Annotated in this window: 70 protein-coding genes (1 of these 70 cut by a window edge); 11 read left to right on the forward strand and 59 right to left on the reverse strand. The window is 65.1% G+C overall.

Features of this window, described 5'->3' with window-relative positions:
* The 44 genes from GRI59_RS01015 to GRI59_RS01230 form a co-directional block, all read right to left on the reverse strand.
* On the reverse strand, positions 1-5,561 hold a 5,561-nt coding region (locus tag GRI59_RS01015), incomplete at its 3' end, for a hypothetical protein (RefSeq protein ID WP_202390841.1).
* A gap of 10 nt (positions 5,562-5,571) precedes the next feature.
* Positions 5,572-5,862, reverse strand: a complete 291-nt coding sequence (locus GRI59_RS15725) for a DUF1799 domain-containing protein (RefSeq protein ID WP_160760365.1) — start codon at positions 5,860-5,862, stop codon at positions 5,572-5,574.
* 68 nt (positions 5,863-5,930) lie between these two features.
* Entirely contained in the window at positions 5,931-6,272 is a 342-nt protein-coding gene (locus tag GRI59_RS01025) for a hypothetical protein (RefSeq protein ID WP_160759348.1), read from the reverse strand.
* A 57-nt stretch (positions 6,273-6,329) separates the two neighbouring features.
* Positions 6,330-7,256 carry a phage tail tube protein gene (locus GRI59_RS01030; RefSeq protein ID WP_160759349.1) on the reverse strand — a complete coding sequence of 309 codons (927 nt, stop codon included), beginning with the start codon at positions 7,254-7,256 and terminating at the stop codon, positions 6,330-6,332.
* A gap of 3 nt (positions 7,257-7,259) precedes the next feature.
* Positions 7,260-7,463: a hypothetical protein gene (locus GRI59_RS01035; RefSeq protein ID WP_160759350.1), complete on the reverse strand. Its 204-nt coding sequence runs from the start codon at positions 7,461-7,463 to the stop codon at positions 7,260-7,262.
* The gene (locus tag GRI59_RS01040; RefSeq protein ID WP_160759351.1) at positions 7,463-7,903 is read right to left on the reverse strand and encodes a phage tail terminator protein; all 441 of its coding nucleotides are present in this window, start codon (positions 7,901-7,903) and stop codon (positions 7,463-7,465) included. The genes GRI59_RS01035 and GRI59_RS01040 overlap by 1 nt, the downstream gene beginning before the upstream one ends.
* Positions 7,903-8,334, reverse strand: coding sequence for a gp436 family protein (locus GRI59_RS01045; protein ID WP_160759352.1), 432 nt, complete (start codon positions 8,332-8,334; stop codon positions 7,903-7,905). The genes GRI59_RS01040 and GRI59_RS01045 overlap by 1 nt, the downstream gene beginning before the upstream one ends.
* 3 nt (positions 8,335-8,337) lie before the next feature.
* Entirely contained in the window at positions 8,338-8,784 is a 447-nt protein-coding gene (locus tag GRI59_RS15585) for a hypothetical protein (protein ID WP_183363556.1), read from the reverse strand.
* Positions 8,785-8,850: 66 nt separating this feature from the next.
* Positions 8,851-9,750: a Mu-like prophage major head subunit gpT family protein gene (locus GRI59_RS01055; protein WP_160759353.1), complete on the reverse strand. Its 900-nt coding sequence runs from the start codon at positions 9,748-9,750 to the stop codon at positions 8,851-8,853.
* A gap of 32 nt (positions 9,751-9,782) precedes the next feature.
* Positions 9,783-10,232 (reverse strand): hypothetical protein, encoded by a 450-nt coding sequence (locus GRI59_RS01060; RefSeq protein WP_160759354.1) that lies wholly within the window; start codon positions 10,230-10,232, stop codon positions 9,783-9,785.
* A 1-nt stretch (position 10,233) separates the two neighbouring features.
* Positions 10,234-11,265 (reverse strand): phage protease, encoded by a 1,032-nt coding sequence (locus tag GRI59_RS01065; RefSeq protein WP_237440632.1) that lies wholly within the window; start codon positions 11,263-11,265, stop codon positions 10,234-10,236.
* A 250-nt stretch (positions 11,266-11,515) separates the two neighbouring features.
* Entirely contained in the window at positions 11,516-12,019 is a 504-nt protein-coding gene (locus GRI59_RS01070; protein ID WP_160759356.1) for a phage virion morphogenesis protein, read from the reverse strand.
* An 84-nt stretch (positions 12,020-12,103) separates the two neighbouring features.
* Positions 12,104-13,366 carry a phage minor head protein gene (locus GRI59_RS01075; RefSeq protein WP_160759357.1) on the reverse strand — a complete coding sequence of 421 codons (1,263 nt, stop codon included), beginning with the start codon at positions 13,364-13,366 and terminating at the stop codon, positions 12,104-12,106.
* Positions 13,367-13,494: 128 nt separating this feature from the next.
* On the reverse strand, positions 13,495-15,066 hold the full coding sequence (locus GRI59_RS01080) for a DUF935 domain-containing protein (protein ID WP_160759358.1): 1,572 nt from the start codon (positions 15,064-15,066) through the stop codon (positions 13,495-13,497).
* A gap of 202 nt (positions 15,067-15,268) precedes the next feature.
* Positions 15,269-16,924, reverse strand: coding sequence for a hypothetical protein (locus tag GRI59_RS01085; RefSeq protein WP_160759359.1), 1,656 nt, complete (start codon positions 16,922-16,924; stop codon positions 15,269-15,271).
* Positions 16,921-17,529 carry a DUF3486 family protein gene (locus GRI59_RS01090; RefSeq protein ID WP_160759360.1) on the reverse strand — a complete coding sequence of 203 codons (609 nt, stop codon included), beginning with the start codon at positions 17,527-17,529 and terminating at the stop codon, positions 16,921-16,923. The genes GRI59_RS01085 and GRI59_RS01090 overlap by 4 nt, the downstream gene beginning before the upstream one ends.
* Positions 17,526-17,879 (reverse strand): phage protein Gp27 family protein, encoded by a 354-nt coding sequence (locus GRI59_RS01095; RefSeq protein WP_160759361.1) that lies wholly within the window; start codon positions 17,877-17,879, stop codon positions 17,526-17,528. Before GRI59_RS01095 ends, GRI59_RS01090 begins: the two co-directional genes overlap by 4 nt.
* A 1-nt stretch (position 17,880) precedes the next feature.
* Positions 17,881-18,186 (reverse strand): VpaChn25_0724 family phage protein, encoded by a 306-nt coding sequence (locus GRI59_RS01100; RefSeq protein WP_160759362.1) that lies wholly within the window; start codon positions 18,184-18,186, stop codon positions 17,881-17,883.
* Entirely contained in the window at positions 18,183-18,632 is a 450-nt protein-coding gene (locus GRI59_RS01105) for a hypothetical protein (RefSeq protein WP_160759363.1), read from the reverse strand. The genes GRI59_RS01100 and GRI59_RS01105 overlap by 4 nt, the downstream gene beginning before the upstream one ends.
* Positions 18,629-19,132, reverse strand: a complete 504-nt coding sequence (locus GRI59_RS01110) for a hypothetical protein (protein ID WP_160759364.1) — start codon at positions 19,130-19,132, stop codon at positions 18,629-18,631. Before GRI59_RS01110 ends, GRI59_RS01105 begins: the two co-directional genes overlap by 4 nt.
* The gene (locus GRI59_RS01115; protein ID WP_160759365.1) at positions 19,129-19,341 is read right to left on the reverse strand and encodes a TraR/DksA C4-type zinc finger protein; all 213 of its coding nucleotides are present in this window, start codon (positions 19,339-19,341) and stop codon (positions 19,129-19,131) included. Before GRI59_RS01115 ends, GRI59_RS01110 begins: the two co-directional genes overlap by 4 nt.
* Positions 19,341-20,003 carry a hypothetical protein gene (locus GRI59_RS01120; RefSeq protein WP_160759366.1) on the reverse strand — a complete coding sequence of 221 codons (663 nt, stop codon included), beginning with the start codon at positions 20,001-20,003 and terminating at the stop codon, positions 19,341-19,343. Before GRI59_RS01120 ends, GRI59_RS01115 begins: the two co-directional genes overlap by 1 nt.
* Positions 20,000-20,584, reverse strand: a complete 585-nt coding sequence (locus GRI59_RS01125) for a lysozyme (RefSeq protein WP_160759367.1) — start codon at positions 20,582-20,584, stop codon at positions 20,000-20,002. Before GRI59_RS01125 ends, GRI59_RS01120 begins: the two co-directional genes overlap by 4 nt.
* A 60-nt stretch (positions 20,585-20,644) precedes the next feature.
* Positions 20,645-21,019 (reverse strand): response regulator transcription factor, encoded by a 375-nt coding sequence (locus tag GRI59_RS01130; protein WP_160759368.1) that lies wholly within the window; start codon positions 21,017-21,019, stop codon positions 20,645-20,647.
* Entirely contained in the window at positions 21,019-21,216 is a 198-nt protein-coding gene (locus GRI59_RS01135; RefSeq protein WP_160759369.1) for a hypothetical protein, read from the reverse strand. Before GRI59_RS01135 ends, GRI59_RS01130 begins: the two co-directional genes overlap by 1 nt.
* Complete coding sequence (locus GRI59_RS01140) at positions 21,213-21,377, reverse strand: hypothetical protein (protein ID WP_160759370.1); 165 nt, start codon at positions 21,375-21,377, stop codon at positions 21,213-21,215. The genes GRI59_RS01135 and GRI59_RS01140 overlap by 4 nt, the downstream gene beginning before the upstream one ends.
* The gene (locus GRI59_RS01145) at positions 21,374-22,087 is read right to left on the reverse strand and encodes a gp16 family protein (RefSeq protein WP_160759371.1); all 714 of its coding nucleotides are present in this window, start codon (positions 22,085-22,087) and stop codon (positions 21,374-21,376) included. The genes GRI59_RS01140 and GRI59_RS01145 overlap by 4 nt, the downstream gene beginning before the upstream one ends.
* On the reverse strand, positions 22,084-22,242 hold the full coding sequence (locus GRI59_RS01150; RefSeq protein WP_160759372.1) for a hypothetical protein: 159 nt from the start codon (positions 22,240-22,242) through the stop codon (positions 22,084-22,086). The genes GRI59_RS01145 and GRI59_RS01150 overlap by 4 nt, the downstream gene beginning before the upstream one ends.
* Positions 22,239-22,496: a hypothetical protein gene (locus GRI59_RS01155; RefSeq protein WP_160759373.1), complete on the reverse strand. Its 258-nt coding sequence runs from the start codon at positions 22,494-22,496 to the stop codon at positions 22,239-22,241. The genes GRI59_RS01150 and GRI59_RS01155 overlap by 4 nt, the downstream gene beginning before the upstream one ends.
* Positions 22,493-23,467 (reverse strand): AAA family ATPase, encoded by a 975-nt coding sequence (locus GRI59_RS01160; RefSeq protein ID WP_160759374.1) that lies wholly within the window; start codon positions 23,465-23,467, stop codon positions 22,493-22,495. The genes GRI59_RS01155 and GRI59_RS01160 overlap by 4 nt, the downstream gene beginning before the upstream one ends.
* 16 nt (positions 23,468-23,483) lie before the next feature.
* On the reverse strand, positions 23,484-25,451 hold the full coding sequence (locus GRI59_RS01165) for a transposase domain-containing protein (RefSeq protein ID WP_160759375.1): 1,968 nt from the start codon (positions 25,449-25,451) through the stop codon (positions 23,484-23,486).
* Positions 25,451-25,906 carry a hypothetical protein gene (locus GRI59_RS01170; RefSeq protein WP_160759376.1) on the reverse strand — a complete coding sequence of 152 codons (456 nt, stop codon included), beginning with the start codon at positions 25,904-25,906 and terminating at the stop codon, positions 25,451-25,453. The genes GRI59_RS01165 and GRI59_RS01170 overlap by 1 nt, the downstream gene beginning before the upstream one ends.
* Entirely contained in the window at positions 25,893-26,168 is a 276-nt protein-coding gene (locus GRI59_RS01175; protein ID WP_160759377.1) for a hypothetical protein, read from the reverse strand. The genes GRI59_RS01170 and GRI59_RS01175 overlap by 14 nt, the downstream gene beginning before the upstream one ends.
* Positions 26,161-26,412, reverse strand: coding sequence for a hypothetical protein (locus GRI59_RS01180; RefSeq protein WP_160759378.1), 252 nt, complete (start codon positions 26,410-26,412; stop codon positions 26,161-26,163). The genes GRI59_RS01175 and GRI59_RS01180 overlap by 8 nt, the downstream gene beginning before the upstream one ends.
* Positions 26,413-26,415: 3 nt before the next feature.
* The gene (locus GRI59_RS01185) at positions 26,416-26,667 is read right to left on the reverse strand and encodes a hypothetical protein (protein WP_160759379.1); all 252 of its coding nucleotides are present in this window, start codon (positions 26,665-26,667) and stop codon (positions 26,416-26,418) included.
* Entirely contained in the window at positions 26,667-26,888 is a 222-nt protein-coding gene (locus GRI59_RS01190; RefSeq protein WP_160759380.1) for a helix-turn-helix domain-containing protein, read from the reverse strand. The genes GRI59_RS01185 and GRI59_RS01190 overlap by 1 nt, the downstream gene beginning before the upstream one ends.
* On the reverse strand, positions 26,888-27,172 hold the full coding sequence (locus GRI59_RS01195) for a LexA family protein (RefSeq protein ID WP_160759381.1): 285 nt from the start codon (positions 27,170-27,172) through the stop codon (positions 26,888-26,890). Before GRI59_RS01195 ends, GRI59_RS01190 begins: the two co-directional genes overlap by 1 nt.
* Complete coding sequence (locus GRI59_RS01200; RefSeq protein ID WP_160759382.1) at positions 27,169-27,453, reverse strand: hypothetical protein; 285 nt, start codon at positions 27,451-27,453, stop codon at positions 27,169-27,171. Before GRI59_RS01200 ends, GRI59_RS01195 begins: the two co-directional genes overlap by 4 nt.
* On the reverse strand, positions 27,450-27,596 hold the full coding sequence (locus GRI59_RS01205; RefSeq protein WP_160759383.1) for a hypothetical protein: 147 nt from the start codon (positions 27,594-27,596) through the stop codon (positions 27,450-27,452). The genes GRI59_RS01200 and GRI59_RS01205 overlap by 4 nt, the downstream gene beginning before the upstream one ends.
* Positions 27,596-28,279, reverse strand: coding sequence for a TRM11 family methyltransferase (locus tag GRI59_RS01210; protein ID WP_160759384.1), 684 nt, complete (start codon positions 28,277-28,279; stop codon positions 27,596-27,598). The genes GRI59_RS01205 and GRI59_RS01210 overlap by 1 nt, the downstream gene beginning before the upstream one ends.
* Entirely contained in the window at positions 28,276-28,518 is a 243-nt protein-coding gene (locus tag GRI59_RS01215) for a hypothetical protein (protein ID WP_160759385.1), read from the reverse strand. The genes GRI59_RS01210 and GRI59_RS01215 overlap by 4 nt, the downstream gene beginning before the upstream one ends.
* Positions 28,511-29,488 carry a hypothetical protein gene (locus tag GRI59_RS01220; protein ID WP_160759386.1) on the reverse strand — a complete coding sequence of 326 codons (978 nt, stop codon included), beginning with the start codon at positions 29,486-29,488 and terminating at the stop codon, positions 28,511-28,513. The genes GRI59_RS01215 and GRI59_RS01220 overlap by 8 nt, the downstream gene beginning before the upstream one ends.
* Entirely contained in the window at positions 29,485-29,886 is a 402-nt protein-coding gene (locus tag GRI59_RS01225; RefSeq protein WP_160759387.1) for a hypothetical protein, read from the reverse strand. The genes GRI59_RS01220 and GRI59_RS01225 overlap by 4 nt, the downstream gene beginning before the upstream one ends.
* Positions 29,883-30,131: a helix-turn-helix domain-containing protein gene (locus GRI59_RS01230; RefSeq protein WP_160759388.1), complete on the reverse strand. Its 249-nt coding sequence runs from the start codon at positions 30,129-30,131 to the stop codon at positions 29,883-29,885. The genes GRI59_RS01225 and GRI59_RS01230 overlap by 4 nt, the downstream gene beginning before the upstream one ends.
* Before the next feature lie 107 nt (positions 30,132-30,238).
* Between GRI59_RS01230 and GRI59_RS01235 the strand changes: the two genes are divergently transcribed.
* From GRI59_RS01235 to GRI59_RS01255, 5 genes are all read left to right on the forward strand, one after another.
* Positions 30,239-30,865, forward strand: coding sequence for a S24 family peptidase (locus GRI59_RS01235; protein ID WP_160759389.1), 627 nt, complete (start codon positions 30,239-30,241; stop codon positions 30,863-30,865).
* Positions 30,862-31,299 (forward strand): hypothetical protein, encoded by a 438-nt coding sequence (locus GRI59_RS01240; protein ID WP_160759390.1) that lies wholly within the window; start codon positions 30,862-30,864, stop codon positions 31,297-31,299. The genes GRI59_RS01235 and GRI59_RS01240 overlap by 4 nt, the downstream gene beginning before the upstream one ends.
* Before the next feature lie 47 nt (positions 31,300-31,346).
* Positions 31,347-31,520, forward strand: coding sequence for a hypothetical protein (locus tag GRI59_RS01245; RefSeq protein WP_160759391.1), 174 nt, complete (start codon positions 31,347-31,349; stop codon positions 31,518-31,520).
* A gap of 552 nt (positions 31,521-32,072) precedes the next feature.
* Positions 32,073-32,492, forward strand: coding sequence for a VOC family protein (locus tag GRI59_RS01250; protein ID WP_160759392.1), 420 nt, complete (start codon positions 32,073-32,075; stop codon positions 32,490-32,492).
* 41 nt (positions 32,493-32,533) lie between these two features.
* Positions 32,534-33,250: a thermonuclease family protein gene (locus tag GRI59_RS01255; protein ID WP_160759393.1), complete on the forward strand. Its 717-nt coding sequence runs from the start codon at positions 32,534-32,536 to the stop codon at positions 33,248-33,250.
* Between the two features lie 130 nt (positions 33,251-33,380).
* On the opposite strand, the gene yihA is transcribed toward GRI59_RS01255, so the two are convergent.
* The 6 genes from yihA to GRI59_RS15975 form a co-directional block, all read right to left on the reverse strand.
* The gene (gene yihA, locus GRI59_RS01260) at positions 33,381-34,061 is read right to left on the reverse strand and encodes a ribosome biogenesis GTP-binding protein YihA/YsxC (protein ID WP_183363554.1); all 681 of its coding nucleotides are present in this window, start codon (positions 34,059-34,061) and stop codon (positions 33,381-33,383) included.
* Between the two features lie 4 nt (positions 34,062-34,065).
* Entirely contained in the window at positions 34,066-35,823 is a 1,758-nt protein-coding gene (gene yidC / locus GRI59_RS01265; RefSeq protein ID WP_160759394.1) for a membrane protein insertase YidC, read from the reverse strand.
* An 82-nt stretch (positions 35,824-35,905) separates the two neighbouring features.
* Positions 35,906-36,115: a membrane protein insertion efficiency factor YidD gene (yidD, locus tag GRI59_RS01270; RefSeq protein ID WP_160759395.1), complete on the reverse strand. Its 210-nt coding sequence runs from the start codon at positions 36,113-36,115 to the stop codon at positions 35,906-35,908.
* A complete protein-coding gene (rnpA, locus tag GRI59_RS01275; RefSeq protein ID WP_160759396.1) occupies positions 36,112-36,498 on the reverse strand; it encodes a ribonuclease P protein component in 387 nt (128 codons plus the stop codon). The genes yidD and rnpA overlap by 4 nt, the downstream gene beginning before the upstream one ends.
* A gap of 148 nt (positions 36,499-36,646) precedes the next feature.
* On the reverse strand, positions 36,647-36,781 hold the full coding sequence (gene rpmH, locus GRI59_RS01280) for a 50S ribosomal protein L34 (RefSeq protein WP_036801591.1): 135 nt from the start codon (positions 36,779-36,781) through the stop codon (positions 36,647-36,649).
* Between the two features lie 97 nt (positions 36,782-36,878).
* The gene (locus GRI59_RS15975; protein WP_160759397.1) at positions 36,879-37,892 is read right to left on the reverse strand and encodes an alpha/beta hydrolase; all 1,014 of its coding nucleotides are present in this window, start codon (positions 37,890-37,892) and stop codon (positions 36,879-36,881) included.
* 184 nt (positions 37,893-38,076) lie between these two features.
* Between GRI59_RS15975 and GRI59_RS01290 the strand changes: the two genes are divergently transcribed.
* Both GRI59_RS01290 and GRI59_RS01295 read left to right on the forward strand, forming a co-directional pair.
* Positions 38,077-39,567, forward strand: a complete 1,491-nt coding sequence (locus GRI59_RS01290; protein WP_160759398.1) for a YifB family Mg chelatase-like AAA ATPase — start codon at positions 38,077-38,079, stop codon at positions 39,565-39,567.
* Positions 39,568-39,615: 48 nt separating this feature from the next.
* On the forward strand, positions 39,616-40,467 hold the full coding sequence (locus GRI59_RS01295) for a hypothetical protein (protein ID WP_237440633.1): 852 nt from the start codon (positions 39,616-39,618) through the stop codon (positions 40,465-40,467).
* On the opposite strand, the gene recQ is transcribed toward GRI59_RS01295, so the two are convergent.
* Together recQ and GRI59_RS01305 are read right to left on the reverse strand one after the other, a co-directional pair.
* The gene (recQ, locus tag GRI59_RS01300) at positions 40,464-42,257 is read right to left on the reverse strand and encodes a DNA helicase RecQ (RefSeq protein WP_160759399.1); all 1,794 of its coding nucleotides are present in this window, start codon (positions 42,255-42,257) and stop codon (positions 40,464-40,466) included. The two genes, GRI59_RS01295 and recQ, sit on opposite strands and share 4 nt — an antisense overlap.
* Positions 42,258-42,318: 61 nt before the next feature.
* On the reverse strand, positions 42,319-42,873 hold the full coding sequence (locus GRI59_RS01305; RefSeq protein WP_160759400.1) for a winged helix-turn-helix transcriptional regulator: 555 nt from the start codon (positions 42,871-42,873) through the stop codon (positions 42,319-42,321).
* 208 nt (positions 42,874-43,081) lie between these two features.
* Here GRI59_RS01305 and GRI59_RS01310 point away from each other — a divergent pair, with 208 nt between their 5' ends.
* Positions 43,082-43,426 (forward strand): CC_3452 family protein, encoded by a 345-nt coding sequence (locus GRI59_RS01310; protein ID WP_160759401.1) that lies wholly within the window; start codon positions 43,082-43,084, stop codon positions 43,424-43,426.
* 346 nt (positions 43,427-43,772) lie between these two features.
* Here the strand turns inward: GRI59_RS01310 and GRI59_RS01315 are convergent, their stop codons facing one another.
* From GRI59_RS01315 to galE, 3 genes are all read right to left on the reverse strand, one after another.
* Complete coding sequence (locus GRI59_RS01315; protein ID WP_160760368.1) at positions 43,773-44,375, reverse strand: HAD family hydrolase; 603 nt, start codon at positions 44,373-44,375, stop codon at positions 43,773-43,775.
* A 102-nt stretch (positions 44,376-44,477) separates the two neighbouring features.
* Positions 44,478-44,603 (reverse strand): type B 50S ribosomal protein L36, encoded by a 126-nt coding sequence (gene ykgO, locus GRI59_RS01320; protein WP_017666014.1) that lies wholly within the window; start codon positions 44,601-44,603, stop codon positions 44,478-44,480.
* Positions 44,604-44,710: 107 nt separating this feature from the next.
* Complete coding sequence (gene galE, locus GRI59_RS01325; protein ID WP_160759402.1) at positions 44,711-45,730, reverse strand: UDP-glucose 4-epimerase GalE; 1,020 nt, start codon at positions 45,728-45,730, stop codon at positions 44,711-44,713.
* Between the two features lie 120 nt (positions 45,731-45,850).
* Between galE and GRI59_RS01330 the strand changes: the two genes are divergently transcribed.
* Positions 45,851-46,483: a hypothetical protein gene (locus GRI59_RS01330; protein ID WP_160759403.1), complete on the forward strand. Its 633-nt coding sequence runs from the start codon at positions 45,851-45,853 to the stop codon at positions 46,481-46,483.
* On the forward strand, positions 46,483-47,622 hold the full coding sequence (locus GRI59_RS01335) for a M14 family metallopeptidase (protein ID WP_160759404.1): 1,140 nt from the start codon (positions 46,483-46,485) through the stop codon (positions 47,620-47,622). Before GRI59_RS01330 ends, GRI59_RS01335 begins: the two co-directional genes overlap by 1 nt.
* Before the next feature lie 9 nt (positions 47,623-47,631).
* On the opposite strand, the gene GRI59_RS01340 is transcribed toward GRI59_RS01335, so the two are convergent.
* From GRI59_RS01340 to GRI59_RS01350, 3 genes are read right to left on the reverse strand one after another with little or no spacing between them, the layout of a single operon-like run.
* Positions 47,632-48,057, reverse strand: a complete 426-nt coding sequence (locus GRI59_RS01340; protein WP_160759405.1) for a cytidine deaminase — start codon at positions 48,055-48,057, stop codon at positions 47,632-47,634.
* On the reverse strand, positions 48,054-48,782 hold the full coding sequence (locus GRI59_RS01345) for a glycoside hydrolase family 25 protein (protein WP_160759406.1): 729 nt from the start codon (positions 48,780-48,782) through the stop codon (positions 48,054-48,056). The genes GRI59_RS01340 and GRI59_RS01345 overlap by 4 nt, the downstream gene beginning before the upstream one ends.
* Positions 48,783-48,802: 20 nt before the next feature.
* The gene (locus GRI59_RS01350) at positions 48,803-49,336 is read right to left on the reverse strand and encodes a UPF0262 family protein (RefSeq protein WP_237440634.1); all 534 of its coding nucleotides are present in this window, start codon (positions 49,334-49,336) and stop codon (positions 48,803-48,805) included.
* Positions 49,337-49,483: 147 nt separating this feature from the next.
* Here GRI59_RS01350 and GRI59_RS01355 point away from each other — a divergent pair, with 147 nt between their 5' ends.
* A complete protein-coding gene (locus tag GRI59_RS01355) occupies positions 49,484-51,004 on the forward strand; it encodes a replicative DNA helicase (protein WP_160759407.1) in 1,521 nt (506 codons plus the stop codon).
* A 1-nt stretch (position 51,005) separates the two neighbouring features.
* On the opposite strand, the gene GRI59_RS01360 is transcribed toward GRI59_RS01355, so the two are convergent.
* Positions 51,006-51,987: the 3' portion of a GGDEF domain-containing protein gene (locus tag GRI59_RS01360; RefSeq protein ID WP_202390842.1), read on the reverse strand. The gene runs 164 nt beyond the window's last position; the window shows 982 of its 1,146 coding nt (coding positions 165-1,146); its start codon lies beyond the right edge, outside the window; its stop codon occupies positions 51,006-51,008.

Consider the following 51,987-nt stretch of genomic DNA (forward strand, 5'->3'; position numbering starts at 1 on the left):
ATGCGCTCTAGCACCTCGCGGTTCACGGCATTGAGACCATCCAGCTCGCGGCGGCGCAGCTCGGCGGTGTCGCCCTGAAGCTGGAGGAGACGGCTCTCAAGTCCGGCACGTTCATCCGCGATCGCGCGCGCCTGTGCAGCGGCTTCCTCGGCCGCGGCGCGCTGCTGGGCGGCCAATTCGGCGGCGGCGCTGGCGGCAGCTGCAGCGGCGGCCTGCTCGTCTTCGAGGCGGAAGATGCGCTCTAGCACCTCGCGGTTCACGGCATTGAGACCATCCAGCTCGCGGCGGCGCAGCTCGGCGGTGTCGCCCTGTAGCTGGAGGAGACGGCTTTCAAGCCCAGCACGTTCATCCGCGATCGCGCGGGCCTGCGATGCGGCTTCCTCGGCGGCAGCGCGCTGCTGGGCGACCAGTTCCTGCTCAGCCGCGCGCTGCTGTGCGGCAAGTTCGGCCGAAGTCGCGGCGGCGGCAGCTGCGGCAGCTTGCTCATCCTGCAGCTGGTTGATCCGCTCCTGCAGATCGCGGTTGAGCGGGTTGAGCCGTTCCAGCTCGCGGCGACGTAGCTCAACGGTGTCGCCTTGCAGCTGCAGCAGGCGGGTCTCCAGACCGGCGCGTTCATCGGCGATCGCGCGGGCCTGCGCCGCAGCTGCCTCGGCCGTCCGGCGCTGCTCGTCTACTAGGGCAGCGGCGGCGGCGGTGGCAGCCACGGTGGCCGCCTGCTCGTCCTGCAGCTGGTTGATCCGCTCCTGCAGATCGCGGTTGAGCGGGTTGATCTGTTCCATTTCGCGTCGGCGCAGCTCGACCGTGTCCCCCTGCAATTGCAGCAGGCGAAGCTCAAGACCCGCCCGCTCATCGGCGATGGCGCGGGCTTGTGCAGCGGCTTCCTCGGCGGCGGCACGCTGTTGCTCGGCCAGCTCGGCAGCGGCGCTGGCTGCTGCAGCGGCAGCGGCCTGTTCGTCCTGAAGCTGATTGATCCGCTCCTGCAGATCTCGGTTGAGCGGATTGATCTGCTCCATCTCGCGCCGGCGCAGCTCGGCCGTGTCGCCCAGCAACTCCAGCAGCTGGTTCTCCAACCCGATGCGTTCTTCGGCGATCGCGGCTGCCTGAGCTGCGGCTTCTTCGGCGGCAGCGCGCTGTTGTTCGGCAAGCTGGGCAGCGGCGCTGGCTGATGCCTCAGCGGCGGCCTGTTCATCTTCGAGGCGGAAGATGCGCTCGAGCACTTCGCGGTTCACCGCGTTGAGACCATCCAACTCGCGCCGGCGCAGCTCGGCGGTATCGCCCTGCAACTGCAGCAAGCGGCTCTCAAGCCCGGCGCGTTCATCCGCAATGGCGCGGGCCTGCGCAGCTGCTTCCTCGGCGGCCGCGCGCTGTTGTTCGGCGAGCTCAGCGGCGGCGCTGGCGGCGGCTGCCGCGGCGGCCTGTTCGTCCTCCAGCTGGAAGACCCGCTCCTGCATCCAGCGCACGCTTTCCGGCAGGGAAGCCAACTCATCAGCGCGGCGCGCGGCGAGCGCGGCCGTCGGATCGATCAGGGCAAGGATCTGCAGTTCCAGACTGCGCTTGGTGCGGCCGAGCGCGTCGGCTTCACGCGCCGCAGCCGCTTCGGCCGCCGCCAGCTCGCGCTGCGCGGTGGCGGCGTCCTGCGCATCGAACACCTGCTGCTTGATCGCCCGGTTGGTCGCATCGAGCGCGGCGAGCTGATCAGCTCGCTTCGCCGCCAGCGCGCCCTCTGCATCGCCCAGCGCTTCCATCAGCTCGATCTCGATCGCGCGCCGCTCCTTGGCGATCGCGGCGATATTGGCGGCGGTCGGCGCGGACGCGGCGGTGCCGTTCAATTCTTCGAGGTACTCGTTGACCTTGGCAAAGGCCGGAGCAACCGCCAGCAGCTGAGCGAACAGTTCCTGCCCGGCCGAGGTGCTGAGATCGAGCCCTCGGACCAGCGCCTTGAACTCGTCATTGGTGTCGACGCTGGCATAACCCAACCGGGCCATCTCGGCCGCCACCGCCTCGATGACAGGCTGCATCCGTTCGGCTTCGCTGAGGAAGGCGTCTGAGAAGGCACTTACGGCATCCTGAAAGGCGTCTAAATCGCCGAACTGGCCGACCAGCGCTTCGCTGCCGGCGGCACGTTCGTTGATGCCAAGCCCGGCAAAGGGATCGGCCATGTTGATCGACCGCAGCGAGGTGGAGACCGTACTCATGCTGCGGGTCAAGCGCGCCAGCGTTTCGAACAGGCCTTCGCCCGCCTTCTGGAATTCGGCGATGTTGAAGCCCGCCGCGGTGAACGCACCCTGCGTGATCGCATCGGCAACGCTGCCGAAATACGCGACCAGCGCGCTCTCGATCTCTTCGCCCGACATGCCGAGGAAGGACAGCTTGGCGCCCGGGATGACCACGGCGGAAAGGTATTGCTCGACATCGATGCCCAGCTGCTGCCCGAACGCGATCACGCCATTGGTGACGTCCTCGATGATCAGGTCGAACTGGCGCAGGATTTCGTCGGGCGCGCCGCCGGTGGTGGTCTGGTAGCTCGTCTTGGTCCCGCCGCCGATGCCGAGGAAGCCGCTCTTCTTCTTCACCTGCTCGACGATGGTGTAGACCTGCGCATCGACGCCGCGCATCAGCAAATCGCCCACGGTAGCCTGGAAGGTCTCCAGCCCCTGATCGTAGACGGTGCGGGTGGTGCTCGATCCGAACAGGCCGAGGAAGCCCGAGCTGCCTGACTGGCCCAGATTGAAGGTCGACGTGTCGAAGCTGCCGCCGGCGACGTTGATCTGCCGCGCCACCGCCGCGGTCAGCCCACCGATGCCCTGTTCGATCGCGCGCAGGTACTGCACCGCCTCGTTTGAGAATTCGAGAGCGCGGTTACTGTTCTCGGCCATGATGTCGAGCGCGCGAGTGATGCTTTCCGACTGCGCTGAGTTGTCGCCCAGCACAGTGCCGGTGCCGATCGCGGCCTGTGTATCCTCGGCGCTGGCAGGCACCGGGGCCGATCCGCCGCCGCCCGACAGGCCCTTGACGCCCAGCCCTGCCAGTAGCGCCACCATCGCGGCGACGACGGGAAAGCCCCATGCGCCCAGCTGGCTGAAGATCTTCGACGCGCCGGACGCGCCATCGGCCGTGGCGCGGGTCGCGCTGTTGGCCACCGCACTGGCGGTCTGCTGGGTATCAGATGCGATCGCTTGGATCGTGTTGAACAGCTGGATGGCGGCGTGCGCTTTCTCGATCGCGCCCATGATCTTGTAGCCGGTCGAATGCTCTTTGAAGAGCGACTTGAACCCGCCGAGCATTGATGCCGTGTTCTTGGCCCGCAGGTTCGCCAGATCCTTCTCTGCTTCTAGCTGCGTCTTCGCCCCGCGCTTGACCTGATCGGCAAGGTCGGCCTGCGCGGCGTTGTAATCGGTCATCTGGGCCAGCGCATCGCCGATCACGCTGCCGATGCCGCCGAAGGCATTGGCGAAGACATCACCGATGGTCGCGGCGCGATCGGCGATTGCATCGAGGTTTTCGAGCATCGCCTCGGTGGCTTCCTCGCTAGCGCGCAAGGCTTCGTCGCGCGCGGATGCACCGGCTTCCGCAGCATTGACCTCGTCCAGAACGGTCAGCAAGCGGCCATAGGCGGCAGCAAGTTCGGTCAGGCCGTTTGCTTCGGCCTCGGCCTGCGCAACGGCGATCTGACCGCGCTGCTCGGCCACACCGCGCAGCCGCTCTTCTTCCTCCAGCTGCCGCAGCAAAGCCTCGCGCGCGGTCTCGGTCTGTCCCGACAGATCCAGCTCCCGCTCGGCCAGCGCGAGCCGGGTGCGCAGCTTCTCGTTGAGCTTGTCGAAGGCCTCCATCTGATCGACGACTGCGCTGATGTCGGCGAAGGCATCGGCGAAGCTCAGCTCCGCCTCCTTGGCGGCGGCCTGACCGGCAGCGCGCCCCATGGCCCCGCCGACTTTCTTGCCCGCCTTTTCTGCGTTTTCCTGAGCCTGCCGGCTCGCGGCAGCCGGGCCGATCAGCTTCGCCGCAGTCCCAAGGTGGTCCCCATAGCTGGAAGTGAATGCTTGCCCTGCTGCCTGCCCAAGTCGGCCCATCGCGCCCTTGTAGGGGTTGGCTAGGGCGTCGATGCTGCCCAGCGAGATCGCCGGGATGTCCTTCCCGAATACAGTGTTGAAGGCCCCGATCAGGCCATTTAGCGGCGCAGCGGCAGCAGCCAGCAAGCTATTGAGCGCATCGATCGCAAGGTTGACGCCGCTGTAGAAAGCATCGCCAATTGCGGGGCCGATCTTGTCCCACGTCGCAGCCAACGTTCTCGGCAGCAGTATTGCAGTGCCGATGATGATGTTGATGGCCATTTTGGTGACGTCGACAATGGTTTCCCAGACCTGACCAACATCGAGGCCAAACGCCTTGAAGTACGCAGTAACTTCATTGACGATCGCATTGCTGATGACGTCATAGGCACCCAGCAGCACATTCTGCCAGCTTATGGACATTTCGCTGTTCTTGTTCACCTCCGCGGTGAGCAGACCGACCCCGACTGCTACCACCGCCAGCGCCGCCGCGCCGGCGAGGCCCGCTGCGCCCAATCGGGTTAGACTTGTCGTCTGGGCAGCCCCCGCTGCAGAGGCAGCAGCTGCTGAGCTGGCCTGCGCGGTCGCCAGTGCAGAGGTGGCTGCCGTCGCCTCGGCCGACGCTGTTGCGGCTGCCGCTGTTGCCAGCGCCAGACGGGCCTGCGCAGCGGCGCTTTGCGATGCTGTGGCGGCGTTCTCGAGCGCGGCTCTGGCAAGGGCAACCTCCGCCCGGGCTGCGATGCCATCGGCTTCGGCGCGGGCCAGCGCCGCCGCGATCGCCGCCTGGTTGGCGGCGGCCGCGCGGGCGGCGGCATCCAGACTGGCATTGCCCGACACGCGGATGATGCCCGTCGCGATCGCGATCTCGCGCGCAAAGCCCCTCACGCCGAGGCCCGCCTGCCCCATAACCCCGTAGATCTGGGATCCCTGCTGCACCAGAGCGATCAGCGGATTGCCGCCAGACGCCAATTGCACGCCGAGATCCTGTACCTGGAATGTGAGATTGAGCAGTTCGCTGGCCGACAGCTTGCTGGACCCGGCCATGTTTTCGAGGCCCGCGGCGGACTGCGCCGCGCCCGTATTGATGCCGCTCAACGATCCGGACGCGGCAGCCGCCGCAGTGCCGATCTCGGCGAGGTTATCATTGACCGGCCGCATCCCCCGCTGGACTGCCTCGTTATAGGCGGCGGTGGTCTGCTTGATCGCGGTGACGTTGTTGCGATGCTCCGCCTCGACAAGGCTCAGCGCGGTCTTGGTCTCCAAGATCTCGCGGTTGTATTGTTCGAGACTGATCTGCCCGGCGTTGAGGGCCGCCTTCGACTCGTTGATCTCGGCCGTTGCCTCGGCCTGGATCTTCGCCAGCTTCCCGATCGATGCATCGGCACGCTGGTAGGCAGCGGCCATTGCCGCCGCCTCGTCCTGCGCCGCGGACATGGCCCGGTCGGCATTCTCCAGCGCATCGACCGCGCCGCGAGAATCGCCGGAGATGACAAGGCCGGTGCGTAGCGTCACGCCGCCGCCCTCATCCGTTGGCCGAATTCAGCTCCGCACGCGCGGCGACTTCCATGATCTGTAAGCCCTGAAAGGTTGCCTCGCTCATTGCGGGAAACCGGGCGCGGACCGCCGCGTAGTTCAGTCCCAGCCAGTGCAGCCGCACGCTCGACATGGTCGCCATGCAGACGGCGTTCCATTGGGTGGCGACAGCCAGGAAGGCTACAACGATGTCCCAGTTTTCCGGCCATACGATGAAGTCTTCCTCAACTGCCTCCTGACAGGCGGTCAGGATCTCCTCAGACGCGCCCCAGAATTTCAGATCGTCGGCGAACTGATCATCCCCGGCACTGGGCTGGCGGGCGCCAGCCCAGTGCCGGGCCGCCTCCTCTAGTTTCCCTTCCGGCCCCTGCCGATGTTGTCGAAATAGCCGCGGATCAGCGCGGTGCGGGCCACCGGATCGATGATCACCTGGTCGCGCACGTCGTCATTGTAGGCGACGGGGTTGTTGTTATCGTCGACCAGCTCGAACAGCTCCACGATCACCGCCCGCAAGAAATCGGTCGTTCCCTGGCTCGATCCGAGCTCGAAGTTTTCGAGGTGGTCGGTGCTCAACACCCGGTAACGCGCTTTGAAGCGTTCTTCCTTGGTGCCACCATCGACCGGAACGTGGGCGGTGACCCGCGCCGTGAACTGGCGCTCGGCGCCTTCAGCTGCAACCTTGAAACCCATCGCAATTACTCCGTGAAATTTGGGGGGCGGGCCGCCCTGCGGCGAACCCGGCCCGGATTAGGAAAGTGTGATCTTGAAGCCGTCGTCGCCCTCATCTGGCAGCGGATCGAAGGTCAGCGGCCATTCAACGATGTTCTGCTGGTTGGCGTATCCCGGCCGGCGCTGCTTGGCCCGATCGATATCGATCTTTACCCGCGTCGCGGCGCTGGTGCCGTGGATCAGCTGGATCGCCACGGGCGCACCGGTCGGCGCGGTGTACGGGTTGTAGGTGGCGAGCGCGACCGCCTCGACCTGGCAACTCACGCTCTCGACCGCGTCGACGATCTCGATGCCTTCGTAATTGACTAGGAACCGGCGCTCGACCTGCGCGCCGCGGGTCAGCTCGAAACTGCGCATCCGCATTGCGGTGCCGCCAATGGTGAACGTCGGCGTGTTCAACTTGGTCACCGCTTGCGGCGTCTGGAAGGCGGTCAGATCGACGGTCGGCAAAGCCGTTGTCGTCGGCTGCACGAACAGGCCGGTGAAGGTGTAACGCCAGACCGGGATGCCCTGGGCGTTCATGGTCCCGACGAAAGTACCGCGCGAGCCCATCAGCTTGTGCAGCGTGCCATCGATGTTGATGTAGATCGCGCCCGATTCAAGTGCGTCGCTGACCGGATCATACTCGACCGAGGTGGTGGCCGTGATCGTCTCCGCCATGGCGCACATGCGGTGCAGCACGCCCCAGGCCGGGGCTACGCCCAGCTCGCCAGAACCGACCATCTCGACGTCAAAGGTCAGCGTCGCATAGACGCCCACCACGATCATCTCCTGGCCGCCGAAATACGGGCGCTCCAGATTGCGCGACAGATCCTCGCCCTCCATCGGGTTGAGGGTCACGTTGGTCGCCTGGATCGCGTTGGCCGATCCGGTCGGCGTCGGATCGGTCCCGTAAGTGGTCTCGATCTTGGCGAGGAGCGCCTTCTTTTTCCAGTTCAGGGCCATGGCTTACTTCTCCTGCTTGGTCGACGCGGAAGCGGGTGCGGACACGTGCTCCGGTTCTGCGGCCTCGGGGGCGGGTACCTCCAGCTGTTCGCCGATCTCGGGGCCGTTGCTGGGCTTGGTGAACTCGGTGCGCTTCAGCGCGCCGCTGGGCTGGCGCACATAGCTGCCACCTTGGCGCGGGCGTGCGGTCTTCTGGTTCTTGCTCATCAGTTGATCCTCAGACGTTCGTTGAGTTGGAAGTTAATCTCGTAGACCGAGGCATGGCCGACGAAGCCGACAAAGCCCGCACGGCCGAGCGTGAAGACACCGCCGATCTCGCCGCCTGGGCTCCAGCCCAGCACGGCCTCCAGCACATCGGTCACCAGCGGGGTCAGTTTCTCGCCAGCCTTGTCGCCGCGGCGATCATCGCCCGACCGTTCGAACAGGACGACGGACACGGTCTCGATGTAGTGCTGAGTGAAGAAGCCAGTGCCGTAATTCGCTGCGCCGCCCACCATATCGCCGAACAGCACGAAGGCAGCTGGCGTGCGCTCGGGCGCCTTGCCGGCATCGGTCAGCCGCGCCAGCGCCGTGGCGCTTTCGATCCGGCCGCTCAGCGCGGGCACTGTGCCCTCAATCCGGGCGGAGACCTCTGCGGCATGGTTCATCAGATGAACCCCTTCAGATTGTCTTCGGTAAAGGGCCGGGCGCGATCATTGGTGCGCACACCCGATGCGCCCGAGCTTGCCGGTTCGACGCCGGCAGCCCCCGGCAACCGGATGATGCCGCGCGCGATCCGGTCGAGATCTGCGATCGCCGCCTTGTAATCGGCCTCGATCTTCTCCGGCGCGGAATAGACGTGCAGCTTGTAGATCGTGATGGCGATCGCCAGCGGTACCAGCAGCGCCGGCACTTCGGCCAGCGGCAGCTTGTAACGGGCGGCCAGATAGCCATCGATCATGGCATCAGTGTTCGCCAGTTCCTGCAGAACCACGCCCTCCTCGATCTCGCCGGTGGGCGGCGCAGCGCGATCGGTCAGCTCGACGAGCATTGTCTCGCCGTGCTTGTCGATCATCTGCTGGAGGGTGGCGTAGGACATGGCTCAGTCTTCGCCGGTCAGCTGCGCGATGGTGGCAAGGTGCAGCTCGGCCAGCTGAGACTGGGGGATGCCGGCGACGACATTGTCGAGCACCTCGATCTCTTCGGCCGTGAATGGGCGGGCGGTGCCGTCCGGCATCTGAAGCCGGACATCGAGCCGCGGTTCGCGGACGATGGCGAGCAGGCGGCGTGCGCCTTCGATATCGGCGCCGATATCCGCCGGGCCCAGCGTGCGCGGCGTGCTGCCGAACAGCAGTCCCGCGCGGCGGAAGCCAGACTTCGGCCCCTTGACCACGATGGCCACGATGGCCACGTCGCCGTTGGGGTCTGCGGCAGGGGCAGCGACTTCGGGCGCGGCAACCGGTGCCGGGGCAACCGGTGCCGCGACGAGGGGCGCAGCAGCGACAGGCGCTGTCTTTACAGTGCGGGGCTTACGGGGCTTGCTGGCCATGATGAAATCCTCGGGAAAGTCAGGGAGGCCCGCCAGCCGTGCCGGCGGGCCTCATGATGCGGGTGATCAGGCGAGCCAGGGCACCGCGAGCAGTTCGGCAGTGCCCTTCCACTCGTTGGTCTCCCCGCCCGAGGCGAGCTCGCTGTTGAGCAGCTTCAGACCGGCGCTTTCGAGCGAGGGCGGCACCACCAGCAGGTTCGGCATGATGCCAAGTGGGCGGCCATAATCGCCCTTCATGCTCATCAGGGCAGCTCGCGCGGCGGCATAGTTGGCGGCGTTGAGGGTCTGCTTCGATCCCCAAGCCTGCTGCCAGAAGCCGTAACCAACGTTCAGCCGCGCATCGACGCCGTAGACGTACTCGTTGCGGTCGAAGACATTGTCGTCGGTCGGCTTGTCCTTCGATACCAGCTGGCCGAAATCGCGGCGCACCTGGAGCATGATCGGCTTGATCACGCGGCTGACGTCGAGCAGGAACCACGGGGTGCCGGAACCGCCATCGGTGTTGGCGACCGACTGGGCCTCGCCGTCCTCGTCGAGCACCGGGTGATCCGTGTCGAAGAAGTTCTGCCCGTCATAGCAGGTGGTGGAAAAGCCCGCCTTGAGCAGATCCCAGATCAGCCGCTCGGGCTTGCTGATCGTGCTTTCGCCCATCTGCTCGAACAGCAAGCTGTAGTGACCGAGGTTGTCCGTCTCGATATCGTCGCGATCGACGCCGAGGGTCAGCTCCCACTTCTTCTCCTTGATCGCGTAATCGCTTTCGGAGATGTTCTGGACGACGCGCTCGCCGACCCATTCGCGCACGTCGGGCATCTTGCCCAGCCAGCCGTATTTCTGCTCCTTCTGGCTGGAGGGGACGCGGGTGGCGACGCGGGCCGATTGCGGCTTTGCAACCGACTGCTGGCCGCGCTGCATCGCCGCCGAATATCCGGTGCGAAGCGAGGCCAGGTTTGCATTGTTGATGATCATGTGCCTGTTTCCTTGCTGGCGATGCGATCGGGTTAAACGGGGTTGGCGATGCCTTCGACGTAGACCCGCGTGAGGGCCTCATCGAAGCGCACCCACACGCCCTGGTCATCGACATCGGCGACGAACCCGGCGGGCGATCGAGCGGCGGAGTTGCTGGTCTTGGCCACGGTCTCGTCATCGACGATCCAGCAGATGTCCCCGATCTGGGCGATCGTGATTTCATCGGTGCTCGCCGAGTTCTTGAACAGGAAGGTGCCCGGGCGGAACTGGACGGGCAGGTCACCGGCGCTGCCAGCGGCATTGTCAACCCGCTCTTCAGCGCGGCCGACACCGACCGATCCGGTCGCGGCTGCGCCCTTGGTGATGTAGCCGGCGGCGTTACGCATCACGAGCGCCCCGGCATGGATCAGGGCAACGGCAGCAAGGCCGGACTGGATACCGGGCTGGCGCATCGGGGTGTTACGGTCTGTTGCAAGAGCCATCTCAGGCTACCTCCTCTTCAATGCCGAGCTCAGCAGCGCGGGCTTTCTTGAACGCGGCCGGATCGATGCCCATCAGCGCGATCACTGCGCGGTCAGCTTCGTCCAGGTCTGTGGTGGTGCGGGCTGGCTGACGGCCGTGAAGCGACACAGCTTCGCTGGCGACCGCCGGCATGGCGGCGATCAGCTCTTCGGTGCCCTTCGGATCCTTCTGGTGCATGGCGATGTACCGGTCGCGCATCGGCTTCACGCCCACGCGCCCTTCGGCAATCGCGCCATCGACGAAGGCCTGGGCAGCCTGCAACGAGATGCTGGCTTGCAGCGCGTTGAACTGCTTGGTGGTCTCAACCAGCTGCGACTGAAGTGCGGTGATCGCGGTTTCGTCAGCAACGCCCTCGCGCAGGGTGCCGATCCGCGTGAGGATCGCATCGCTCGTTACCGCGCCCTGAAGCGCCAGTGCGGTGGCGATGGGCTGCAAGGCGGCATTGATGGCGCTCGCCATCTCCTTGTTGTTTTCACTGCCACCGCTCATCTTCTTGACAGCCGCGAGGATCGCTTCCTCGGTCGCGTCATCGCCGAGGCCGAGCGCTGCGGCGATTGCTTTCATGAAGTCCATGCCATTTTCCTCTGCATGCAGGGCTTCGAGCCCCTTCAGGTTGGGTTGATTGACCAGGCTCGCGCGCCGGATGGCGACGATCTGCTTGTTCTTGGTGTGGGCGATCACCGGGCTGATGCCGCGGTAAGCCTTGTCCTCGCGCAGCTGGCGTCCGGTACCGGTCCATTCGACCTGCCCCCAGATCCCGTCCTGCCGGGCTTCAAGCGCCACGATCCAGCCGCGCGCTGGCGCAGGCTGGCCCAGCGGGGCGGCAAGATCGGTGGAGTGGCACTCGTCCAGTACCAGTCGCTCGCCATCAGTCAGGCTTGCTGCGATCAGCGCATCGTAATCCTCCACAGTGTAGGGGCCGCGACCGTCCACCGTCTCAACGCGTCCGCCACCAGGTAGAAGGTGCAGCCATTCACGCCCATCTTCGGGCATGCTGGCAGGCAGCTGGGGGGCGTTGCAAAGGGCGAGGGCGATCGACTTGGTCACCCAGCCTTAATGGCAGCACGCAAAGGGTGCTGGCATGCCCGCGGCGGCGGGCGGCGTCAGATCATTTGGGGGAAATCGGGAGCGGCGATTCGTGCCCGATGTGCTTTGCCTGCCAAACTTCGCCCGATATGGAAAGGCCCGCCGAACCGGCGGGCCTCGCATCGATCAGCACCCTGGCTTGCACTTGCAGCACTGATCAGCCTTCCTCGCCCAGCTGCTGGCCCGCATATTCGTCGGCGATCTCGATGATCGCTTCAGCATCGTCCTTCGAGATCCCCAGCCACGGCCGCGCCGGGATCGTGCCCCATGGGATCGGGCGGCCGCGGCCGTCCCGTCCGAAGGCGCCCTTGGTGGCACCGAACTGCATCACGCCGGAATAGATCAGCGAGCTGCCGATCACGACGCTGTCGCGATTGACGATGCGCTGGATCTCGCGCCGCAGCCGGCCGATCAGGTAGAGGGTCTTGGTCAGCGACTGCCCGCCGTATTCGCGCGCGCGGTAGCGATCGAGCGTCGATTGCTTCTTCGGCGCCCACGCCTTGCCGTCCGGCCCCACGCCCTGGTTGAACCGCTGGCGCGTCGCATCGACCATGTATTCGGCGATGTCCTCGTAAAGCGGCGTGGCATCCTCCATACCGGCGATCGCGCGCTGCAGTGCCGACCTTGTCTCACCGGCGTTGAATTGGACGTTGAATGCCATTATGCTTCTCCCGTCGATGGCACCTGCCACCGGGTTTCTGCTTCGGGTCGTTTCGGACGTCGGGTATAGGCCATCGACCCTCTCTCAGCCCTTGTTGCGCCGCCTCACGAAGAACGATTTGAGGTAGAGCGACCGCCGACCGCTGCGAACCTCCCAGATCGCTTCGTACACTACCCCGCCAATGGCCTTTCGCATGATGACGCGCTGCAGGTTGCCGAGCTTGGAGTCCTTCCCCAGCTCGATGACATCCGGATTACTCGCGATCGCGGGCAGCAGCGCAAAATCCGAAGGCTCGATTGGGAACGGGTCTTTGCTGCGCTTTCCATGCCGGTTGAAGATATGGGTCGAAAGCTGGGTATCGATCACATAGTCGAACCCGCTCACGTCCAAGCCGTCCTTCAGACTGGCAAGGCGCGCAGCCTGATCTGTCCGCACAAGCCCCAGTGTGCGCACGGGCGGTAATGGGCGCCGGTTCTCGTCGCCAGCAGCACTCCCCTCCTCGACCCGCTGCGCATAGCGGCGCAGATCGTCGGCCGTGCTGGGCAAGCGGCGGTAGGCATCCGCCAGCGCATCAGCGCGATCGGGCGGAAGCGCAGCCATGAACGCTTTGCTCACCTGTTGATCCCACAATCGGAACTTGCCGGCGATCGCGCTCACCTCGCCCGAAACGCTGGCGCCCGGCGCATAGTCCCAGCCGCGGCCGATCCCTTCTGGGGCGCCGGTCTTGGGATCGATGCGGTCCCAGCCATCGGGAAGCTTTTTGTCGGGCTTGCCGCCCATGCGCCGGGCCGCGGCGTTCGAATTGGCCCCGACGACGTAGCAGCTGCAGCCCCAGTCCGAAGGTGGATAGAACTTGTCCCAAAAGGGATGATCGGGCGGTAACATCAGCCCGTCCCAGCTGAGATGCTGCGGCCGCGGTTCCTGGCTGCCGCCGTGGCGATAGATCCACCACTTGAAATTGCTGGCGCGTAGCTGGGCAAACCGCCCGGCGGCGTAGGAGGTGCTGGCATTGGTACTGAGGATCGTCTTCACCCGCCACGCTTCGCCCTGGATGGTTCCCTGCCCGGTCCAGCCGGTCCAGCCATGCCGACGGACAATCGCGTCGAAGTCGCGGCGGAACTCCTCGATCCCGCGTCCCTCGGCGATCGCCTTGTCGACCGCGGCGGCAAGATCGGTCAGCAGATCGGCCTTGGCAGCGCCCGCCACCATGAAGCCGCGATCATGCTCCTCGCGCAGCATGTCGTCCCAGAATTCGGTCGGGACGAGGTTGCCGAGCTTGCGGCGGAAGAATGCCACCTGTTCTGTGAACGGGCGGCCAAACACGCCAGACACCGGATCGTCAGACACAGGCTCGCTCCCGAATGCCCCTCAGCGGCGATTTAAGAGGGTCTAAGAGGCCCCTCAATCGATTTTTGGCTACCGTTGGGCCATCAAGCGCTCCAGCGGTCGTTTCCGGGCCTTGTAACGCAGGCATGTCAGACAGCCGTTTCGTCAGCGATATCGCTGCGCCCGGCAGCCGTTGCTGCGGCCAGCCCGCCAGCCAGTGCGGCAGCGAGGCCGCTTGCATCGATCTCGCCATAGGCATTGGCCAGCATGTCGCGCAGCTCGGCCAGATCGCTGGCCTTCTCCAGCATGACAGCGATCGTTGCCGTCATCTCAGCGACCGATGCCTCGGCTTGGCTTGCCATCGCGGCGGCGATCTGCGCGGCCGGCGCGGCCGGGCGACGCTGCGATTGCTGGGGCGCTTCGATCGCAGGCTCACCGGGATTGCTCGCGATCGATGCCGGAGCGGCGCTGGGCGGACGCAGGATATCCTCACCCTGTCCGGGATCGCTGAGACCGAACTTGCCCCGCACTTCTGCCTGACTGACCCGGAAGCCCAGCGGTACGAGCTTGGCAAGGCTCTCCGACAGCATCGTGAGGTCTTCCTGTTCGGGCCGCGCGATGACGATGCGCGGGTATGCCTTGCCCGGGCCGAATTCGAGATCACACCAGGGGCGCACCAGATCCCGGTTGAGCGCAGCTGCCAGCGCCTTGCAGTCAGCGCGCTCGATATCCTCGCGCACGTCGTTGTGGACGTTGGCCTGCCCCGAGCCGAGGCCGCCGGCCTGCGCATCCGTGGTGTTGGTCTGGCCGAGCACCGCCTTCGAGATCTGGCGATCGAGCCAGTCCGACCGCTTTTCGTAGAGGTCCGACCCTGCGGTGACGTTCTTCGATTCAATGAAGTCGATCGACATGCCATCGGGCACGATCGCCGCGCAGTCCCCGGCGATGTTGGCGACGGCGCGGTACAGGGTCGCCTTGTCATCTTCGGTCGCGCTCGAGCTGTATTTGCCGATGCGGACGGGCTGGCCGTAAGTCTGGGTGAAGATCGCCCAGTCGCGCTGGGTATAGGCCTTGAACATCCACGCCCAGCTGGCGAGCCGGGCGAGGCCCGATCGCACCGGCAGGCCGGACTTCGCCCGGATGCCGAGCTGGATGAACTTGAAGGCGGGCAGTCGCTCATCAATGCCGTTGCCCTCCGGCCCGCCGCGCAAGAGCGGTGTGACGCCGTCCTGATCGAAGCGGAAGAAGCGCGGATCGCGCCATTCGAGCCGGTTGGGACGGTACTGGCCTTCGCTCACCTCCCAGATGATCTCGGTGAACGACACGCCCTTGCCGATCGCGTCGAGGATGTTGAAGGTCTCGTCCGCCAGTTCGTCCCGGCCCAGCCAGTCGCGCACCATGTCGGCGCGGCGCACATCCTCGGCGCTGTCGCTGGCGGGCTCCACACTGACATCGACCTGGCTGACCGCACGCTTGCGGGTGCCCAGCACGCCGACATAGTGAAGGTCGCGCTCCTCGATCTGCTCGGCCAGCTCGAAATAGGACAGCGGTTCGCCCTGATCGGCATCGCGCAGCAGGCGCGCGAGCCGGATCGGGGTCAGCCCGTCAGCCGGATAACCGGAGATGGGCTGGCGCACGCCGGCCAGCGTCGGCCCCGCCACCTCACGGGTCAGGACCGCTTTCTTCAGGGGTTGCCCCCATTGGTCCACCAGCGTGCTCATTCTGTTTGTCCCTCATCAAGGTGCGTTGCGTGATCGCCGCACCAGCTGTCGGCCCAGACCAGCGGCCACACTGCGCGCGGACGGTTGTCGTCGCCGATGAATACGACAGGGGCATGCCGCCGGCATTGGCCGCCGCTGCGGGGCCGGGCCTGCGCGTCGCTGGGCTGCAGGAAGACACAGGTGCTGCATTGCGCTTTGCCGATCACCAGGCATCTCCCGAACGAAGGCGAACGCCCAGCGGCGCGCGGAACGGATCGCGGGCCAGCCCGGGATCGTCGCCATCCGGATCGTCGAATGAAGAACGGGACTGGCTGACAGGGACATAGCCGTATTCGATCGCCCCTTGGCGGGATGCATACCAAGCCAGCATGCCGGCGATCGCGGTGTCGCCGTGACGGTCGAAACCATCGCTGCCCTTGTAGCGCATGTCGTCCGGCACCTTCACGACGCCGCCATCATAGGCCAGCGCCTGATGATCGCGCACCACGTCCTCGTCGGCCGCGATCCGCACGGTGCGTTCGCCAAAGGCCTCCACGTAAGGGGTGCCGTTCTCGCGGTACCATTCCCGGCTCAGCTTGATTTCGGAGATCCGCTCGCCATACCGCTGGGCCGCGACTTCGGCGAGGTAGGCACCATTGCCGGTCGCATCGAGCGCACCGTGCCCCAAACGCGGCACGGCATCACAGACGTAGAACAGGATATCGCGCTGCGCCTCGAACGGGACGTTGCGCATCTCCACCACCAGCCGCCAGCGGCGGACCAGATCCTGCCCCAGCTGCTGGATGACCAGATCGGACGCATCGCCGCTGCGGGCAAAGTCATGCCCGAAATCATGGCGGCGCTTGGGATCGAGCCTGTCGAGCAGCGGGCGCAGGTGCATCCGGCACCAGTCGGCAATCTGCCGCTGGCGGGCGCCCTTGTCCGCCGCCTTGAAGCTGTCGGGCAAGTGCAGCCGCACCACGTCAACGGACCGGTCAGTTACTTGCTCGATCACGACCCGCGCCAGCGCAGCGCCTTCGGCATCGGCGGGCACCACGTCGAGCTCCTGGCTCATTGCCGAGGTGCGCGCGCCATAGGCGCCGCGGATGCGCTGCTCCCATTCGCGCTCGGCCTCTTCCGACCAGGTGAGCCCGCGCATCAGGCAGACGCGCCGGTAGAGACCATTGGCGACCGCCGCGCCGAACGGGATATGGTGGATATTGAAGGGCACCTTCCCGGCGCGGGCTTCGCGGATCAGTTCGTTGAACGGGTTGAGCACGCCGTTGTGGGTGGAGATCACCCGGATCTTGCCGCCCCAGATCAGCAGCGCGTTCACCGCGTCCAGGACGGCTCTCACATCCTTGTGAAACGCCGCCTCGTCGATCACGACAATGCCCTGAAGGCCGCGGATGTTCTCCGGCCGGGAGCTCAGCGCCTCGACCCGGTACCCGCTGGCAAAGGTGATCCGGTAGGCCGAGATATCACGGCTGCTGCCGTCCTCGCGCTGATCCTTGAACACGAACTCCTCGATGTCGGCCAGCTCGCCTGCGACGACGCGCGCGAAGTGGGCGACATAGCCGATGAACTCGCGCCCCTTGTCCTTGGTGTCGCCGATGTAGAACACGTTGTCGCCGCCGGCCGAACGCGCGGACGCAGCGATCAGCGTGTCGTCCAGCGCCTCGGCAAAGGTGATGCCGGTACGGCGGCCCTTCTCGCACACTTTCAGATCGCTCTTGTCCTCCAGCCACTCGACCTGGTGGCGCATGAGGATGCCATCGGCGAGCGGATCGAGCTCGGCCGGGATCTCCGCGCCCCGTGTCAAGTCGGCCGGAAGCTTCTCTTCCTCGCGGGCGAGGACAGGGGCAGCGGGTTCGGTCACTGGGTCTTCCCGTCATCCGCTTTGACGCCCAGGAATTCGCGGCGCAGCTGTGCGACGGCGTCAGAGGAAAGGCCTGCATCGCGCGCCAGAACCTCTACTCGCTTAGCTGCTGCCTGGATCTGTTTGTTGGCCCGAGCCTCAAGCTTTTTACGGTATTCTTCAGAGTTGCTCTGGGCGTTGACAGCCGATTGCAGCGCTCGCCCTAGCTCCATCAGATCCTTGGGAGACAACTCGCCACCTTCGAGGGTCTGATACATCGCGGTCTTGAGCATCTCTGCCACGGTGACAGTCACATGGTCCGGGCCATCGGTCCCGAGGCTCTGGACGAGGTCGGAAGCCATTCGGCGAACCTCATCAAGCTTACGGAACTGGATGGCCTTTCGCACCGAGTAGCGATTGAATGCTCCGCGACTGACCGGCGGGATACCTTTGTCGGCTAGGCGCAGGTTGAACTCTTCGAGGATGGTTGTCTGCGGCAAACGCGTCACGCGCAGCTGCTCAATCGCCCATGCTACGTCGTTGTCAGCCTCGGGTGGCAGCTGATCAATGGTAGAGAGCCAGCCTCTACCTTCGCGACGATCGGGAACCGAAGTGTCTTCGTTCATCGGTCACCCCGCCGCAACAAAATGCCCAAAACAAGACCAAGCGCGCAGCCAGCCGTGAACGTGCCGACTGAGACGGAAGAAAAGCCCGAAGCGCCTTTCGCAATGCGCGAAGGCGGTACCTCACGAACATCGCTCCCCTGCGCCTTCCTCACCGAATACCGGCTGAAGGCGCCCTTGCTGATCGGCTTGCAGCCATGGTCCGCGATCCGCGCGTTGAACTCGCGCAGGATCTCGGTTTGCGGTATGCGCCGTTCCTTCAGCTCAGCATTGACCCAGGCGATATCCTCGTCGCACACCTCGGGCAGGATCTCGATCGAGGACAGTTTTCCGCGTCCGCTTCGCTTTGCCATGTCACACATCCCTCGGGCGGGCGACGCCCTCGATGATGATCCGCCGCTCGACATGATCGCGTCCGGTCGCTGTGAGCTCCGCGACCAGCAGCTCACCCAAGTCGATCAGACGCACCGCGTCCAGCTCGGCCAGTGCGCGAAGCTGGGTGCGCACCCAGTCGCGCGACCGCCGCACGCCGATCACGTCGAGGACGTGGGTCATTGCCTGGTCATTGAGCCGCCCGTCGACCTGCTTGGCCAGCTCGTTGAGAATGGCGAGGCGCGCGTCGCGTGCAATCGCCGCATTGAGATCGGTTGTGAGGCTCACTTCTCCATCCCCTTCGGAACGACGACTGACATGATCAGCGTGAGGTTGCGGTCGATGTGATCAACCTTCGCGGCCACGGCTGCTGAGGCCTCAGCACGCTCTCCCAGTTTTTCGGACAGCGCGCGCTGGCGGGCTTCGATATCGGGCAGCACCTTGGCCACCTTGTCGATCGCCTTCTCCAGCCTCTTGATGTCGGCGACGCTTGCGAGCTCTTCGTCGAAACTGTCGAGCCGCTTCTCGATCTGGCCAACCTTGGCCTTCACGCCCGAAAGCTCACCATCGATCGACGTCTTAATTGCGGCCAGCTCGCTGCCAACCGTCGCCAGCTTCTTGTCCAGCCCGCCGGTGCCAACCGGGTTGCGCGCGCCGCCGCGCCAGATGGCTGCGCCAATGCCGATCACGATCACAAGGATGATCAACAGTTCGATGATATTGCTGGGGCTCATGAGCCGTCTGGTCCTTCGTTTGGGTGGGCCGCATCGTGGCCACCGGCGATGTCTCGCTGGGGATCGATGCCGACTGGTCCACTGATAGTGCTGGTCGCCCCGGCGAAAGCGCGGCGCACGAAGTCCTTCACCTGCTCGCCAAACAGTTCGAGCAGGGAGAAACCGGAAAAGCCGAGACCGATGGCCACGACGAAAGCGAACAGCCACCCGGGGCGGCTTTCAATGATCCAAAGCTGGACGACGACGAGCATGATGAAGCTGACCAGCAGGCGCAGCTTCCAGCCCAGATCAGCCTCTGTCCGGACGGTAAAGGGCCGCGCCGCGACAATGCCGACCGCGCCGAGAATGCAAGTCACCACTGGGATCGGCAGGCCCGCCAGATCCAGAAGGAAGCGATCACCCAACGGGGTCTCCACATCAGGCACCACCACGGCGACAGCGAGCGTCGGCAACCAGACGGCGGCGAACTTGGAGAAAGATAAAGGCTCGCCCATCATCACCGGCCGCGCTCGATCTTGGTCTGGCAATCGACGCACCGCGTGGCCGATGGCAGCGCCATCCGGCGCGCCTCCTCGATCTTGTCGCCGCAGCCGAGGCAGAACTCCTCACCCAGCCCGACCAGGTTGTTGCGGATGCGCTGGACCGCGGCGTCGCGCTGGAGCCGTTCGAACTCCTCGGCCCGCTCGATCGACCTTTCACCCAGATCCATTACCGGCTCCCTTCAGGAGTGAACCGGACGGCGGATTGACCGAGCGCCCAGACGATCAGGGCATCGTGGCGGCGCGCATCTTCGCTGGCACGCTGCGCCTGGTCGATGGTGAGGCAGACAAACTGCGAAGGGCAGAGCGGCTGAGCGGTCAGATCTCGGGCGGCAGAAACGTCAGGATTGCCGGGCGCACCAGCAGCTCGGCCGGCGGCGTCGCGGGCTTCGGGCAGACCAGCTGGGTTGGCACGGCCGGGATCGCCTGCGGCGGCGTTTCGCGCCCGCAAGCGGTCAAAGCGGGCAGAGACAGCAGCAAGATCGCTGCGCAGATTTCGGGTGACTTCATATGTGACAGCCTCCTGTTCGGCTTCGACGCGCGCGACGTTGGCCTTGGCCTGGCGCTGGGCCTCGTCGCTGGCGTCGATGTAGTTTGTGATGGTGCCGAGGTGCGCCAGCTGGGTGTCGGTGAGCAGCTGCTCGGTCTCGGCCAGATCTTCGCGCAAATCGGGAACGACGATGATCGCCGCCCAGAGGAATGCCGGGACGAAGGCGGCAAGCAGCGCATTGCGCACATCGCTAAGCACCCACTTAAGCGCGGCTAAGAGGCCCTTTAGAACGGCCTCAAGCCCGCCCGCAGCGAGCAATTTGAAGGCTGCCCAGCTGATCACGCGGCACCTGGCTCTTTGCGGGCAAGCGCCGCGCGAACCTCATCCTTGATGTCAATCTGGCGCGCGCTCGACCAGATCGGATTGCGCGGCTCGCGCCGATTGACCCGGTCGTAGATGGTGACGACGCCGTCGCCGCTCCAGCGACCATCGAAGAACAGGTCGCGCTCTGCCTTGCGGCGGGCGATGATCTCGCGTGGCCGCGACCAGTGCATAAACTCGGTCCACGCCTTGTCGCGGCGACCGAGCAGGAAGGACTGCACCCAATCGGCCCGCCCGATCGCACCGGTGTTCCAGTGAAATGAGAGCGCTGCAGCGAGCTGCGCTTCGGTCAGCTCGCGCCCACGGAAGGCTGCTCGAACCTGCGGCAAGTACTTGTCCCGCAGCAGCCATTCGAAGATCTCGACCGCGCGTTCAATGGTCGAAGGATTCGAGGTGTAGCGATCGACCTGGTGCCCGCTGGCACTGGTGACGCCGAACCCCCAGGTCAGCTTGCCGGCGCTGCACTTGTAGGACTCGAGGACGAGGCCTTCATGCTCGGCGACTTCGAGAAGGGTGCGTTCGGAGAGAAGAGCTTCGGCCATGCATCCGCTATGGGCTGCGGAGCGCTCCGGCGGCATGCCCGCGGCGGCGGGCGGATGCACTCAGAAGAGGTCTAACTGCTTGCTGCTATGCGCTCGATTGGGGCGTTCTGACAAGCCGGGTTCCCGAGCGAAGAGTTTTTCCACACCGGTCTCGCCAATGCCAAGACGGCGCGCGATCTGCCGGTTGGAAAGGCCGCGCTCGCGGTAAAACAGCGCCCGATCGCGGCGGGCCAGCGGCACGCGGATGGTGGCAGGCGCCAGCGCGCGGCTGAGTTTCTCGGCGATTTCGCGGCCAAGTGTCTCGACCAGCTCGCTGTCGTCGGCGAGCTTGTAGGGGACGTAGAGGCGGGTGCCGCCGAAGCTCTGCGCGAGCTTCACGAATCCTTCTCGGCCGAGGATAGATCGCAGCTCGCGCGTGAGATCGCCGACGATCATTAGTCTTCCTTCGGCTCCCAGACGGGATCGCCGGTGCCCGGTGACTGGGCGAGCGGGAGCGGTGCCTCGCAAGCGGCGCATTCGGCCGTGACGCGGCCGACGTTCCATGCCTTCCCCCCGCAGCAGGGGCAGCGGTTGGTCTCGCCCGGCCAGTAGAGCATCGGCGCAGGGCGCGCGAAGGTGGCGCGGGCGTTCATGCCAAAACGTCCTTCAGCAGCGCGATCTGGTCGGCGGACAGGGTGATCTCATGGAGCCCGGCCGGCTTGCTCTGGCGAATGACCAGTTTGCCGGAATCGAGCTTCGCCAGCGTCATCTGCGAGAACGCATTGCTGCCGAGGTTGTGGGTACCGGCCTTCATGCCACACCTCCCGCTGCGCGCAGCTTGTCGCCCAGCGCCTTGGCGAGGCGCTGGTAGGCTTCCGCATCCATCGGCCCTTCAGCGCCGGTTTTGATGCCGCACAGCCGGAAGGCGGCGTTATCAATCGTCCAGTCGGCCGGGATCTCGCCAGCACCCTTCAGCTTCCACAGGATCGCCCGGCAAAGCCCTTCGTGAAGTGCGCGCGGCGGCAGGTTGTTGCCGGCCTCGTCGGTCTGCGGCCAGCCATGGCGCACCGCCATCGCCTTCAGCGCCTCGATCAGGCGGAACGCATCGGACTGCTTGGCCCAGACAAGGCGCTCGCACTTCAGCTGCCGCTTGGCGAAGGCTTCCAGCGCCTGTTCGGACGCGTTCTGCACCGCATTGAGATGGTGGAGCGAGATCCACAGCGCCCGCGCCTTGCGCGCCATCGGATGCTGCGCCGGGCGGGTTGCGGGGTTGCTCGCCGGGTTCTTCGGCAGCGGCTTGAAACCCTGCGCCTCAAGCCGCTTCAACGCGCGTTCCAACTCGGCTTCCGTGCAATCGCCCGCGCTGCTGCGGCCAGTTTCTTCCAGCATGATCTGCCGGTAATCATCGTCCGCCAAAGCAAGCTGCTTCTTGGCGACGTGGATCTTCGCCAGCATCGCGCGGCGGCGGCGATCGGTGGGGTTGAACTGCGCGGGCGCAGCTTTGACAGCGGCAAGTGCCATCATGCGTCTCCTGTGATTGCGGCGAGGCCGACCGCGACGATCGCGGCGAGGACCATGATGATCACCATGCCGATCGCTTCGGACCGGGCGGTGCCGGGACCGCGCACGGCATCAAGCTCGCGCGCGGCGTGGCGGTAGAGATCGAAGAGGCGGATCATGGCGCAGGCCTCACGGAAATCGCGGCCAGCCACTGCGCCACACCGTCCGAGCCCATCTCGGTGCCAATCAGCTGAGTGACGCCGGTGCCCCATTCCCCGGTCGGGCAGACGGCAAGCGTCGCAATGTGAAAGAGGCAAGGGTTCCCCGTCTCGGCAAGGAGCACAACGGATGCGCTCCACCCGTTATCGAAGTTGAAGCGCACGCGCGGCGCGCCGGTTTCCGGACAAAGGTCCGCCTCGAACGCCGCGCTCATGCCCGGATCCACCGAGTAGCGCGGTACATCTGCGCTTCACGCAGATCGCTCAGTGACAGGCCCCGGCTCTCATCATCGGCGGCGGCGAGCATCGATCCCGCCTCGATCAGTTGCTGGCATTCCCCCAGCCCGCCCGAATCCGGCGTCAACGCGATCTTTTCCAGATAGGCACGGATATCAGGCTGGGTGATCTGCCAGCCATCGCAGAACTGCGCCACATCCGTGCGGGTCGGCAGGCGCTGAACGTGGCGCATGGCGATCCGGCGGTTGAGGCGCGCGAACTGGTCGCGGTGCCGCCCGGTCTCGATGCGCGCCAGCAGCTCCTCATTGCCGAGGAAGCATACGCCGACGCCGGTTTCATCGTGCCAGTTGCGGATTTCCTCGATCCCTTCGATGCCAAGGAAGTTGGCCTCGTCGATCACCAGCAGGCCTTTGCGGCCGCGCACCCGCTCGATCACGATGCGCGAGGCATCAGCAGTCGACAGGCGGCGGGGATCAAGCTTCAGCGCCTTGTGTACTTCAAGGATCATCGGCAGCAGGCGGTTGGTGCTGGGCTTCATGGTCGCCGTCCACACCATCCCTGCCCGCTCGGCATATTCGCGCACCGTCTTGGTCTTCCCGGTGCCGGGCCCGGTCGCGCCGACCGTGATGCGGCCCATGTGCGCAATTTCGAGCAGCATCATCAGCCGCTGGCTGGTCTCTGTCTCGATGAAGCCGGGGTTGACCGGCAGGGACTGCTGCCGCTTTTCCTTGGCCTCGACCGACTGCATGAACTGGAACAACCGGCGTGCGATGTTCTCGTTGTTGCCCTGGTAAGTGCCGGCGCAGAACGGCTGCAGCGTGCCTGCCGGGATCCCGGTCTCGCGCGAAAGCTGCGCCCAGGGAACCGGCGGATCGGTCATCTCGCGATGGCCGACAATCCAGAGCCGCATCTCCTCGACGTCAACCGGCAAGTCCTTAACGTTGATCATGGTCGAGTCTTCCTCCTCAGGTGTTGTTGGCGGTGAGCTTGGCAAAGCCGCGCATCATGCGGTCGATCGGCAGCACGTCGGCGCTGCCGGCATCGTCTCGATTGGTTGTGCCGGGTCCGCCGACAGCGCGGCCCGCCGGGCGCACCGGACGGACGGCCCCGGCCTTTGGCGTTGGCGCAGGGGCAACGCCCACCTGCAGATCGGCGAGCTGTTCGGCGCTGATCAGATCGGCAGCCTCGGCGGTCGCCTTGACCTGCTTTTTGTAACCGGCGAGCCGCTTGGCCGCTTCCTTGGCCCCAGCAGCTTCGGCAAAGCCGGTGTCAGCGATCAGCTCGGCTGCGGTGATGTAACGGCCTTCCAGATCGTAGACGTGGACCTCGGAGTGCAGGTTGTCGGGATCGAACCGCACCGTCACCTTATCCCCGCGCAGCGATGACAGCTCGGCATGCCAATAGCGGTTGCCATGCAGCTCGATCTCACCGGTCTGGCGGTTCACCAGCTTCTGGTCGGCGGCGAGCAGCGCCATGCGCAGCTGCTCGGGCGTGGCTTTGCCGATCGTGCTGGCGGCATAGCTTTCGAAGAACACATCGTCGAAGCTGCGCCCGTTGGCGATCTGGGTGCGGCGCCCGGTGCGGGCGTTGTGCGCTGCGATTTCCTCATCGACCAGGGCGACGAACCGGTCCCATTCGACCGCGCGGCTGCCATAATTCTCGGGCTTAGCCATCGGGCTGTTGCCCGTGTAGGCACCTTCGCACGCCGGGTGCTTGGCGATGCTGTCGCACAGATCGCGGAAGGCACGCTCGATCGGCTTGGACTGGCCGCGATAGGGCAGCGCCCAGTGGATGCGGACGCCGAGACCGGACAGCAGCCCGGTCGGCTCTTCGGGCCTGATCTTGAACCGGAAGCGGCTCTTCGCGCCACCGGTAATCCACTTCGATGCGAAGGCGCGGCCGTTATCAAGCACGCAATTGGCCGGGATGCCGAAGTTGCGGAACAGATCGGCGAAGGTGAGCCGCGTCTGGATCGCGCTTTCCTCGCCGCCCAACCGCCACGCCACAACCTTGCGGCTGTAAATGTCTTGAATCGCCACCATGATCGGGCGGATCACCCGGCCATCCGGCGCCTTCACGAAGACGTCGAACTTGTGGCCGTCGATGTTCACCCATTCGAGCGCGCGCAGCTCCTCGACGCTGCGGCGCTGGGCCGGGATCGAACGGCGCAAGGCTTCCTCGCCCTCGCGCTTGAGGGTCAGGACGGAGGCAGGGTATTCCCGCTCCAAGCGCCGCCTGAAGGTGCGCTCAGAGGCCATTGAGAGGCCGCGCTGCTCGGCCATGCGCGCGACGCGGCAATAGCAGCTGGTCAGCGTCGGGGCGGAGGCACGCAGATAATCGCTGACAAAGGCGATCCACAGGTCTGGGTGAATCTCGGCCTCGGCCCCGCCGCCTTGACGGCGCGGGGCAAGCGCGACCAGCCAATCGGCCCGGTTGATCCCTTCGACCATCCGCATCCAGTTCCACAGCGTCGATCGGCCAACACCGGAATCATCCGAGGTGGCGGCAACCGCAGCGGTACGGGTTGCCCCAGCTTCGCACAGCAGCTCGATCGCATTGACGATACCGAGGCGGCGCTGCGCCTCGTCCTTCACCTTGCGGCTCTGCTTGTCGAACCACGCCCAGGCAGACTCTTGTCCGCTCCCAGCCTCGTGCGGCCGGGTACGGATGATGCCGCGGCGGGCCAGCTCCATCCGCGCCTCACCAGGCAGCAAGCTGGCATGGAACTCGACCCCGCCGCCACGCCCGACGCGCTTGCGCACTAGCAGGCGGTTATTGGGCCCGAGCCGCGTGGCCCAGCGTTCGGTCTGCGCGCGGCGGTTGATCGAGCGCTTGTCGCCAGGCAGGCCGGGCAGGCCCAGCTCCTCCAGCTCGCTGGCGGTGAACCACGCGTCGTCTTCCAACGGGATCAGGTGTTGGGCGCACGTCGCCATTAATCGTTACCTTCCCGGATTGTCGGAGCATCGACGCCCAGCGCCCGCATTTCGGCCTGCGCCTGGCGGATCATCTGCTGCAGGTGGCCCATGCGCGCGGTCTTCACTTCCTCACCCACCAGCAGCGCGGCGCCGATCTTGCGCATGATGGGATCGAGCAGATCCTGCCGATCGGTCACCACCAGCAGGGCAAGCAGGCGCGATGCTGGAACCTTGTGATCGGGGCGCGCAGGGCTGGAATAGGCATCGAGCATCGCCTTGCTGACGGTGTCGTCGAGCAGGACGCTCATCTCCGCGGCGATCACCTCGCGCGGGCGGCCGTCACTGGCCAGCACCGTGCCGACCAGCGCGTTGATCTGCCGCTCAAGCCCCGCCAGCTCGGCTACGCCTTTGGCAGGCGCGGGGGCGACGAAGTCGAAGGGCAGCTGGTTCGGGTGTGGCTTAGCCTTGGGCATGGCCCTCACCTTCGTGGCCCCGGTGATCTCGACCTGGTGCGAGGGTGTTCTCGTGCGTTTCCTTGGGCAAAATGGTGACGACGCGGTTTTCATCGAGCAGCACACGCTGCCCGCCGCCAAGGCGAACGTAACGCGCGCCGAAGGCGATGGCGGTTCGCACCGCGCGGCAATCAAGCGCCCGTCGGATTTCAACCAGAGGCACATCGGCCACCCGCTCGCGATACCGCTGGATGGCATGCCCGGTGAGGAACACCTCAGCCATTGGCGCTCTCCCTGAAGGGGAAGTGGACATGGTCTGGAAATAGAGGGGTAGTACCCGCGCGAGGCTTGGCGCCGTGCCGCGCAAGATAGGCACTGCATTCTTGGTGCCAGACCTTTTTTGCCCAGCCACAAGTGAAACCATTGCCGCGAAGCGCGCGGCGGCGGTCGGCAACGGTTGCATCAGCGGGCAGGTCAGCGACCAGTTCGGCGATGCGTTGACGGGCAAGGGAGCGCCAGCGGCTCATCGCTCAGTCCCTCGCCATCCAGCTGGCATCCCAGCGCCGGAAATCGTTCGGTTGCTGATCATCGGGCCGCAAGCTCAGCGGAGGTAGGTCAGACCGCAGCCCTCGGCGTGCCATCTTCGCGCGGTGCTCTTCGCGCGCCTCGACCACCTTCATCCGCGCCTCGGCCTCGATCGGAGTGACGCCGAGCTCCAGCGCCAGCTCCATGACCTTGCGGTGGTGGCGGTAATAATCGGCCTTGCTGGCAAAACGCGGCATCAGCGGTGTCCTCCTGCTTTGCGCAACAGGTCGCCGAACCGCTTGCTCTGGCTGCGCAGCTTGGTTTCGAGCTTTCGCTCCTGCTTGATGTTGACCGAGAAGCGGTCGCGGATGTTGAGAACGGTCTTGGCCTTGATCCCCAGCCTGCAGGCGATCTGCGCGGGCGGAAGCCCGGTCTCGGAGAGCTTCAGTACGGCTGCCTCAATCGGATAAATCGCCATCAGGCCTGCCCTCCGATGCGGACGAAGTAGAGCGGCTCGCCATCCGGCGCGCGCGGGATGGCGAGCGGTTCAAGCACCTCGATCTTGCGGGTGAGGAACGGCATCCGTCGGATCGCGCCGCGCTTCTCCAGCGAGCGGACTGTGAAGCCGGCATCGAACCCGGGCCGAGCGTGGACGACATTGGCAGCGCTGATTTCGCGCAGCGTCGGGCCGATGCCGAGGCTCTCCTGAAAGCCAATAATATAGCGCAGGACATCCTGCTGGCGCTGGGTGAGAGGCTTCATTCTGCCCGCCCTCCGATGCGCACCAAGTGGAGCGGCTCGCCATCCGGCGCGCGGGGGATTGCGACCGGCTTGAGCACCTGGAGCTTGCGGCGGCGCGAATGTGGGGCGCGGCGGACCTTGCCTTCGATGATGAGTGCGCGGATCAGGTAATCCGCCAGCCCTTCATCGCCGTCGAACGCGGCATCCGCGACCTCGTCATTGCTCGGCCCGCGTCCGTGCTTCAGTTCGAAGCCGGTAATGAAGCGCAGAGCGTCAGCTTTTTGATCGGCGAGGCTGGTCATCGCGTCAGCCCCCGGTTTCGCTGGCGCGATTGCTCGGCAAGGATGGCAGCGCGCTGCTGGATGCGGCGGATCGCCGGAAACCGGTCGAGGCCAGTTTCCTTCATCTCGCGCTCGATCGCCTCTTCGCCGGGAATGCGGGACATCAGAGCACCTCCTCAAGCGACAGGATTTCGGAATTGCGGTGGAGCGGCGGCAGCCAGATGGTGCGCGTGTGCCCCGGCGCGGTCGGCCGCTTCACGTCCCACACGATCCAGCAGTAATCGGTCATCCCGCCGCTGAAGGCGCGCTTGCCCATCGCCGCGATCAGGTCACCGGGCGGCATCGAGGGCCGCTGGCACAGGTGCAGCACCGCCTGCGGTGGATGATCGTTGAACAACTGGTACCGCGCCTGACTCGCAAGCCACTTGCTCGGCATCAGGATGCAGACGCGGCGCGAGGAAAGCGTCAGCGCATGCCGCGCAAACGCCTCTGCGATGCCCTTCACATAGCTGTAAGGCGGGTTGCAGATGATGCTGCAAGGCGCGGGCGCGGCGCACATTTCGAGGAAGTTGCGCGGCTCGAAAAGCATCGGCGCGCCCGAGCCGAAGTTTGCATAGGCGACGTTCTCGACGAGGTCCGAACCGTATGTGACGAAACCGCGATCGTGGGCTGCGAGCAGGGTGTTGCCCATCCCGCAGCAGGGATCCCAAACTGCCAGCCCCTCAGCCTCTTCGATGAAGAAGTTGTCGAGCGCGAGCGCCAGCTGATCGGCGCACCAGAACTCGTCGACATACCAGTCGAGCGGATGGCGCTTGGAGTGCCGACCGGAGGAGATTTCACCCCTCATTGGCCGCTCTCCGGGTCTTTCTTGGGCGCGACGCCAATTACATTGACGTAGTTGCGCTCAGCCTCACTGATCGCGGACACATCAAAGGACACACGGAAGCCGGGCGGGTGATCACCTTCGCCGATGATTGCCTTAAGCAGCTGCGCTTTTTGATCCCATCGGAGCGAACGATAGAGCCAACCGAACAGCTCGGGCTCTGCATCCAACGCCTCGCGAACCTCGGTGATAAAATCACGCATCGCCGAGCTCCTCGTTGAGAAGGTCGCGCATCATCCGCTTAACGCCCGGCGTGCCGAGTGCGCGCATGATTTCCGGCAGATGTTGCTTAAGCTGGGGAGGCGGAAGTCGCTTCAGGTTGCCGACCACGGCATTGACATACTTCTGATGCGCCACCGTTGTGGCTGAAGACCCGGCCCTTGCCGCTCCAACAACGATCTTCGCGTCCTCGACCCCGATTTCAGGATCGGCCAGCAGCGCTTCGATCACCTTGCGACGGATACGTTCGTCTCCGAGCCGGGTGAGTACCATCAGCTGGCTTGCATTTCCGCCAACTACGGGGTGCTTTTCGAGATTCTCTGCCAGATCGGGGAACGGCTCGACGACAAGACGATAAATCGCGAGGCACTTGCGGATCTGCCGCTTCCCGAGATCCAGCGCTTCAGAGACACTTTCCTGCCAGCTGTATGCTGCGGCCATTTTGGCCGCAGCATCATCACTCTCTTCTTCGAGCGCTTTCTCCGAAGTGGTCTCCCGGTCTTTGACACGCTGCCACCTGGCCTTTGCGCCAAGCTGCTGGTCTGACAATTCGCCGTGATCGCGCGCGATCCGCTCCTGTGCAGCACGGCACAGCTCGAACACGAACTTGGCATGCTCGATGGGCAGCAATGGCCGCCGGTGGATGTTCTCCGAGGCCTCAAGCTCGCGGAGAATTTCGGGCTTGCCGGAAACGACAACTCCGTAAACCGGAAGGCCTTCCAGCCTCGCACCCTCTGTCCTGTGCAGGCCGACCAGCAGCCGCCACTTGAAGTCCGGATTCTTCGACGCCGTAACTTTGATAAGGTCTCGCTGACCGTCCTTATACAGCAGGCGACCGACCGCGACGGCTTTGTCCGGATGATAGAACCCGATCCGGCCAGACGTATCGATATCGGCGGGATCGAAGGCGATCACCTCTGCGCTGTCGAGGAGCGACTTCGCAGGAGCGTTCATTTCGCACCCCCACATAGACGGTGCGGGGCCTGTTCGAGCCGGGTAGCCTCCTCATCACTCGCACAGGAGAAGAGCCCATGCCGAATGCCGACCTCAATCCGATCGAGCAGCTGCGCGACCAGCTTTACGCCCTCCAGCAGCTCGTCCTTGCGCATTGCGTGGCGTTCGCTGCTGCTGATCGCATCGCCGTTGATGGCGCGCTGCAGATCGCGGGCGGTCAGGCCGATGCCTTGCTCCGTCAGGGGCGCACCATCGCTGCGCAGCGGCTCGCGATGCTCATTCATGAGGTCGAACAGTGCCTCGATTGATACCCGCGCTTCGCCAACCGCGCTCTTCAGCGCGATCCGGCGGATCAGCGGGCGAATTACGCCGCGGTCGGCAAACCCGGTGTCGTTCATGCCGCTACCGCCTTCCCGCCCTTGCGGAGGCGCTTGGCATCCTCGGCATCGATCGCTTCGAGCACCCTGTAGAGCGCACCAATCGAATGCAGGTTCGCGCCCGGCGGATTGGGGTTCCGTTCCGTTTTCTTCCATTTGTGGAAGGTGTCCGGGGAGATGCCGGCACGGCGGCAGAGCTCGGCGATAGAAATCCGGGAGGCTTTCGCCCGCACCTCGATTTCCCTGACGACGGTTTGCTGTTCCATACACAGCGAGGTAGCGTAATTATTTACGCATCACAACGACTATTTTTCCGCGTTCATTTACGCTCTGCGCTTGGTAGCTCTGCATCATGTCGGGTCTAGAGGAAGACATGGTGCTAATCCGCGCACTCGTGGATTACGCGGGGGTGTCTTCGGCGCAGGTGGCGCAGAAGGCGAAGGTGAACCCCCGAACCATACAGCGCATGAAGAACGGCAATGCCGAGGCTCGCCTCAGCCAAGTCACCTTGGAAAAGCTCCATGAAGCCTTCCCCAAATTCCCGGGGTGGACCCGGGCCGGCGCTGCAGCGCTCGCCAGCTTCGACGAGCCCGACCTAGTCCCGGTCCGTGAGATCGACCTAAGCTACGGCATGGGGGCGACTTATCTGGATGTGCCTGTAACCGAAGAAGTCCACCACTTCCCTCGTGCCTGGCTACGCCGGTATACCCGGTCGGCGCCGGACAAACTCTTCTTCGCCCAGGGCATCGGCGACAGCATGGAGCCCACTCTTCACGATAGCGATTTGCTGCTGATCGACACAGCGCAGCGCCAGCTCACCAGTGCTGACCGCATCTGGGTGCTCACCTATGCCGAATGCGGCATGATCAAGCGCCTTCGGCCTGTTCCTGGTGGTGGCGTAGAGGTATGGTCTGACAAGAAGGAGGTCTCCCCCTTCACCGCATATGACGGCGAGATCGAAATCATCGGCCGCGTCGTCGCAGTCCAGAGGAAGCTATGAAGCGCTATCAAGCCCTGTTCCTTGGCATCGCAGCATTAGCTGCGCCGGCAAATGCCGCGTCCGAACAGTTCAACCTCCTGTGCACTGGGACAATGACTGAGACTTCCACTTTCAGTCCCGACAAGGCTTCACAGTACCAGAAGGAATTTCGCATCGATCTTGCTAGTGGCCGATGGTGCGAAGGTGAATGCAAGCGCCCTTCGAACTTCGCAACGGTTGAAGCTGACAGGCTCGTTTTCATCGATCATGAGGACGAGACTAAAACCTTGGACAGCAGATCGCTTGAGATGGTTGATCGCACCACGGGGAAACACAGCTCCTACGTGATGGTAATCGCTTACGGACGTCAGAAGTTGACTTCATCTTCGGTTTCAGAGGGTGATTGCGAGATACGCCCCTTTAGTGGTTTCCCTGAGGTGGTCACGAAATTCTAAGGAGCGCGGCAATCGCCGAATGACAGATGGGAAGGAAAGCCTGCACCATGGACGAGCAGATAATCCGCGCCGCTGCCATCGAACTGCGAGCTGTGATCGACCGTCAACTGCAAGCCTTGGACCAGCAGACCATCCACCTCACCCGGGATGAAGCGCTGCTCGCTCTCGGTCTGGTCGATGCGGCCGTCGAGCTGCTCGACCAGGCCGCAGATCAGGCCTAAAATTCGCGCCCACTTTCACGAATGTAAGTAAGCGGCGGATCATGGTGTAAGCTGTTAGAATTTATTGCTTTTCGCTCAGTAGCCATCGCAAATGGCCAATGTCCCGGTTCTGTCCCGGTTCGCAGCCTCGCAAGACGGCACTCAGAGGCGTTTAATGCGCCCGTTATAGGGTCATAAATGGCGGATTTCCGGGCCTGAGAAGCCTTAAGGCGCTGACCTCATCAGAATGGGCGACTCCAGCCGATCGTGGCAATCCATCGTCTAAATTGACCACAACTCTAGACACAGAGCCGAAACGCCAATTTTTTGGCCCATGAGCGGCAAAGCCCTGCAAAACCGCCACATCTTGCTCGGCCAATCCCACGATTTCACGGCCTCTCCCGACTCCAGAACCTCTTGTCACCTAACAATGATGTCGAACTGCGCGCGGGTGATCGGCGGCGGTGCAGGGCGGATCGGACGGCGTCGCATGGCGGCATGGGCGCTGCCAGAGCGCAGGGGAGTAGGAAAACCCTTTTGCACGCCGCACCCACCCGCGCTATTCGCTTGCCCATGAACCTGCCCCCGTTTCACCTCGCCTTCCCGGTCGATGACCTCGCTGCCGCGCGCGCATTTTATGGCGGAGTGATGGGCTGCGCTGAGGGCCGGTCGAGCGAGGAATGGATCGATTTCGACTTCCACGGCCACCAGATCGTCGCCCACCTCGCACCGGGACAGGCAGGCGACCGCGCGAGCAACCATGTCGACGGCCACGGCGTGCCGGTGCCGCATTTCGGGCTGGTGATGGCGATGGAGCAATGGGAGGCTTTGGCCGAACGGCTGCGCACAGGCGGCGCTGACTTCGTGATCGAACCCACCATCCGCTTCAAAGGCCAGCCGGGCGAGCAAGCGACGATGTTCCTGCGCGATCCATCAGGCAATGCGCTGGAGTTCAAGGCGTTCAAGGATTTGGGCAAGCTGTTTGCGACCTAGCTTTGGTACATTTTTAACCGCCGTACCTTAGCGTCAGACCTATGAAATACGTTCGCGCCCTTGCTCTCCTGATCGTCTTTTCGGCTGCTCCCCTTCAGGCGCAGATGATCTCCGGCCCTGCAACCGCGCTGGACGGACGGACGATAGAGATGACGGGCACGATCATCCGGCTCGCCCATATTGACGCACCCGAAGCCAGACAGACCTGCCAACGCGATGGTGCAGCTTGGGCATGCGGCATCGAGGCGACCGAGAACCTCGCAGCGATTATCGGCTCCGAGCCGGTAGACTGCGCGATCATTGGCGTTGACGCGAGCGACATCCCGCTCGCCACCTGCGAAAATGCGGTGTTCGATGTCGGTCGCGAAATGGTGCGGCGCGGCCTCGGGCTGGCAGCGGATGAGGCGCCTGAAGACTATGCCGCTGCAACCGCCATCGCACAGGGACTGCGATTTGGTCTTTGGGCTGGAGAGTTCGAGCGCCCCGACCAATGGCGCTCCACCAATCCCGGCTCAGTCATGCGACTGGCCCGCGCGCAACACAGTGCAGCCCCCGAACGCGCAGCACGCGCGCGGCCTGCGGCAGAGCAGCGCTACACGAACGCGCTCGGCTGCGCGATCAAGGGCAACCACAGTCGCTACGGTGACATGATCTACCATCTGCCGGGACAGCGGTATTACGACGGAACACGCCCCGAGGCGATTTTCTGTACCGAGCGCGAGGCCATGGCGGCAGGCTTCCGTCGCTCGAAGGAATAGCATCCGGCGGGGCAACCTGAACGCCACCTGCGACTGATAGGTGCCGACGATTGGCAAACCCTGGCGTCGAGCGCGGGGCCTCTGCATCTATTGGCAAATACGAGGGAACCTACACCCTCGCGGCTTGTGCCTACCCCATCCACCCTTCACCCAGCGCGTCGGCCACCACGGCGGCGCGCAGCGCGGCGATGCCCATGCCTTTTTCGCTGCTGGTGAGGTGCAGTTCGGGATAGGCGGCGACATGCTTCCGGATTTCGGCGGCGGTCGCTTCGGCGACCTTGTCGAGCTCGCTCGCCTTGATCTTGTCGGTCTTGGTGAGGACCACGCGGTAGCCCACCGCCGCTTCATCCAGCATCTTCATCATCACGCGGTCGACCTCCTTGATGCCGTGGCGGCTGTCGACCAGCACCAGCGTGCGGGCCAGCACCGCGCGGCCGCGCAGGTAGGAGTTCACCAGCGCCTTCCACTTGTCGACCACCTTCACCGGCGCTTTGGCAAAGCCGTATCCGGGCATGTCGACCAGCCGGAACAGCGGCAGCGCGCCCTCTTCCTCGGGCCTGCCGACATCGAAGAAGTTCAATTCCTGCGTCCGCCCCGGCGTCACCGAAGCGCGGGCGATGGCCTTGCGCCCGGTGAGCGCATTCAGGAGCGAGGATTTGCCCACGTTCGACCGGCCGCAGAACGCAATTTCCGGCACCTCCGCATCGGGCAAGAATTGCAGCTGCGGCGCAGAGCGCAGGAAATCGACGGGCCCTGAAAAGAGCCTAGATGCCGCTTCCTCGCGGGCGATGTAATCTTCCTCGTCGGTCACAGCCCTATCCCGCGTCCTTCTTGTCCGCCGCCGCGGTTGCCGCCTTCAGCTGCGGGTGCTTGGAGTAGAGATAGCTCTGCTGCGCCAGTGTCAGCACGTTCGAGGTCACCCAGTACAGCAGCAGACCAGCGGCAAACGGCGCCATCACGAACATCAGGATCCACGGCATGATCGCGAACATCTGCTGCTGCACGGGGTCCATCGCCGCCGGGTTGAGCTTGAAGGTCAGGTACATGGTGATGCCCAGCAGCACCGCCAGCGGGCCAATCGCCAGGAACCCCATCGGGACTTCGTACGGCAGCATCCCGAACAGGTTGAGGATATGCGCCGGATCGGGCGCGGACAGGTCCTTGATCCACAGGAAGAAGGGCTCGTGCCGCATCTCGATCGAGAGGACGAGCACCTTGTACAGCGCAAAGAAGATCGGGATCTGGATGACAAGCGGCAGACACCCTGCCAGCGGGTTCACCTTTTCATCCTTGTAGAGCTTCATGATCTCTTGCTGCTGACGCGCCTTGTCGTCCTTGAAGCGCTCCTGGATCTCCTTCATCCGGGGCTGCACGGCCTTCATCTGCGCCATGCTGGAAAACTGCTTCTGCGCCACCGGGAACATCAGCCCGCGAATGATGACCGTGAGCAGGATGATCGCCACGCCGAAATTGCCGACCAATCCGTTAAGCGTGCGCAGCAGCCACAGGATCGGCTTTTCGAAGATTTCGAACCAGCCCCAGCTGATGGCCTTGCCGAAATAGGTGATCCCGCCCTCTTCATATTTGTCGAGGATGCCGCTGTCTTTGGCCCCCGCATAGAGCCGCGTCGCCTGCGTCAGGCTGCCGCCTGCGGGCACGGTGGTCGCGCCATACAGCAGATCGGTGCGGAACAGCTTGTTGCCGAGCGAGCGGAAGCCTGCATCATCGACCGTAACATTGCCCTTGCCGTCACCCGGAACCAGCGCGGCAAGCCAGTACTGATCGGTAAAGCCAAGCCAGTCCGGCGCGCCTTCGGGCTTTTCGCCGCCCAGTTCGGCCAGCTCGTCATAGGAATGCGGGTCCCACAGCGTATCGCCGAACACACCGACCGGGCCGGAGTGCGAGACATACTGGTCGATCGTTGCGTTGGTGCTGGTGCGCTTGATCAGCGCGAAGGGCTGGACGACCGCAGGTGCAGCCCCGGCGTTGGTCACGCTCTGGGTGGCGGCGATCATGTAGTCCTTGTCGATCGCGAACTGGATTCGATAGGTGATCCCGTTAGCATCAGTGCGGGTCAAGGTGACCGGCGTGGTCGGGGTCAGCTTGGTGCCGTCCGCCTGCCACAACAGGTTCGAAGGCTGACGCGCGCCGCCGCTCACAAAGCCGAACTCGGCGAAATACTGCCCCGGCGTGCCTTCGGGCGCGAACAGGCGGACCGGGCCGGACGCCTTCTTCACCGTCTCGCGGTAATCCTTGAGCACGATGTCATCGATCCGTGCGCCGACGAGGTTGATTGAGCCAGCAAGGCGCGGCGTGTCGATCGCGACGCGATTGGGGCTGGCAAGCGCAGTCGTGAGATTGACCTTGCGTGCCGCTGCGGCATCCCCGCCAAGGCTACCAGCGCCCGCAGTGGTGCTCGTCTGAGCGGCGGTGGCGGCAGTCGGCGTGGGCTTGGCCGGATCGACCTGAGCCGAAAGCGCCGCCTCGGGATAGAAGTAGCGCATCCCCACGTCCCACCCGAGAATGAGCAGGCCCGAAAGCACGACAGCGAGCAGAAGATTGCGATTGTCCAAGTGTAAGCCCCGAGAGTGTGCGACGACAGGTGTATTATGGGGTTAAGGCGGTCCCGTTTCCAGACCCCACGGAAATTGCCCCTCAGGGCACGGGGTCATGCCCGTGTCCGCCCCAAGGGTGGCAGCGCATTAGCCGCTTAAATGCCATCCATCCACCCTTGAGCGCACCATACTTGCCAATCGCTTCGATGGCGTATTGGCTGCACGAGGGAGAGTAACGGCACGAGGGCGGCAAAATGCGCGACGGGCCAAGCTGCCAGCCGCGCGCGATGAGGATGAGGACCTGCTTCATTTGCGCCCCCCGCCCCGGTTCCCCTTGCGCGGACGCCGCCCGCCCGAAGGATCGCCCCGCCCTTCGCGCGCCCGTTCCAGCGCCTTGGCGAGTTCCTCAGCCATCAGGTGAAAGTCCCGCTCCACCCCGCCCGCGCGGCCGATCAGCACGTGATCGTGATCGGGGAGGCCTTGCGAAGGCAGCGCCGCGCGCAGAAGCTCGCGAAACCGCCGCTTCATGCGATTGCGCACGACAGCGTTGCCGATCTTCTTGGTGACGGTGATCCCGAAGCGGATGCCCTGCCCGTCATTCGGGCGGGTCAGCAGCACAAACCCGGCCCGCGCATTGCGAGTGCCGGAATTGGCGGCCAAAAAGTCCGCGCGCTTCGTAAGGACGGAGATCATGGAGCGGCCCATAGAGCAACGTTAGAGGCCATAAAAGCAAACGGGCTCCCATAGGGAGCCCGCAAGCGCAACCGCACGCCCGCAGCGACGCGATCTTCAGATCGCATGAGCGAGGATACCGCAGCCCGGAGGGGCTGCGAAAAACAAATTACGCGCAGAGCTTCTTGCGGCCGCGGTTACGGCGGGCGCGGAGCACCTTGCGGCCACCCGGAGTCGCCTTGCGTGCGAAGAAACCGTGGCGACGGGCGCGCACGAGATTGCTGGGTTGGAACGTCCGCTTCATATCATCCTCGAAAAAGCTACCGGCAGGTCAGTCCCGGGGTTTCCCCCACGCGCCCACCGTGGCCGCAGGCCTGCGACCTCGAAACAGACCGGCGCCGTTATGGGAAAGCCGGAACCGAGTCAAGCAAACCCGTACTCAGATTGGCGCCCAGATCGGCATAGGCGAGCCTGGGTGCGGCAGGGGCCGACCCCGCCCGCAGCATCACGGGTGAGCGCAGCGCCTCCAGCAAGGCATCGCCAGAGCGGGCGACGGCGAGGCGCAAGGCGCTTTTCAGGGGGGCGTCCAGCACGCGCGAAGCGGGGCTACGGGCCGCAGGCGCGATCCAGCGCGCCATGTCCTCGCCCTGCAACCACAGCGCGCCTGCGTGCGGCACCGAATTGGTCATCGAATAGAAGGCGCGGGCTTCGTCTGCGGTCATGCCCATTTCGGCATAGTAATCGAGATAGAGCCGGTTTTCCGGCGCATCGGGCGCAAAGTCGGCAGGCTCACGCCCGCGCTCGTCACGCCAGGAATGCACCGCGAACAGCGCGCCCGGGTCCATCGTGCGGCGGGTACCCGCGAGGAACAGCTCAACCGCGCCCGACCGGGCCGAGCCACCTGCCGGGACGTGAGTCGCAAGACCCGCCGCCCGGATGGCGCGGCCAAGGCGCAGGTTCGCCAGATCATGGTTGGTGCCGGGCGCATCGGCGAATTCGATCACTTGCAGGCCCGGATAGGCCGCCAGCATCGCCGCGAAGGCCTGCGGGCTGGCGGCATCGGTCGACGCGACGAGCGCGGCACGGGTGCCGTCGATCACACGGAACGGGCCGAAGCGCGCGATCCCGGCGCTGTGGGCGGGAAGGCGCGGGGCGCTGGCGATAAAGCGGGTCGGCTCGTGGTGGACGGTCTCGGTGATGGTGAGCCCGCCAGCGCGCAGGCTGCTTGGGGTCGCCTCGGCCAGTGCGGTCGGAGCCGGGCTGTCCTCCACGCGCACCCATTGCTGGGTGGCCGGGTTCCATTCCTCGACCCAAGTGATCCGCTCCACCACCCGCGCGCCCGATTGCGCCCATGCCGCTCCGCCGGGGAGCAGCAGCGCGAAGGCGGCAAGCAGGAGAGCAAGGGTTCGGTTCATGATGCTATTGTCGGCCCGAGCGGCCTGCCAATTCGCCAAGATTTATGCTTTAAAAATGCCTTAGCATTCGTGCGGAGGGGCACGGCTGGATCGCGTTAGGAAACGCGCGGCCGACCCGCGAACTGCTCGACAAGCGATTGCAAAACCTGCACAATCATGCCGCAAGGGCGGGTAGGGGTCGCAAATGGTCGCGCTGGTCAGGACGGTTGCCTATCTCGGGCTGGAGGCGCGTGCCGTGGAGGTGCAGTGTCATGTCGGCCCCGGTCTGCCGCGATTCAATGTGGTGGGTCTGGCCGACAAGGCGGTGAGCGAGAGCCGCGAGCGGGTGCAGGCTGCCTTGTCGGCGATGGGGCTGGCCATGCCGCCCAAACGGATCACGGTGAACCTCTCCCCCGCCGACCTGCCCAAGGACGGATCGCATTACGACCTGCCGATCGCGCTCGCCCTGCTCGCGGCGATGGGCGTGACTGATGCCGAGCAGCTGGGTGACTGGATCGCGGTGGGCGAACTGGCGCTGGATGGACGCGTGGTCGCCAGCCCCGGCGTGCTGATCGCCGCGCTCCATGCCAGCGAATCGGGCACGGGTCTGATCTGCCCCGCCGAACAAGGGCCAGAGGCACGCTGGGCGAGCGGGGTGCCCGTGCTCGCCCCGAGCGATCTGATGAGCCTGTTGGGGCACCTCAAAGGCTCGCTCGTGCTGCCCGAGCCCGCGCGCGGCGCGGTGGCCGAGGCAGTCAGCGGCAATGATCTGAAGCAGGTGAAAGGGCAGGAGACCGCCAAGCGCGCCTTGGAGATCGCAGCGGCGGGCGGCCACAACCTGCTGATGGTCGGCCCGCCGGGATCGGGCAAGAGCCTGCTGGCGAGCTGCCTCCCCGGCATCCTCCCCGACCTGACGCCAGCCGAGGCGCTGGAGGTGTCGATGGTTCAATCGGTCGCAGGGACCTTGGAGGCCGGCCGCATCAGCCGCGCCCGCCCGTTCCGCGCGCCGCACCATTCGGCGAGCATGGCCGCGCTGACCGGCGGCGGGCTGAAAGTGCGGCCCGGAGAGGTCAGTCTCGCGCATCTCGGCGTGTTGTTCCTCGACGAGCTGCCCGAATTCCAGCGCCCGGTACTCGATTCGCTGCGCCAGCCGCTGGAGACCGGCCAAGTCGATGTCGCCCGCGCCAATGCCCATGTGACCTTCCCTGCGCGCGTGCAGCTGGTCGCCGCCATGAACCCATGCCGCTGCGGATATGCGGGCGATCCGGCGCGCAACTGCAACAAGTACCCGCGCTGCATCGGCGATTATCAGGCGCGGTTGTCGGGCCCGCTGCTCGACCGGATCGATCTCCACGTCCACGTCGGCGCGGTCAGTGCGCTCGACATGGCGCTCCCGCCACCCGCCGAGGGTAGCGCCGAGGTCGCAAACCGCGTCGCGGCCGCCCGCGCGCGGCAGGTGGCACGCGGGGTGCGCTCGAACGCCGAACTGGAGGGCGAGCGGCTCGACCACTACGCCACCCCCGATGAAGCGGGGCACAAGCTGCTATTCCAAGCTGCCGAGAAGTTGCGCCTTTCCGCGCGCGGTTACACCCGGATGCTGCGCGTTGCCCGCACCGTCGCCGATCTGGCCGGGGCCGAAACGGTTGGCCGCGTGCACATTGCCGAGGCGCTATCCTATCGGCTGATGACCGGTTAAGGAGCGCTCCCGAGGCCGGCTCCCCCTCCCGGCCGACGCAAAGGCGCATTGGCGATTTCGGACGATCCTTTAGCATTGGCGGCGGACCAGCCGCGCGGGCTTGCAACGCGCTGGGCTGCGCTGTGGCAAGCGGTGCGCGATGCGCCGCGACGCCGAAAGCTGGCGAGCCTTGCGATTGCGGTTGCGCTTGAGGCGCTGATCCTGCTGCTGCTCCTGACCCTCGGCCAGCAATTCGCCGGCGAGGATGACAAGCGCGAGGTCGTGACCATGACCGCGATCGAATTCGCCGCCCCGCCCGAGCCGGAAGCCCCCGCCGAGCCCGAACGCGAAAGCGCCGCCTCGCCGGACACCCCTTCGCCCCCGGTAACCGAGCAAGAGCTTGCCCCCGAGCCGCTGCGCCCTTCTCCTCTGGCCATCAACCCGAGCCCCGCACCCGAGCCTGCCCCGCCCCAGCAGCAACCCCAGCAGCAGCCCCAGCCGCAGGCCAGCCCCAAGCCCAAGATCGGGGCGCGGATCAATCCGAACCGGTCTTATGGCCCGGCCGATACCGGCAATCCGCGCACCGCCGGTGACAGCCAGCGCGTCGGCACCGCGCCCAATGGCGAGCCGCTCTATGCCGCGCGCTGGTATCGCGAACCGACCGATCAGGAGCTTGCCGGCTACCTGTCCACCGCGAACGGCCCCGGCTATGCGCTGATCGCCTGCAAGACCGTGGCGGGCTACTATGTCGAGGATTGCGTGTTGCAGAGCGAAGGGCCGCAAGGTTCAATGATGGGCCGCGCGGTGCTGGCTGCCGCCTGGCAGTTCCGGGTGCGCCCGGCGCGGGTCAATGGACGCGAGCAGTTCGGATCATGGGTGCGGATCAGGATCGACTATACTATTCGCAAGGCGCCGCGCTAACCGCTCAGATGCTCCCGCACCACGGCGATGAAATCCGGCCCCCAGGTCTCTAACTTTTTCGCCCCCACGCCCGCGATCCCGCCCAGTTCAGCGAGCGTCTCGGGGCATTGGTTCGCCATGTCGCGCAGCACCGAATCGTGGAAGATGACATAGGCCGGGATGCCGTGTTCGCTGGCAAGTTGCTTGCGCTTGTTCCGCAGCGCTTCGAACAGCGGGCTGCCGATCGGGTTGGGCACGTCCCCACCGCTGCGCGAGCGGCGACCCCGGCGGGCGCGGACGGGTGGCTCGGCGATGCTGACTCCGGCCTCGCCTTTCAGCACGGCGCGCGCTTCGGGGCCGAGCATCAGCCCGCCATGCTCGGTCGCCGCCAGCATACCCCTCGCAACCAAGGTGCGCGTCAGCGGGCGCAGCAAAGCCGCTTCGCCCGAACCGACGATGCCGAACACCGACAGCGTGTCATGCCCGCGCGTGGTGATCCGCTCGTCGCTCTGGCCAGTCAGCACCTTTTCGATATGGCCGATGCCGAAGCTCTGCCCGGTGCGATACACGGCGGAGAGCAGCTTGCGCGCCAGCTCGCTCGCATCGACCACTTGCGGCGGATTGTCGCAATTGTCGCAGTTGCCGCACCGGGCGGGCGGGTGCTCGCCGAAATGCTTGAGCAGGATCGCGCGGCGGCAATCGGGCGCCTCGACCAGCTGTGCCAGCGTGTTGAGCCGCGCCTGTTCGCCCGCGAGCCGTTCGGGCTCGACATCGCCGAGCCATTGGCGCGCGCGGGCAAAGTCGCTGACGCCCCAGAACAGATGCGCCTCGGCCGGATCCCCGTCCCGCCCGGCGCGGCCGGTTTCCTGATAATAGGCCTCGATCGACTTGGGCAGGCCGGCGTGGATGACGAAGCGGACGTCGGGCTTGTCGATCCCCATGCCGAAGGCGATGGTGGCGACCATCACCATGCTTTCGGACGCGACGAACTGCGCCTGCACCGCCGCACGGCGTTCAGGCTCAAGCCCGGCGTGATAGAACGCCGCCTCGCGCCCGGTGCGGGCGATCTGGGCGGCGATGTCCTCGGTCGCCTTGCGGCTTGGCGCATAGACGATGCCTGCGCCGTCCATCCGTGCGAGAAGATCGGTGATTTGGCGCGGGCCATTGTCACGCGGCGTGATGGCGTAACGGATGTTGGGCCGGTCGAACCCGGCGACGATCAGGCCTTCATCTGGGATGCCGAGCTGGCGCAGAATATCCGCCCGCGTCGCCTGATCGGCGGTGGCGGTAAGCGCGAGGCGCGGGACGTCCGGGAAGCGGTCGAGCACCGGGCGCAGCATCCGGTAATCGGGACGGAAATCATGCCCCCATTCGGACACGCAATGCGCTTCATCAATGGCGAAAAGCGAGATGTCGGCGCGCTCGAGCAGCGCCTGAAATCCGGGCGTCGAAGCACGTTCCGGGGCGACATAGAGCAGGTCGAGTGCGCCGTTGCGGAAGGCCTCTGCCGTGGCGGCATTATCGCTGTCAGCCGACGTCATCGAAGCGGCACGGATACCCGCCGCGCTGGCTGAGCGGATCTGGTCGTGCATCAGCGCGATCAGCGGGGAGATGACGATCGCCGTGCCCGCGCGCGCCAATGCCGGCACCTGATAGCACAGGCTCTTGCCCGCACCGGTCGGCATCAGGGCGAGTGTATGCGCGCCCGCCATGACCCGGCTGATCACCGCCTCCTGCTGCCCGCGAAAGGCGGGAAAGCCAAAGGTGCGGCGCAGGACTTCATGACATTCGGGAGGGGCGACCACGCTCATGGCCGCGGCCCTAGCCGATCAAACGCGGCGAGGCACCCGAGACGGGCGCTCTATCGACCGATTATCGCGCGGCGGCAGCCTTGGCTTCTGCCAGATCGACCACATCGCCCTTGCCGAGTGCCGCACCGGGGGTCGCGATCGTGCCATCGGCGCGGCGGCCGAGGTTGACCGGACGCGTCAGCCACAGGTCCTGATGGCCGAGAATGCGCCCGTCATGCGCGAGGATCGAGACCGGACCGATCGGCAAACGGTCCCGCTCGTCGACCAGCACCGGGTCCTCAACCACGATTTCGCTGCCGTATTTCTGCCCCCATTGGCGCAAAGCCAGCATCGCCGGGAGCAGATCGAAGCCCTTTTCGGTCAGGCGATATTCGATCTTCCGACGATCATCGGCGCAAGGTTCGCGCTTGAGAATGCCGTGCTCAACCAGCTTGGCGAGGCGGTTGGAGAGGATGTTGCGGGCAATCCCGAGCTCGCTCAGGAATTCCTCGAAGTGTTTGAGACCGTTGAAACTTGCCCGCAGGATCATGAACGACCAGCGTTCACCCATCACCTCCAGCGCTTGCGGCAAGCCGCATTCGATAAGTTCGCGCAGCGGTTCTCTCAAATCACCCATAGGTCGTGTCCCTTCCCCTTCCGGGGTGATGTGTAACCGCTTTTTGTCGGCCTCACAAAAAAATTTCAGTTTTCAGTTGCAACCCGCAACCTAGTTGGTTAGGTAGCGAATAGCAACCGGTTTCGAATCGAAATGTTGCATTGCAAAATAAAGTGATTGAGACCACAGGGGCACTCCCCCTTCAAGGCAACAGGCAAAGGATACCCCGATGATCAACACCCTCTCCATTTCGCGCGGCAGCAAGCTCGCCGTCCTCGCCTCGGCGCTGGTTTACACTGGCCTCAGCTTCGGCGTCGCCACCGGCGCTGCCCCGCTTCAGGCCGCTGGCACCACCTATTACCACGCCACGCTGTCCGCCCCGGCGAGCGAAACCAAGGCAGTCACCGATGGCGTCGCCTGGGCCTGCAAGGACGCGACCTGCGTCGCCGGCAAGACCACCGCTCGCCCCCTGCGCGTGTGCCGCGGCCTGAACCGCAAGTTTGGCGAAATCGCGACCTTCAAGGTCGATGGTCAGGAAATGGCCGCTGAAGAACTGGCCAAGTGCAACGGCTGATTTCAGCCTGACATAAGTCCCTCTCTGCACGGCCCTCCTCTCCCTCCGTGACAGAGCTCCACGGCCCCCGGCACGCTTTCCCCAGAGCGTGGCCGGGGGTTTGGCGTTTTGGCCTTGCGCTCGCCCATCCGGGCTAGCGTCCTCGGTGCTGTTTCGCGCTGCGCGCGAGCACCTGCGGGCGCGCGGTCGAGCTTGCGGACCCTACGGGTCCGGGACAGAGCCGATTCGGACCCGTAGGGTCCGCAAGGCCACGCGGCCGCCCCGCAGGTGCCCCGCAGCGCAGCGAAGGGCTCAGCGCCGAGGACGCCCGCGCGGAGGCGCGGAGGCGCGGACGCACACAAAAAATCTAGAGCAGCCCTCCGCCGCGCAATTGCGCCTCAAGGCTCGCCGCATCGGTGAACAGGTGCGCGTCCCAGCCGCGCGCTTTGGCGGCTGCGATGTTGGCAGGGTTGTCGTCGGTGAAGAACAGGTTCGCGCCCGCGCGCCCGCTGCGCTGCTCAACGATTTCGTAGATGCGCGGTTCGGGCTTGGCGATTTTCTCGACGCCTGAAACGATGATGTCCTCGAAGTGATCGAAGATCGGCTGGGTCGGGCGGAACAGGTGCCAAAATTCATCGCCGAAATTGGTCAGGCAGAACAGGGGGACGCCTGCCCCCGCCAACCGCTCGACGATGGCGTGCGAGCCCGGCACCGGCCCCGGCACAGTCTCGTTGAAGCGGGTCGCGTAAGCATTGATGAGCGATCCGTACGCGGGGAACTGCGCGATCCGTTCCGGCACCATGTCCGCCAATGCGCGGCCACGGTCATGCTCGAAATGCCATTCCTCGGTCACGACATTGGCGAGGAACCAGTCGAGCTCGTCCCGATCATCGATCAGCTTTTCGAACAGCGCAGCCAGCTGCCATTCGAACAGCACCCGACCGACATCGAACACCACCGCTTTGCGCATCACAACCCCAAACCTCTTAGCCCCAAATGACCGCGGCCCGCGCTCCGGTAAGGAGGCGGGCCGCCAAATTCATCAGCCGCCCATGCCGGGCAGCGGCGCCGTTCAGCCCTGGCGGGCCTTGAAGCGACGGTCGGTCTTGTTGATCACATAGGTGCGGCCGCGGCGACGGATCACGCGGTTATCGCGGTGACGGCCCTTCAGCGACTTCAGGCTATTGACGATCTTCATGGCGCTCGTTTCCAAAAGAGAAGCGCGCCGGACAAGGCCGACGCGCGTTAAATCGAAGCGTGCCGTTAGCGACACCGGTCTGCGGCGTCAATGCGAACCTGCCCCTGTCAGCGCCGCAAATCGCGTAATTTGCGCTCCCACGCCAGTGCATGGGCGATGATCGTGTCGAGTTCGGCATGGGCAGGCTGCCACCCAAGCGTCTGCTTCAGCCGCGCGGGGTGAGAAATCAGCGAATCGGGATCGCCTGCGCGCCGACCTTCGATCCGGCGATCGAGTTTGCGATTCGTCACCCGGTCGACCGCGTCGAGCACCTCGTTCACCGAGAACCCCCGGCCATAGCCGCAATTCATCGTCAGCGAGCGTGCAGGCTCGGCAATCAGCGCCTCCAGCGTCTGCACATGCGCCGCCGCCAGATCGCTGACATGGATATAGTCGCGCACCCCGGTGCCATCGGGCGTGGCGTAATCGGTGCCGAACACGCTCACCGATTCGCGCATTCCCAAGGCCGCCTCGATCGCGACCTTGATGAGATGGGTTGCACCGGCGGTCGATTGCCCGCTGCGCGCCTGCGGATCGGCGCCTGCGACATTGAAATAGCGCAGCACGCCGAAATTGAGCGGGTGGGCCGCTGCGACATCGGCGAGCATCTGCTCGGTCATCAGCTTTGACCAGCCATAGGGGTTGATCGGGCGCTGCGGCGTATCTTCGGACACGCCAGGGGAATCTGGCGCGACATCGGGGATGCCATAGGTCGCCGCAGTCGAAGAGAAGATGAAATGCGGCACTCCACCCCTGACCGCCGCTTCGATCAGCGCGCGGCTTTTGGCGGTGTTGTTGTGGTAATACTTCAGCGGATCGGCAACGCTTTCCGGCACCACGATCGACCCTGCAAAGTGCATGATCGCGCCCGTGCCCTGCTCGGTAAAGATCCGCGCCAGCAAGTCCGCATCGGCGATATCGCCTTCATACAGCGGCACGCCGTCGGGCAGCGCAAAGCGGAAGCCTGTTGTCAGGTTGTCGATCACCGCCACAGGCCAGCCTGCATCCTGCAAGGCCAGCACCGCGTGACTGCCGATATAGCCCGCGCCGCCGGTCACGAGCACGGAAGGTTTGCCGGGAGATGTCATGGACGAAGGCCCTATCATGCAATCCACTTCAAAATTCTCAACCTGGATCACACACACACGGGTCTGTGCACCGGGCCTGCTGCGCCCTATAGTCTGCTGTACACAAAAGGAACCTGCGTCATGCTGCCTGCCCGCCTGCTTGCTCCCCTCGCCGCCGCAGCCGCACTGGCGCTATCGGCTTGTGCGACAACGCCTTACACTGGCCCGGTCGAAGTCACGCGCTTTGTTGCGCCCAGCCCGGCGGGGCTTGGACAAGGCACGATTGCGATCACCTTCCCTGACGAGGTGAAGAACGAAAACGCACGCAGTGCCTTTGCCACCGCCGTCAGCGGCGAACTGGCGCGGCTGGGCTATAGTGTGGTCGCGGAAGGCACGCCCGCCGGGCAGGTCGCAGCGATCCGCACCACCCGCTCGCCGATTGCCGCCGCTCCCGTGCGTGAACGCGGCCCGGTCAGCGTCGGCGTTGGCGGGCAGACCGGCGGCTTCGGCTCCGGTCTCGGCATGGGGGTCGGCATCAATCTCGGTGGTGGGCGTGAAGGCGCCAATACCATGACCGAATTGTCGGTGCGGATCGGCCAGACGGACGGCGCCACCTTGTGGGAAGGCCGCGCGCAGCTGCCAACCGGGGTGAAGTCGCCCTACTCGCAGGTCGATGCCAGCGCCCGCACGCTCGCTACCGGGTTGTTCAAGGACTTTCCCGGTGGCAATGGCGAGACTGTGACGATCGACGTCAAGAAGCTTCAAGGACGATAATGACCTCTCTTTTCATCGATGCCGGTTTCGATAGCGGCAATATTGACGTGCTCGGGATCGACGGCGCGACCGCGCGGCTTGCGATCCGGCGCGATAACGAATCCGAGTTCTTTCAGTGGTTCCACTTCCGGGTGAGCGCGAAGGCGGGCGAGGAAGTGGTGCTGAAGCTGACCGGCCTCAATGCCAGCGCCTATCCCGGCGGCTGGCCGGATTATGACGCCTGCGTCAGCGAAGACCGCGCCTATTGGGCGCGTACGGCGAGCACTTTTAACAAGGACGAGGATGGCGGCACTTTGACGGTGCGTTACCTCCCCGCCACCGATGTGTTCTGGTGCGCCTATTTCGCACCCTACTCGATGGAGCGGCACCACGATCTGATCGCCGAGACGGCATCGTGCGAGGGGGTCGACTATGTCCGGCTCGGCACGACGCTCGATGGTCAGCCAATCGACTGCCTCGAACTGGGCGAAGGCGACACGCAGGTGTGGCTCTATGCCCGCCAGCATCCGGGCGAGACGCAGGCCGAATGGTGGATGGAAGGCGCGATCGAGTGCCTGACCGATCCCGCCGATCCGGTTGCGCGGGCGCTGCGCAAGGCCTGCCGCATCCACATCGTGCCAAATTGTAACCCTGATGGTTCGCGGCGGGGACATTTGCGAACCAATGCGGTTGGCACGAACCTGAATCGCGAATGGGCCGATCCGACCCCGGAGCGCTCGCCCGAAGTGCTGGCGATCCGCAATCGGATGGATCAGACCGGCGTTCACTTCGCGATGGACGTCCATGCGGACGAGGCGATCCCGGCTGTGTTCATCGCCGGGTTCGATGGCATCCCGTCGTGGACGCAGGCGCAGGGCGATGGCTATGACCGCTACCAGCGCATCCTCGACCGCCGCACGCCCGATTTCCAGACCAAGCTCGGCTACCCCAAGGCCTCCCCGGGCCGGGCCAACCTGTCGATGAGCACCAACCAGGTCGCCGAACGCTTCGGCGCAGTCGCGATGACGCTGGAGATGCCCTACAAGGACTTGGCCGACTTCCCTGAGCCGGAGCAAGGCTGGTCACCGGAACGCTGCAAGCTGCTGGGCCGCGAATGCCTGGCGGCGCTGGTGGAGTGGTTGGAAGGGAAAGACGCCTAACCCACCTGCCTAGGCAAGGTGAGAGGGCCCAAACGCGTGCGGCAGTAGCGCAGAAAGCGTCACGCGCCGCACGTCGTCCTTGCTGACGCACAGCACCAGCGGATCGGTAGCGCCCAGCGCGGCGACTTCGTTCAGCACCTGACGGCAGCGGCCGCAGGGCGTGATCGGCTCGGCATCAGCCTTCAGGCCCACCACCGCGACGGCCACCAATCCGCCGCGCCGGCCTTCGCCAAACGCCTTGGCGACCGCGACAGTCTCGGCACACAGGGCAAGGCCGTAGCTGGCGTTTTCGACATTGCAGCCGGTGATGACCGCGCCGTCATCGAACAGCAGCGCCGCGCCGACGGGGTAGTCGGAATAGGGCGCATAGGCCTGCTCCGCCGCGGCAAAGGCGGCGATGATCAGGGCCTGTTCCTGCGCGTCGTCGAGCATCATTTCTGCACCACCACCCATTCAACCGGCTCCGCCGCAGCCTCTGTCACCAGCGCACTGTTGGCGCTCCATAGCAGCCACGGACGGCCTGCATAGTCGGGCCGCGCCCGGTCGCGCGCCAGCCACAGGTCGCGCGCCAGCGTGGTTGCGGTGTTGTGACGGTCCTGAAAGGCGGGGGACAGCTTGAGGATCACCGGGCGCCCGGCATGGGTCTCGATCTGGTTGATCAACGTCATCAGCTCGCTTTCGACCGCCGCATCGCTGACCTTGGGGGTGCAATTATCAGCCAGCCGCGCAAGCCCGATGGCGGGCGGCAGCAGATCGGCATCGCGCGGCACCATCTGGGCGAACATCCCGCTCTGCGCATCAGCACCCAGACAGGGATCGAAATCGAGCACCACGCCGACCTGCAAGCCCGCCTCCCGCGCGCGGGCGAAGCGGTCAGCAAAGCCGCCGGATGCGCTTGCTGCCAGCGGCAGATAGACGAACTGCGCGCCCACCGCCTTCAACGTCGCAAATCGCACCTCGCCGCCGCCCGCTGGCACCAGCGCACCCTGTTCGGGGTAAAGAGTCTCGTTCGGGCGCCAGGCGCGCATGTCCCACCACAGCCATCCCGCAAAGGCGAGGCCGAACAGAATCGCAAGCGCCGCCATCCGCAGCAGCCACCGCCGCCGACGTCCGCCGCGGCTGCGCGTGCGCTTTGCGCCCTTTGCGCTGGATGCCGCCATGCCTCCGGTGCTCCCCCGCCCTAACCCTTGATGTGCAGCACGCAGATCAGCGTGAACAACCGCCGGGCGGTGGCGAAATCGGTCTCGACCTTGCCCTCCAGCCGTTCGAGCAGCAGTTCGGCAGCATCATTGTGAATGCCGCGCCGGGCCATGTCGATCGTCTCGATCTCGGCCGGGGTCGCCTTGCGGATCGCCTGATAATAGCTGTCACAGATCGCGAAATACTCGCGGATCGGGCGGCGGAACCGGGCCATGCCGATCAGCAGGGTTTCCAGCAACTGTCCCGCGGTATCACTGATATCCATGCCGAGCCGTCCATCGGTGACCGACAGGTGCAGGTGATACGGACCACTGCTCCCGCGTTCCGCGGAGCGAACCGGCTTGAAGGTGTTTTCTTCGATCAGGTCATAGATCGCCACCCGGCGTTCCTGTTCGACATCGGCATTGCGCCACAGAATCGTCGCTTCATCGAGCGTGACCTGAGCAATGCGCTGCGCCCCCGCAGCGCCGGGCGCGGGAGAAATGGGCAGGGAATCGGGCGGCGGTACAGCCATATCCCTGCCTTCGCAGATGGAAGGGGCGCACTTCAAGCACTTCGATAGGCTTGGGCACACGCTCTCCCCACTATCCACAGCGTGCGAAATAAATATTGGCGCGTTCCGCCCTTGCGCGAGGGGGCCGCTGCGGCGCATCAGGCACCGATGGCCGAACCCGAAAAAGTCACCCCGATCAAGCTGCAAGCCCCAGATGGCGACGCGGTAGCGCGCAAGCTGCCGTACAACCTTGAGGCCGAAGCGGCGTTTCTGGGCGCAGTGCTGATCGACAACCGGGTGCTGGAAGAATTGCAGGTGCCGATTCGCGCCGATCACTTCTTCGAAGGCCTGCACCAGCGAATCTATACCCGCGTGCTGGCGCTACTAGAACGCAACGCCACCGCCTCGCCCGTAACCTTGCGCCCCTATTTCGAGGCGGACGAGGCGCTGAAGGAGCTCGGCGGCACCAGCTATCTGGCGCAGCTGACCGCCAGCGGCGCCGGCCTGCTCGCCCCGCGCGAGCTTGCCCAGCAGATCTATGACCTCGCCTTGCTGCGCGAATTGGTGAGCGTCGGGCGCGGTCTGGTCGAAGGCGCGCTCGATACCTCGCAGGACACTTCGCCGCTGGACCGCATCGCGCAGGCCGAAGCGGCGCTGTTCGACGTGGCCGAAGGGGCGGCGACCGGCCGCGAAGCCTCGACCTTCCGTGAAGCGGCGATGCACGCGATCAAGCTGGCCGAAGCGGCGATGAATTCAGGCGGTGGCTTGTCGGGCAAGACCACGGGCCTTTCTACAATCGACCAGAAGACCTCCGGGCTTCACAATTCCGACCTTATCATCCTCGCCGGGCGTCCCGGCATGGGCAAGACCTCGCTCGCCACCAACATCGCTTTCAATTGCGCCGAAAAGCACTTGGAATGGCAGCGCGACGGGGGCGAGTTCAATTACGGCGCGCCGGTCGCCTTCTTCAGCCTGGAAATGAGCGCCGACCAGCTGGCAACGCGTATCTTGGCCGAACAGGCGGAGATTTCCTCGGAAGCCCTGCGCAGCGGTAAACTGACCCGCGAGGATTTCCAGAAGCTGTCCTACGCCAGCCAGCGCCTCGCCGAACTGCCGCTCTATATCGACGATACGCCCGCGCTGACGATCTCGGCCCTGCGCACCCGCGCACGGCGGATGAAGCGGCGGCACGATATCGGCCTGATCATCGTCGACTACCTGCAACTGCTGCAAGGCTCGGGCCGGGCAAACGACAACCGGGTGAACGAAATCTCGGAAATCAGCCGAGGTCTGAAAACGCTGGCGAAGGAATTGCAGGTTCCGGTCATTGCGCTGTCGCAGCTCAGCCGTGCGGTCGAACAGCGCGAAGACAAGCGCCCGATGCTGTCCGACTTGCGCGAATCCGGCTCGATCGAGCAGGACGCCGACATGGTGTGGTTCATCTTCCGCGGCGATTACTACCACCTGCTGGTCAAGCCCGATACGCCTGACGCAAGCTCCACTCCCGATGTGCAGGAGAAATACCGCGCGTGGGAGGAGAAGTTCGAAGGGCTGGTGGGCCGCGCCACCCTGATCGTGGCGAAGCAGCGCCACGGCTCGACCGGCAATGTCCCGCTCCACTTCCAGAGCGACATCACCAAGTTCACCTCGCCGAATTACAAGGACTATTCGGACTGGGGGCAGGAGTAGGTCAGGCGGTCAGCGCAACCACGTCACTCGGCTCCGGCATGGGGCGGGCTTCTGCCTTGGCCTGGTATAGCGCGCGGTCGGCATGTTCGAACAGCGCGTCAGCGCTCGCTCCGTCATCGGGCCATTGCGCTACGCCGACGCTGGCGCCAACCTGAACCGGCACGCCTTCGATCTGATGTGGGCGGGCCAGCGCGATCAGAATACGCGCCGCAATCGGGGCGCCGTTAAGCGGCGAATGCGGCGGGATCAGCACCGCGAATTCATCGCCCCCCTGCCGCACCACCAATCCATCGTCACCAATAGTCTCGCGCAGCCGCTCGGCCACGCTGCGCAGCAGCTTGTCACCGAAGGCATGGCCGTGACGGTCGTTGACAGGCTTGAACCCGTCGAGATCAAGCAGCGCCAGCCGGAACCCGCCTGCAGCATCGCCCTTCCCAAGCAGCGCGGCAATCCGCCCTTCCAGCGCGCGGCGATTCGCAAGGCCGGTGAGCGGATCGGTGTGCGCCAGATCGCGGGTCTGTTGCTGCAATTGGAGCAGATCAACCAGCATCACATGGCCTTGCAGGATGAAGCGCACCAGAATTACAGTGGCGAGGATCAGGCTGGTGGCCGCAGCCATCTCTGCCGGGCGGCCCGAAGCCAGCATCAGTATTGAGATCGGCACCACCCCGATCACCAGATTGACGATCGCGGCCAAGCGAATTGCCGAGAGGCAATAGGCCGTCGCCAGCGCTCCCATCGCGATGATCATGGCAAAGCTGGCATGGCTTTCCGGCGGCGAAGCGAGCCAGTTGATGACTGCCCAGCTGCTGCACATCACCCCCACCATGCCCGAAACGCTGGAGGTCTTCCTCACGATCAGCTGGGCGCGGCGCAAGCTAAGCTGACGGCTGCGGCTGACACGGTTCTCGACCAGACCGAGCACGCATAGCACCGCCAGCAGCGCGGGCATTCCGTATTTGATCGCCCAGTGAAGCTCAGCC

Origin of the sequence: Erythrobacter ramosus (genome assembly GCF_009828055.1) — a bacterium.
In the GTDB taxonomy this organism is placed as follows: domain Bacteria; phylum Pseudomonadota; class Alphaproteobacteria; order Sphingomonadales; family Sphingomonadaceae; genus Erythrobacter; species Erythrobacter ramosus.

Bases quoted from the DNA above. Each gene is read 5' to 3' on its own strand.
- GRI59_RS01025 (WP_160759348.1), bottom strand. From the start codon at position 6,272: ATGGGTTTCAAGGTTGCAGCTGAAGGCGCCGAGCGCCAGTTCACGGCG.
- GRI59_RS01030 (WP_160759349.1), bottom strand. From the start codon at position 7,256: ATGGCCCTGAACTGGAAAAAGAAGGCGCTCCTCGCCAAGATCGAGACC.
- GRI59_RS01035 (WP_160759350.1), bottom strand. From the start codon at position 7,463: ATGAGCAAGAACCAGAAGACCGCACGCCCGCGCCAAGGTGGCAGCTAT.
- GRI59_RS01040 (WP_160759351.1), bottom strand. From the start codon at position 7,903: ATGAACCATGCCGCAGAGGTCTCCGCCCGGATTGAGGGCACAGTGCCC.
- GRI59_RS01045 (WP_160759352.1), bottom strand. From the start codon at position 8,334: ATGTCCTACGCCACCCTCCAGCAGATGATCGACAAGCACGGCGAGACA.
- GRI59_RS15585 (WP_183363556.1), bottom strand. From the start codon at position 8,784: ATGGCCAGCAAGCCCCGTAAGCCCCGCACTGTAAAGACAGCGCCTGTC.
- GRI59_RS01055 (WP_160759353.1), bottom strand. From the start codon at position 9,750: ATGATCATCAACAATGCAAACCTGGCCTCGCTTCGCACCGGATATTCG.
- GRI59_RS01060 (WP_160759354.1), bottom strand. From the start codon at position 10,232: ATGGCTCTTGCAACAGACCGTAACACCCCGATGCGCCAGCCCGGTATC.
- GRI59_RS01065 (WP_237440632.1), bottom strand. From the start codon at position 11,265: ATGCCCGAAGATGGGCGTGAATGGCTGCACCTTCTACCTGGTGGCGGA.
- GRI59_RS01070 (WP_160759356.1), bottom strand. From the start codon at position 12,019: ATGGCATTCAACGTCCAATTCAACGCCGGTGAGACAAGGTCGGCACTG.
- GRI59_RS01080 (WP_160759358.1), bottom strand. From the start codon at position 15,066: ATGAGCACGCTGGTGGACCAATGGGGGCAACCCCTGAAGAAAGCGGTC.
- GRI59_RS01090 (WP_160759360.1), bottom strand. From the start codon at position 17,529: ATGAACGAAGACACTTCGGTTCCCGATCGTCGCGAAGGTAGAGGCTGG.
- GRI59_RS01095 (WP_160759361.1), bottom strand. From the start codon at position 17,879: ATGGCAAAGCGAAGCGGACGCGGAAAACTGTCCTCGATCGAGATCCTG.
- GRI59_RS01105 (WP_160759363.1), bottom strand. From the start codon at position 18,632: ATGAGCCCCAGCAATATCATCGAACTGTTGATCATCCTTGTGATCGTG.
- GRI59_RS01115 (WP_160759365.1), bottom strand. From the start codon at position 19,341: ATGGATCTGGGTGAAAGGTCGATCGAGCGGGCCGAGGAGTTCGAACGG.
- GRI59_RS01125 (WP_160759367.1), bottom strand. From the start codon at position 20,584: ATGGCCGAAGCTCTTCTCTCCGAACGCACCCTTCTCGAAGTCGCCGAG.
- GRI59_RS01130 (WP_160759368.1), bottom strand. From the start codon at position 21,019: ATGATCGTCGGCGATCTCACGCGCGAGCTGCGATCTATCCTCGGCCGA.
- GRI59_RS01135 (WP_160759369.1), bottom strand. From the start codon at position 21,216: ATGAACGCCCGCGCCACCTTCGCGCGCCCTGCGCCGATGCTCTACTGG.
- GRI59_RS01140 (WP_160759370.1), bottom strand. From the start codon at position 21,377: ATGAAGGCCGGTACCCACAACCTCGGCAGCAATGCGTTCTCGCAGATG.
- GRI59_RS01145 (WP_160759371.1), bottom strand. From the start codon at position 22,087: ATGATGGCACTTGCCGCTGTCAAAGCTGCGCCCGCGCAGTTCAACCCC.
- GRI59_RS01150 (WP_160759372.1), bottom strand. From the start codon at position 22,242: ATGATCCGCCTCTTCGATCTCTACCGCCACGCCGCGCGCGAGCTTGAT.
- GRI59_RS01155 (WP_160759373.1), bottom strand. From the start codon at position 22,496: ATGAGCGCGGCGTTCGAGGCGGACCTTTGTCCGGAAACCGGCGCGCCG.
- GRI59_RS01160 (WP_160759374.1), bottom strand. From the start codon at position 23,467: ATGATCAACGTTAAGGACTTGCCGGTTGACGTCGAGGAGATGCGGCTC.
- GRI59_RS01165 (WP_160759375.1), bottom strand. From the start codon at position 25,451: ATGGCGACGTGCGCCCAACACCTGATCCCGTTGGAAGACGACGCGTGG.
- GRI59_RS01170 (WP_160759376.1), bottom strand. From the start codon at position 25,906: ATGCCCAAGGCTAAGCCACACCCGAACCAGCTGCCCTTCGACTTCGTC.
- GRI59_RS01175 (WP_160759377.1), bottom strand. From the start codon at position 26,168: ATGGCTGAGGTGTTCCTCACCGGGCATGCCATCCAGCGGTATCGCGAG.
- GRI59_RS01180 (WP_160759378.1), bottom strand. From the start codon at position 26,412: ATGAGCCGCTGGCGCTCCCTTGCCCGTCAACGCATCGCCGAACTGGTC.
- GRI59_RS01185 (WP_160759379.1), bottom strand. From the start codon at position 26,667: ATGCCGCGTTTTGCCAGCAAGGCCGATTATTACCGCCACCACCGCAAG.
- GRI59_RS01190 (WP_160759380.1), bottom strand. From the start codon at position 26,888: ATGGCGATTTATCCGATTGAGGCAGCCGTACTGAAGCTCTCCGAGACC.
- GRI59_RS01195 (WP_160759381.1), bottom strand. From the start codon at position 27,172: ATGAAGCCTCTCACCCAGCGCCAGCAGGATGTCCTGCGCTATATTATT.
- GRI59_RS01200 (WP_160759382.1), bottom strand. From the start codon at position 27,453: ATGACCAGCCTCGCCGATCAAAAAGCTGACGCTCTGCGCTTCATTACC.
- GRI59_RS01205 (WP_160759383.1), bottom strand. From the start codon at position 27,596: ATGTCCCGCATTCCCGGCGAAGAGGCGATCGAGCGCGAGATGAAGGAA.
- GRI59_RS01210 (WP_160759384.1), bottom strand. From the start codon at position 28,279: ATGAGGGGTGAAATCTCCTCCGGTCGGCACTCCAAGCGCCATCCGCTC.
- GRI59_RS01215 (WP_160759385.1), bottom strand. From the start codon at position 28,518: ATGCGTGATTTTATCACCGAGGTTCGCGAGGCGTTGGATGCAGAGCCC.
- GRI59_RS01220 (WP_160759386.1), bottom strand. From the start codon at position 29,488: ATGAACGCTCCTGCGAAGTCGCTCCTCGACAGCGCAGAGGTGATCGCC.
- GRI59_RS01225 (WP_160759387.1), bottom strand. From the start codon at position 29,886: ATGAACGACACCGGGTTTGCCGACCGCGGCGTAATTCGCCCGCTGATC.
- GRI59_RS01230 (WP_160759388.1), bottom strand. From the start codon at position 30,131: ATGGAACAGCAAACCGTCGTCAGGGAAATCGAGGTGCGGGCGAAAGCC.
- GRI59_RS01235 (WP_160759389.1), top strand. From the start codon at position 30,239: ATGGTGCTAATCCGCGCACTCGTGGATTACGCGGGGGTGTCTTCGGCG.
- GRI59_RS01240 (WP_160759390.1), top strand. From the start codon at position 30,862: ATGAAGCGCTATCAAGCCCTGTTCCTTGGCATCGCAGCATTAGCTGCG.
- GRI59_RS01245 (WP_160759391.1), top strand. From the start codon at position 31,347: ATGGACGAGCAGATAATCCGCGCCGCTGCCATCGAACTGCGAGCTGTG.
- GRI59_RS01250 (WP_160759392.1), top strand. From the start codon at position 32,073: ATGAACCTGCCCCCGTTTCACCTCGCCTTCCCGGTCGATGACCTCGCT.
- GRI59_RS01255 (WP_160759393.1), top strand. From the start codon at position 32,534: ATGAAATACGTTCGCGCCCTTGCTCTCCTGATCGTCTTTTCGGCTGCT.
- yidD (WP_160759395.1), bottom strand. From the start codon at position 36,115: ATGAAGCAGGTCCTCATCCTCATCGCGCGCGGCTGGCAGCTTGGCCCG.
- rnpA (WP_160759396.1), bottom strand. From the start codon at position 36,498: ATGATCTCCGTCCTTACGAAGCGCGCGGACTTTTTGGCCGCCAATTCC.
- rpmH (WP_036801591.1), bottom strand. From the start codon at position 36,781: ATGAAGCGGACGTTCCAACCCAGCAATCTCGTGCGCGCCCGTCGCCAC.
- GRI59_RS15975 (WP_160759397.1), bottom strand. From the start codon at position 37,892: ATGAACCGAACCCTTGCTCTCCTGCTTGCCGCCTTCGCGCTGCTGCTC.
- GRI59_RS01290 (WP_160759398.1), top strand. From the start codon at position 38,077: ATGGTCGCGCTGGTCAGGACGGTTGCCTATCTCGGGCTGGAGGCGCGT.
- recQ (WP_160759399.1), bottom strand. From the start codon at position 42,257: ATGAGCGTGGTCGCCCCTCCCGAATGTCATGAAGTCCTGCGCCGCACC.
- GRI59_RS01305 (WP_160759400.1), bottom strand. From the start codon at position 42,873: ATGGGTGATTTGAGAGAACCGCTGCGCGAACTTATCGAATGCGGCTTG.
- GRI59_RS01310 (WP_160759401.1), top strand. From the start codon at position 43,082: ATGATCAACACCCTCTCCATTTCGCGCGGCAGCAAGCTCGCCGTCCTC.
- GRI59_RS01315 (WP_160760368.1), bottom strand. From the start codon at position 44,375: ATGCGCAAAGCGGTGGTGTTCGATGTCGGTCGGGTGCTGTTCGAATGG.
- ykgO (WP_017666014.1), bottom strand. From the start codon at position 44,603: ATGAAGATCGTCAATAGCCTGAAGTCGCTGAAGGGCCGTCACCGCGAT.
- galE (WP_160759402.1), bottom strand. From the start codon at position 45,730: ATGACATCTCCCGGCAAACCTTCCGTGCTCGTGACCGGCGGCGCGGGC.
- GRI59_RS01330 (WP_160759403.1), top strand. From the start codon at position 45,851: ATGCTGCCTGCCCGCCTGCTTGCTCCCCTCGCCGCCGCAGCCGCACTG.
- GRI59_RS01335 (WP_160759404.1), top strand. From the start codon at position 46,483: ATGACCTCTCTTTTCATCGATGCCGGTTTCGATAGCGGCAATATTGAC.
- GRI59_RS01340 (WP_160759405.1), bottom strand. From the start codon at position 48,057: ATGATGCTCGACGACGCGCAGGAACAGGCCCTGATCATCGCCGCCTTT.
- GRI59_RS01345 (WP_160759406.1), bottom strand. From the start codon at position 48,782: ATGGCGGCATCCAGCGCAAAGGGCGCAAAGCGCACGCGCAGCCGCGGC.
- GRI59_RS01350 (WP_237440634.1), bottom strand. From the start codon at position 49,336: ATGGCTGTACCGCCGCCCGATTCCCTGCCCATTTCTCCCGCGCCCGGC.
- GRI59_RS01355 (WP_160759407.1), top strand. From the start codon at position 49,484: ATGGCCGAACCCGAAAAAGTCACCCCGATCAAGCTGCAAGCCCCAGAT.